48 protein-coding genes (2 of these 48 running past the window's edge) are annotated in these 55918 nt (G+C 72.8%); 26 read left to right on the top strand and 22 right to left on the bottom strand.

What is annotated here, in order from left to right:
• Window positions 1–483, top strand: partial view of a hypothetical protein gene (locus ACFUJ1_RS16550; RefSeq protein WP_378646383.1) — the 3' portion only. It extends 180 nt beyond the left edge of the window; the window shows 483 of its 663 coding nt (coding positions 181–663); the start codon falls outside the window, past its left edge; its stop codon occupies window positions 481–483.
• Here ACFUJ1_RS16550 and ACFUJ1_RS16545 read toward each other — a convergent pair.
• Window positions 447–836: a VOC family protein gene (locus ACFUJ1_RS16545; protein ID WP_378646381.1), complete on the bottom strand. Its 390-nt coding sequence runs from the start codon at window positions 834–836 to the stop codon at window positions 447–449. The two genes, ACFUJ1_RS16550 and ACFUJ1_RS16545, sit on opposite strands and share 37 nt — an antisense overlap.
• A gap of 117 nt (window positions 837–953) precedes the next feature.
• Between ACFUJ1_RS16545 and ACFUJ1_RS16540 the strand changes: the two genes are divergently transcribed.
• Both ACFUJ1_RS16540 and ACFUJ1_RS16535 read left to right on the top strand, forming a co-directional pair.
• The gene (locus ACFUJ1_RS16540; protein WP_378646379.1) at window positions 954–1766 is read left to right on the top strand and encodes a sulfurtransferase; all 813 of its coding nucleotides are present in this window, start codon (window positions 954–956) and stop codon (window positions 1764–1766) included.
• 13 nt (window positions 1767–1779) lie between these two features.
• Complete coding sequence (locus ACFUJ1_RS16535) at window positions 1780–2838, top strand: acyl-CoA dehydrogenase family protein (protein WP_378646377.1); 1059 nt, start codon at window positions 1780–1782, stop codon at window positions 2836–2838.
• A 130-nt stretch (window positions 2839–2968) separates the two neighbouring features.
• Here the strand turns inward: ACFUJ1_RS16535 and ACFUJ1_RS16530 are convergent, their stop codons facing one another.
• Window positions 2969–3208: a hypothetical protein gene (locus ACFUJ1_RS16530; protein WP_378646375.1), complete on the bottom strand. Its 240-nt coding sequence runs from the start codon at window positions 3206–3208 to the stop codon at window positions 2969–2971.
• A 96-nt stretch (window positions 3209–3304) separates the two neighbouring features.
• Between ACFUJ1_RS16530 and ACFUJ1_RS16525 the strand changes: the two genes are divergently transcribed.
• Window positions 3305–4198 (top strand): LysR family transcriptional regulator, encoded by an 894-nt coding sequence (locus ACFUJ1_RS16525; protein WP_378646373.1) that lies wholly within the window; start codon window positions 3305–3307, stop codon window positions 4196–4198.
• A gap of 9 nt (window positions 4199–4207) precedes the next feature.
• Here ACFUJ1_RS16525 and ACFUJ1_RS16520 read toward each other — a convergent pair whose 3' ends face one another.
• The 5 genes from ACFUJ1_RS16520 to ACFUJ1_RS16500 are packed head-to-tail and all read right to left on the bottom strand — an operon-like array spanning window position 4208 to window position 10650.
• Window positions 4208–5413 carry an acyl-CoA dehydrogenase family protein gene (locus tag ACFUJ1_RS16520; RefSeq protein WP_378646371.1) on the bottom strand — a complete coding sequence of 402 codons (1206 nt, stop codon included), beginning with the start codon at window positions 5411–5413 and terminating at the stop codon, window positions 4208–4210.
• A gap of 20 nt (window positions 5414–5433) precedes the next feature.
• The gene (locus ACFUJ1_RS16515) at window positions 5434–7128 is read right to left on the bottom strand and encodes an ATP-binding cassette domain-containing protein (protein ID WP_378646369.1); all 1695 of its coding nucleotides are present in this window, start codon (window positions 7126–7128) and stop codon (window positions 5434–5436) included.
• Window positions 7125–7994 carry an ABC transporter permease gene (locus tag ACFUJ1_RS16510; protein WP_378646367.1) on the bottom strand — a complete coding sequence of 290 codons (870 nt, stop codon included), beginning with the start codon at window positions 7992–7994 and terminating at the stop codon, window positions 7125–7127. The genes ACFUJ1_RS16515 and ACFUJ1_RS16510 overlap by 4 nt, the downstream gene beginning before the upstream one ends.
• Window positions 7995–7998: 4 nt before the next feature.
• Complete coding sequence (locus tag ACFUJ1_RS16505; RefSeq protein WP_378646365.1) at window positions 7999–8943, bottom strand: ABC transporter permease; 945 nt, start codon at window positions 8941–8943, stop codon at window positions 7999–8001.
• Window positions 8944–8982: 39 nt separating this feature from the next.
• Window positions 8983–10650 (bottom strand): ABC transporter substrate-binding protein, encoded by a 1668-nt coding sequence (locus ACFUJ1_RS16500; RefSeq protein WP_378646363.1) that lies wholly within the window; start codon window positions 10648–10650, stop codon window positions 8983–8985.
• A 181-nt stretch (window positions 10651–10831) separates the two neighbouring features.
• Here ACFUJ1_RS16500 and ACFUJ1_RS16495 point away from each other — a divergent pair, with 181 nt between their 5' ends.
• From ACFUJ1_RS16495 to ACFUJ1_RS16445, 11 genes are all read left to right on the top strand, one after another.
• Entirely contained in the window at window positions 10832–11896 is a 1065-nt protein-coding gene (locus tag ACFUJ1_RS16495) for an aldo/keto reductase (protein WP_378646361.1), read from the top strand.
• A gap of 13 nt (window positions 11897–11909) precedes the next feature.
• Window positions 11910–13223 (top strand): NtaA/DmoA family FMN-dependent monooxygenase, encoded by a 1314-nt coding sequence (locus tag ACFUJ1_RS16490; RefSeq protein WP_378646359.1) that lies wholly within the window; start codon window positions 11910–11912, stop codon window positions 13221–13223.
• 11 nt (window positions 13224–13234) lie between these two features.
• On the top strand, window positions 13235–13945 hold the full coding sequence (locus ACFUJ1_RS16485) for an NAD(P)H-binding protein (protein ID WP_378646357.1): 711 nt from the start codon (window positions 13235–13237) through the stop codon (window positions 13943–13945).
• Window positions 13942–15003 (top strand): hypothetical protein, encoded by a 1062-nt coding sequence (locus ACFUJ1_RS16480; RefSeq protein WP_378646355.1) that lies wholly within the window; start codon window positions 13942–13944, stop codon window positions 15001–15003. Before ACFUJ1_RS16485 ends, ACFUJ1_RS16480 begins: the two co-directional genes overlap by 4 nt.
• Window positions 15004–15008: 5 nt before the next feature.
• Entirely contained in the window at window positions 15009–15713 is a 705-nt protein-coding gene (locus ACFUJ1_RS16475) for a hypothetical protein (protein ID WP_378646353.1), read from the top strand.
• A 158-nt stretch (window positions 15714–15871) separates the two neighbouring features.
• Window positions 15872–17485: an ABC transporter substrate-binding protein gene (locus ACFUJ1_RS16470; protein ID WP_378646351.1), complete on the top strand. Its 1614-nt coding sequence runs from the start codon at window positions 15872–15874 to the stop codon at window positions 17483–17485.
• A 42-nt stretch (window positions 17486–17527) separates the two neighbouring features.
• Window positions 17528–19150, top strand: coding sequence for an ABC transporter substrate-binding protein (locus ACFUJ1_RS16465; RefSeq protein ID WP_378646349.1), 1623 nt, complete (start codon window positions 17528–17530; stop codon window positions 19148–19150).
• Window positions 19150–20127 (top strand): ABC transporter permease, encoded by a 978-nt coding sequence (locus tag ACFUJ1_RS16460; RefSeq protein WP_378646347.1) that lies wholly within the window; start codon window positions 19150–19152, stop codon window positions 20125–20127. The genes ACFUJ1_RS16465 and ACFUJ1_RS16460 overlap by 1 nt, the downstream gene beginning before the upstream one ends.
• A complete protein-coding gene (locus ACFUJ1_RS16455) occupies window positions 20124–21011 on the top strand; it encodes an ABC transporter permease (RefSeq protein ID WP_378646345.1) in 888 nt (295 codons plus the stop codon). The genes ACFUJ1_RS16460 and ACFUJ1_RS16455 overlap by 4 nt, the downstream gene beginning before the upstream one ends.
• On the top strand, window positions 21004–22653 hold the full coding sequence (locus ACFUJ1_RS16450; protein ID WP_378646343.1) for a dipeptide ABC transporter ATP-binding protein: 1650 nt from the start codon (window positions 21004–21006) through the stop codon (window positions 22651–22653). Before ACFUJ1_RS16455 ends, ACFUJ1_RS16450 begins: the two co-directional genes overlap by 8 nt.
• A 21-nt stretch (window positions 22654–22674) precedes the next feature.
• Window positions 22675–23970 carry an acyl-CoA dehydrogenase gene (locus ACFUJ1_RS16445; protein WP_378646342.1) on the top strand — a complete coding sequence of 432 codons (1296 nt, stop codon included), beginning with the start codon at window positions 22675–22677 and terminating at the stop codon, window positions 23968–23970.
• A 4-nt stretch (window positions 23971–23974) separates the two neighbouring features.
• Here ACFUJ1_RS16445 and ACFUJ1_RS16440 read toward each other — a convergent pair whose 3' ends face one another.
• From ACFUJ1_RS16440 to ACFUJ1_RS16410, 7 genes are all read right to left on the bottom strand, one after another.
• Window positions 23975–24904 (bottom strand): LysR family transcriptional regulator, encoded by a 930-nt coding sequence (locus ACFUJ1_RS16440; protein ID WP_378646340.1) that lies wholly within the window; start codon window positions 24902–24904, stop codon window positions 23975–23977.
• Between the two features lie 176 nt (window positions 24905–25080).
• On the bottom strand, window positions 25081–26100 hold the full coding sequence (locus ACFUJ1_RS16435; protein WP_378646338.1) for a zinc-binding dehydrogenase: 1020 nt from the start codon (window positions 26098–26100) through the stop codon (window positions 25081–25083).
• Window positions 26101–26128: 28 nt separating this feature from the next.
• Window positions 26129–26959, bottom strand: a complete 831-nt coding sequence (locus ACFUJ1_RS16430; RefSeq protein WP_378646336.1) for an ATP-grasp domain-containing protein — start codon at window positions 26957–26959, stop codon at window positions 26129–26131.
• On the bottom strand, window positions 26956–27651 hold the full coding sequence (locus ACFUJ1_RS16425) for a class I SAM-dependent methyltransferase (RefSeq protein WP_378646334.1): 696 nt from the start codon (window positions 27649–27651) through the stop codon (window positions 26956–26958). The genes ACFUJ1_RS16430 and ACFUJ1_RS16425 overlap by 4 nt, the downstream gene beginning before the upstream one ends.
• Window positions 27651–28934 (bottom strand): diguanylate cyclase domain-containing protein, encoded by a 1284-nt coding sequence (locus ACFUJ1_RS16420; protein ID WP_378646332.1) that lies wholly within the window; start codon window positions 28932–28934, stop codon window positions 27651–27653. Before ACFUJ1_RS16420 ends, ACFUJ1_RS16425 begins: the two co-directional genes overlap by 1 nt.
• 183 nt (window positions 28935–29117) lie before the next feature.
• Window positions 29118–29648, bottom strand: coding sequence for a lipoprotein LpqH (locus ACFUJ1_RS16415; protein ID WP_378646330.1), 531 nt, complete (start codon window positions 29646–29648; stop codon window positions 29118–29120).
• Between the two features lie 217 nt (window positions 29649–29865).
• Window positions 29866–30558 carry a MerR family transcriptional regulator gene (locus ACFUJ1_RS16410; RefSeq protein WP_378646328.1) on the bottom strand — a complete coding sequence of 231 codons (693 nt, stop codon included), beginning with the start codon at window positions 30556–30558 and terminating at the stop codon, window positions 29866–29868.
• 81 nt (window positions 30559–30639) lie between these two features.
• On the opposite strand from ACFUJ1_RS16410, the gene ACFUJ1_RS16405 reads away from it, so the two are divergent.
• Both ACFUJ1_RS16405 and ACFUJ1_RS16400 read left to right on the top strand, forming a co-directional pair.
• Window positions 30640–31776, top strand: a complete 1137-nt coding sequence (locus tag ACFUJ1_RS16405) for an erythromycin esterase family protein (RefSeq protein ID WP_378646326.1) — start codon at window positions 30640–30642, stop codon at window positions 31774–31776.
• 69 nt (window positions 31777–31845) lie between these two features.
• Window positions 31846–34002, top strand: coding sequence for a glycosyltransferase family 39 protein (locus ACFUJ1_RS16400; RefSeq protein WP_378646324.1), 2157 nt, complete (start codon window positions 31846–31848; stop codon window positions 34000–34002).
• A gap of 1 nt (window position 34003) precedes the next feature.
• Here the strand turns inward: ACFUJ1_RS16400 and ACFUJ1_RS16395 are convergent, their stop codons facing one another.
• From ACFUJ1_RS16395 to ACFUJ1_RS16385, 3 genes are all read right to left on the bottom strand, one after another.
• Window positions 34004–34939: a carbohydrate kinase family protein gene (locus ACFUJ1_RS16395; protein ID WP_378646322.1), complete on the bottom strand. Its 936-nt coding sequence runs from the start codon at window positions 34937–34939 to the stop codon at window positions 34004–34006.
• Complete coding sequence (locus ACFUJ1_RS16390; RefSeq protein WP_378646320.1) at window positions 34932–35594, bottom strand: class II aldolase/adducin family protein; 663 nt, start codon at window positions 35592–35594, stop codon at window positions 34932–34934. The genes ACFUJ1_RS16395 and ACFUJ1_RS16390 overlap by 8 nt, the downstream gene beginning before the upstream one ends.
• A 64-nt stretch (window positions 35595–35658) precedes the next feature.
• Window positions 35659–36012, bottom strand: coding sequence for a hypothetical protein (locus ACFUJ1_RS16385; RefSeq protein WP_378646318.1), 354 nt, complete (start codon window positions 36010–36012; stop codon window positions 35659–35661).
• 135 nt (window positions 36013–36147) lie between these two features.
• Between ACFUJ1_RS16385 and ACFUJ1_RS16380 the strand changes: the two genes are divergently transcribed.
• Together ACFUJ1_RS16380 and ACFUJ1_RS16375 are read left to right on the top strand one after the other, a co-directional pair.
• Window positions 36148–36936, top strand: a complete 789-nt coding sequence (locus ACFUJ1_RS16380) for a DUF4253 domain-containing protein (RefSeq protein ID WP_378646316.1) — start codon at window positions 36148–36150, stop codon at window positions 36934–36936.
• A gap of 83 nt (window positions 36937–37019) precedes the next feature.
• Window positions 37020–37277, top strand: a complete 258-nt coding sequence (locus tag ACFUJ1_RS16375) for a hypothetical protein (protein WP_378646314.1) — start codon at window positions 37020–37022, stop codon at window positions 37275–37277.
• A gap of 4 nt (window positions 37278–37281) precedes the next feature.
• On the opposite strand, the gene ACFUJ1_RS16370 is transcribed toward ACFUJ1_RS16375, so the two are convergent.
• Window positions 37282–39381, bottom strand: coding sequence for an AMP-binding protein (locus ACFUJ1_RS16370; protein WP_378646312.1), 2100 nt, complete (start codon window positions 39379–39381; stop codon window positions 37282–37284).
• Between the two features lie 322 nt (window positions 39382–39703).
• Here ACFUJ1_RS16370 and ACFUJ1_RS16365 point away from each other — a divergent pair, with 322 nt between their 5' ends.
• Together ACFUJ1_RS16365 and ACFUJ1_RS16360 are read left to right on the top strand one after the other, a co-directional pair.
• Window positions 39704–40363 (top strand): TetR/AcrR family transcriptional regulator, encoded by a 660-nt coding sequence (locus ACFUJ1_RS16365; protein WP_378646310.1) that lies wholly within the window; start codon window positions 39704–39706, stop codon window positions 40361–40363.
• Complete coding sequence (locus tag ACFUJ1_RS16360) at window positions 40360–40944, top strand: hypothetical protein (protein WP_378646308.1); 585 nt, start codon at window positions 40360–40362, stop codon at window positions 40942–40944. Before ACFUJ1_RS16365 ends, ACFUJ1_RS16360 begins: the two co-directional genes overlap by 4 nt.
• A gap of 6 nt (window positions 40945–40950) precedes the next feature.
• Here ACFUJ1_RS16360 and ACFUJ1_RS16355 read toward each other — a convergent pair whose 3' ends face one another.
• Window positions 40951–42501, bottom strand: coding sequence for an acyl-CoA carboxylase subunit beta (locus tag ACFUJ1_RS16355; RefSeq protein WP_378646306.1), 1551 nt, complete (start codon window positions 42499–42501; stop codon window positions 40951–40953).
• A gap of 545 nt (window positions 42502–43046) precedes the next feature.
• On the opposite strand from ACFUJ1_RS16355, the gene ACFUJ1_RS16350 reads away from it, so the two are divergent.
• The 3 genes from ACFUJ1_RS16350 to ACFUJ1_RS16340 are packed head-to-tail and all read left to right on the top strand — an operon-like array spanning window position 43047 to window position 46075.
• A complete protein-coding gene (locus tag ACFUJ1_RS16350) occupies window positions 43047–44006 on the top strand; it encodes a transcriptional regulator (protein ID WP_378646304.1) in 960 nt (319 codons plus the stop codon).
• Between the two features lie 60 nt (window positions 44007–44066).
• A complete protein-coding gene (locus ACFUJ1_RS16345; RefSeq protein WP_378646302.1) occupies window positions 44067–44969 on the top strand; it encodes an acyl-ACP desaturase in 903 nt (300 codons plus the stop codon).
• Window positions 44966–46075 (top strand): alpha/beta hydrolase, encoded by a 1110-nt coding sequence (locus ACFUJ1_RS16340; RefSeq protein ID WP_378646300.1) that lies wholly within the window; start codon window positions 44966–44968, stop codon window positions 46073–46075. Before ACFUJ1_RS16345 ends, ACFUJ1_RS16340 begins: the two co-directional genes overlap by 4 nt.
• Before the next feature lie 72 nt (window positions 46076–46147).
• Here ACFUJ1_RS16340 and ACFUJ1_RS16335 read toward each other — a convergent pair whose 3' ends face one another.
• The gene (locus tag ACFUJ1_RS16335) at window positions 46148–47122 is read right to left on the bottom strand and encodes a MaoC family dehydratase N-terminal domain-containing protein (RefSeq protein ID WP_378646298.1); all 975 of its coding nucleotides are present in this window, start codon (window positions 47120–47122) and stop codon (window positions 46148–46150) included.
• A 467-nt stretch (window positions 47123–47589) separates the two neighbouring features.
• On the opposite strand from ACFUJ1_RS16335, the gene ACFUJ1_RS16330 reads away from it, so the two are divergent.
• Window positions 47590–48627, top strand: coding sequence for an alpha/beta hydrolase (locus tag ACFUJ1_RS16330; RefSeq protein WP_378646296.1), 1038 nt, complete (start codon window positions 47590–47592; stop codon window positions 48625–48627).
• Window positions 48628–48630: 3 nt separating this feature from the next.
• On the opposite strand, the gene ACFUJ1_RS16325 is transcribed toward ACFUJ1_RS16330, so the two are convergent.
• Together ACFUJ1_RS16325 and ACFUJ1_RS16320 are read right to left on the bottom strand one after the other, a co-directional pair.
• Window positions 48631–49092 carry a cupin domain-containing protein gene (locus tag ACFUJ1_RS16325; protein ID WP_378646294.1) on the bottom strand — a complete coding sequence of 154 codons (462 nt, stop codon included), beginning with the start codon at window positions 49090–49092 and terminating at the stop codon, window positions 48631–48633.
• A complete protein-coding gene (locus tag ACFUJ1_RS16320) occupies window positions 49089–49967 on the bottom strand; it encodes a LysR family transcriptional regulator (protein ID WP_378646566.1) in 879 nt (292 codons plus the stop codon). Before ACFUJ1_RS16320 ends, ACFUJ1_RS16325 begins: the two co-directional genes overlap by 4 nt.
• Window positions 49968–50339: 372 nt before the next feature.
• Between ACFUJ1_RS16320 and ACFUJ1_RS16315 the strand changes: the two genes are divergently transcribed.
• Window positions 50340–55918, top strand: partial view of a type I polyketide synthase gene (locus ACFUJ1_RS16315; protein ID WP_378646292.1) — the 5' portion only. Its footprint extends 1984 nt past the window's final position; 5579 of the gene's 7563 nt are visible here — the first part of the coding sequence; the start codon lies at window positions 50340–50342; its stop codon lies off the right edge, out of view.

Genomic DNA, 55918 nt, shown 5'->3' with positions numbered 1-55918 from the left:
CCCCGCGAGCGATTCGGCGAGATCGTCGGTGCGCTTCCCGGGTACGAGTGGGACGTCGTCGGCGACGGGCAGGTTCGGGCCTTCCCCGATGCGGCGGACAACCACCATCAGACCTGGCTGCGCGACCCGGCGACCGGGCGCTATCACCTCGACGTGTTCCGCGAGCCGCACGACGGTGATCGCTGGGTGTGCCGCCGCGACGGTTCGATCACCCTGCCGTACGACGAGCTGATACTGCGTACCGTCGACGGCATTCCCTACGTGATCCCCGAGGTCGTGCTCCTGTTCAAGGCGAAATCCCGGCGAGCGAAAGACGAGGCGGACTTTCTCCGCGCTCTTCCCGCACTGAACGAAGCACGACGAACGCGGCTGTCCGATTGGCTGTCCCGGGTGCACCCCGGCCATCCCTGGGTGGACGTTTGCACCGGGTGCAGAGATTTCGAACGCTATCCCTCCGCCCGAGCCGCCGCGAACCGCTCGTAGTCGGAGCGCGACTGCAGCACACAGAATTCGTTGCCCTCCGGATCGGCGAGCACGGCCCACCCGGTGATCTCCCGACCCCATGCCACCCGGGTGGCGCCGAGCACGAGCGCGCGATCGACGGTCTCGGCGTGATTCTCCGGCCGGAGGTCGAAGTGCAGGCGGTTCGAGACGGTGAGTGCGGGGTCGGCGGGGGCCACCAGCAGAACGACACCAGCACCCTCGGGTGGACCGAGGCGGATGGAGTCGGTGAAATTCTCCTGCCGCACATAGCCGAGGAGCGCACTCCAGAACTCGGCGAGACGGGCGGGATCTCGGGCGGCAATTACTACACAGTCGATCCGAACTCCCCGCATTCAACTCCTCCGGGTTCGATTCGCGCCGACCATAACCCGTGATCAGCGGAGCGCGAAAGCCTACCGTGGCTTCCACGCGAGGCAGTGGCCCGCGTGGTCGCCCGGAAGGGGAATCCTATGGCTGTCGGTACCGGTGATGTCGTGATCAGCGCCGAGCAGGTGCGCGCGGAGCTCGAGGCCGAACGGCCGGTGGTGATCCTCGCGGTCCGGCGGGAGGGCGAGGCCGACGAGCGGCGGTTGCCCGGCGCCGTTCCGGTGTCGCTGACCCGCGATCTGGTGGGCGAGAAGACGAAGCACTCGGGGAACCATCCGCTGCCGACGGACGAGCAGGTGCAGGACGCGGTCCAGCGGTGGGGGATCGACACGGACTCGCTGGTCGTGGTCTACAGCACCGAGAATCCGGCGTTGGCCTCGCGGGTCTGGTGGACGCTGCGCTGGGCGGGCGTGCCCGATGTGCGATACCTGGACGGCGGGCTCGAAGCCTGGGAGGCCGCGGGCGGCGAGCTGAGCTCGGCGGCGCCGGTGGAGCGGTCCGGCACCTTCACCGTCACGACCGGGTCGCTGCCGGTACTGGACACCGAGCAGGCGGGCGAGCTGGCCCGATCGGGTGTGCTGTTCGACGCGAGGGGCGCCGACGCCTACGCGGGGGAACCGCAGGGCGGCCACATTCCGGGGGCGATCAGTGTGGCGGCCTCCAGGAACCTCGACCCGGACGGTCGGCTGGCGAGCTCGGAGACGCTGCGCGAGCTGTACGCGCAGGTGAACGCCGACACCCCGGTCGGCGCCTACTGCGGCGGCGGCACGGCGGCGACGCTGGACGTGCTGGCACTGGCCCGGCTCGGGATCACCGCCGCCCTGTACCCGGGCTCGTTCTCGGCCTGGACATCGGATCCGGCGCGGCCGGTGGTCACCGGCGTGCAGCCGGAATGAGAGGAAAGCAACGATGAGCGTCGAACAGCTGACAGCACCGACCGAGCACCCCGCGTACAAAGATTTCGCGGAAGTGGTCGCGACGGTGATCGCGCCGCGCGCGGTCGAGGTGGACGGAAGCGCGATCCCGCACTCGCACCTGGAGGCACTGCGGGAGGTCGGGTACTTCTCGTGGCCGGTGCCGGTCGAGCACGGCGGTACCGGGCTGCCCGCCGCGGTGAAGAACGCGGCGGACGACCTGCTGTTCGGCACCGACCCGTCGACGGCGCTGGGGTTGAGCCAGCACGCCGGCCCGATCGGGCAGATCCTCACCTCGAAGACCCCGGCGGCGCTGGCGCTGCTGCCCGCGCTGGCGAGGGGGGAGCGGATCGGCGGCGCGGGGTTCGCGCAGATCCGGCACTGGCCGAGCAAGTCGAGTACGACGGCGACCAAGGTGGCGGGCGGGTATCGGATCGACGGGATCGTGCGCTGGCTCTCCGGCTGGGGGCTGGTGGACACCGCCTGGCTCGGGGCGGTGGACGAGGCGAACCACACCTACGTGTTCGGCGTCGGCGACCTGACCCAGCCGGGGATCACCCCCGAGCCGCTGCGGCTGGCGGCGGTGCAGGGATCCCGGACGGTCTCGCTGCGCCTGCACGGCTACTTCCTGCCGGACGAATTCATCACCGAGGTCGTCGATATCGACGCCTGGGACGCCACCGACGGCACCGTGCACCCGAACGAGCGGCACAAGAAGCCGGAGGCGGCGAAGTACCCGGCCGCCGGGCCGGTCGGGTTGGCGCGGGCGGCGCTGCGGGACGCGCTGGTCGCGCATCCGGACGAGCCGTCCCTGCTGGCCCTGGCGTCGGCGGTCGAGAAGGCGGCGGTGACGCCGCTGCCGGAGCCGTACTGGCGGGCTCAGCTCGATCAGCTCGCGGTGCGCGCGACCACCGCAGCGCTCGTCGCCGGTGGCGGGCAGAGCCTGGTGATCGACAGCATCGCGCAGGTCCGGGCCCGGGCGGCCCTGTTCCTCCAGGTGCGGGGGCTCTCACCCAAGGTGCGGACCGCGCGATTCGAGCGGCTCGCGAGCTGAAGAGGTCGTAGGGCCGCCCACCTACATCCCCGTGACCCGGTCGATCGGGTCCGCGCAGCAGGGGTCCGACCGCGGCAGGTGCCGCCGTCGAGCGACCCCCGTGCGGGCCGGCCCGATCGAGGCGACCGTGTCAGCGGGCGATGGAGATCGCGAAAGGTGCGAACCCCTCCTCGACCCAGCGGGCGCCGGGACGCAGCGCCTCGAGGCGAGGGCGCAGGACGCCGAGCACCGCGCTGTCGTTGGCGGCGAGCGCGCGCATCAGCTCGTCGCGGCTCCGGTACTCGACCACCTCACCGAAGCGGTCACGCAGCGGAGCGCTCGCTGCGCGGACGGCCTCGGCGGTCCGGTCGAGCAGATCGGTATCGGTCATCGTGGTGCTCCTATCGGAAAGAGTGGTTCGCCTCGAACGGTAGGAGCGGCAACAGCTAACATCAAGTGCATGTGAAGCACGCCTAGGATGACTCCCATGCAATTGGATCTGAACCTGCTCGCCGCCCTCGACGCCCTGTTGGAGGAGGGCAGCGTGGCCGGGGCAGCCGAGCGGCTCTACGTCACCGCACCCGCCATGAGCCGCAGCCTCGGGCGCATCCGGCGCACGACCGGCGATCAGATCCTGGTCCGCACCGGCCGCACCATGACCCCGACGCCCTACGCCGTCGCGGTCCGCGAACAGGTGCACGACCTGCTGCAACAGGTCCAGGGCGTGCTCGCGCCGAGCCGCGAACTCGACCTCGCGACGCTCGACCGCGCCTTCACGCTGCGCTGGCACGACGCCCTGGTCGCACGGAGCGGCCCCACACTGCTGGCCACCGTGCGCGAGCAGGCGCCGGGGGTACGGCTGCGGTTCATCGCGGAGTCGAGCGTCGACACCCCGGAGCTGCGCCGGGGCGAAGTCGACCTCGCCGCCGCCGCGGATCGCCCGACGTCGCCGGAGCTACGGTCCGAGCGGGTGGCCGAGACGGCGCACGTGATCGTCGTGCGGCAGGAGCATCCGCTCACCCGTGCCGACCCGCTCACCGCCGCGGATTACGCTGCGGCCGAGCACATCACGGTCTCCCGGCGCGGCCGACTGAGCAACGTGCTCGACGACGCGCTGACGCGGCTCGGCCTCGCCAGGCGGGTGGTGGCGACGGTCCCCACCGAGGCGGCGGCGCTCGAATTCGTGCGCGGCTCCGACCTCGTCGTCACCGCACCCGCGTCGACGGCGGGGGCAGCCGCGGACCTGGTGCTGCTGTCCCTGCCGTTCGCGATGCCGAAGGCGCCGGTGTACCTGTCCTGGCATCAGCGCTACGACACCGATCCCGCGCACCTCTGGCTGCGCGAGCTGGCCCGGGCCGCGCTGAGCGAGATGGTCCGGTGAACCGACGGCTCAGAAGAACCCGACGTTGGGCAGCTCCGCCTCGTTGACGACCACATCCCCGACCACCCGCGCCTTGTACACGGTCGGATTGTGCGAGAACAGCGTCCGCAGGTTCCGCCAGTGCCGGTCGAGATGCACCGACTCCCGCGTCCACGAGGCCCCACCGGCGTTGTACGCGTCGCCGGCCGCGCGCAGCGCGACCTCCTCGACGGCCACCTTCACCTGCGAGGTCTGGAACGAGGCCGCGTGATCCAGCGCGGGGTCGGAGGTGCCGTGCTCCCAGACGTGGTTGTACGCGGCGTCCATGGCATCGGCGGCGGCCAGCACGGCGGCCTCGACCATGTAGGTGGTGCTGGACAGCGAGCCGACGACGGCGAGCAACTGCGGGTCGTTGCGGGCCAGGTCGGTGTTGCCCCAGGAGTACGAGCGGGTGCGGGCGCGCAGCAGTGCGGCGGTCTCCGCGGTCAGCGCGCGCAGGACGCCCGCGCCGACGGCGTGCATGAGCAGGTGCGCCTGCGGCACGCGGGGACGCCCGGGGCCGGTGCGCAGCTTGAACTCGCCGACCTCATCCGGGTGCACCAGTACATTGTCGAGAACGGTTGTACCGCTGCCGGTTTCGCGCTGTCCGATCCCGTCCCAGTCCTCGACGTGGATGATCCCCGGCCGGTCGGCGGGAACGGTCGCGGTCACCTGACCCCCGGACTCGTCGTTGGCGGAGATGCGCAGGATGTCGGCGTACGAACTGCCGGTGCTGTAGAACTTCTGCCCGTTCAGCCGGAAGTCGGCACCGTCGGCGGTCAGCGTGGTGTGGTACGTGTACACCCCGGGCTGCCCGGCGAGCTCGGACTGTGCCCCGCCGAAGATCTTGCCCTGCAGAATCCAGCCCAGCCACTTCCTACCGTTCTCGGTGTCGCGCGAACGCCACGCCTCCTCGGTGCTGCCCCAGTGCCCGCGCAGGATGTGCGGCACATCGGGATCGGCCTCCGCGAGCCGGATCACCAGGGTGAAGAAGTCGCGCAGCGAATAGCCCGCACCACCCGCCTCGCGCGGGATGCGGACGGCGCCGAGCAGGTGCTCGCGCGCCAGGGCGAGGGCGCGTTCGGGACGGCCGCCGCCCTCGGTGCGGCGGCGGCGCGCGTCCTCGGCGATCTCGGCGAGGACGTCGCGCAGTTCGGTGGAATCGAGGGCGGGCGGGACGGTGCGGGCGGTGGTCATGGTGGTACCCCCTTCTCGGATCAGGCCGGGAACAGATCGATGCCCGGCACCGAATCGACGAGGCGCCGGGTGTAGTCGGAGCGCGGGGCGTCGAGCACCGTCGCGGTGTCGGCGGTCTCCACGACCCGGCCGGCGCGCAGGACGGTGACGGTGTCGGCGAAGAGCTTCACCACGCCGAGGTCGTGGGTGATGAACAGGTAGGTGAGCGCGTAGGCGGCCTGCAGGTCGGTGAGGAGCTGCAGGATCTCGGCCTGCACCGAGACGTCGAGTGCGGAGACCGCCTCGTCGAGCACGACGACCCGCGGGTTCAGGGCGAGGGCGCGCGCGATGGCGACGCGCTGGGCCTGGCCGCCGGAGAGTTCGCCCGCGCGGCGGGCGGCGTAGTCGCGGGGGAGGCGGACGCCGTCGAGGAGTTCGGCGGCGATGGCGTGGCGTTCGCGGCGGCCGATCTGCCTGCGATGCACCCGGATCGGTTCGGTGATCAGGTCGGCCACCGAGAAGCGCGGGTTCAGCGAGGAGTACGGGTTCTGGTAGACGAACTGCAGCGCCGCCCGGTCGCGCTCGGTACTGCCGAAGAGCCGGACCTCGCCGCTGTCGGCGCCGGTCAGCCCCGCCACGATCCGGGCCACGGTGGACTTGCCCGCGCCGGACTCGCCGACCAGCGCGTGCGTGCTGCCGGGGGCGACAGTGAAGGAGACGCCGTCGACCGCCGCCACCCGGTGCTCGACCCCGCCGCGCCGGGTACGGAAGGTCTTGCGCAGCTCACGCACCCCGATCGCGAACTCGGCGCCGTCGACATCCGCGCCACCGACCTGCCCGCGCGAGCCGCCGGCGGCCTCCCCGATGTCCGCCGGCCCACCGACGGCTGCCCGTGCGTGCGCGAGCGAACCGGGATCGATCGGCCGCGCGACGATCCGCCGTGGATGCAGCCCTGGCGCGGCGGCGAGCAGCGCGCGGGTGTACTCGTCGCGTGCCCCGTGCAGAATCTCATCCGCGGTCCCGGTCTCCACCACCGACCCCGCCCGCATCACCACGACCCGATCGGCCCGCTCCAGCGCCACCCCGAGATCGTGCGTGACCAGCAGAATGCCGATCCCGAGCTCGGCTCGAAGCAGATCCAGGTGGTCCAGGATCTGCTTCTGCACGGTGACGTCGAGCGCACTGGTCGGCTCGTCCGCGATCAGCAGCTCCGGCTCGCCGGAGAGCGCGATGGCGATCAGCACCCGCTGCTTCATCCCGCCGGACAGCTCGTGCGGGTACTTGCGGTAGATCCCCACCGGATCCGGCAGCCCGGCCAACCCGAGGAACCGCAGCGCGGCCGCCCGGAACTGCCCGCGGAACCGGAACCCCCGCCCCGCGCGGTTCCGCAGTGCCTCCTCCAGATGCCGCCCGACCTGCTTGACCGGGTTCAGCGAGACCGCGGGATCCTGCGGGATATAGCCGACGAAGCGCCCCCGGTAGCGGGCGAAACGATTGTGCGACCACCCCGAGACCTCGACCCCGTCGAGCCGGACAGCCCCGCTCACCCGGCTGGTGGCGGGCAGCAACCCGATCGCGGCACGCACGAGCGTCGACTTCCCGGAGCCGGACTCACCGACGATGGTGACCAGCTCCCCCTTCCCGACCGCGAGCGAAACCCCGGCGACCGCGTGCTGTGGCTCGGCACCGCGGCGCCGGTACCAGACGTCGACATCGTCGAAGGCGAGCAGCGTCATCGAATTCCCTCCTCGGCCTGCAGCGCCCGGCTGATCCGATTGCTCGCCAGCACCGCCGCCAGGATCACCGCACCGGGGAACAGCGAGATCCACGGCGCGACGGCGAGCAGATCGCGGCCCTCGGCGACCAGCACCCCCCACTCCGGCTGCGGCGGCGGCGCCCCGAACCCGAGGAAGCCGAGCGCGGCGATGGCGAGGATGGCGGCGCCGAACTGCAGCGGCACCAGCGCCACCACCGACCCCAGCGAGTTCGGCAGCACGTGCCGCACCAGAATGGCGAGCCGCGGCGTGCCGATCCCGGCGGCGGCCTCCACGTAGTCCGAGCTGCTCACCTTCAGTACCTCGGCGCGCATCACCCTGGCGAAGTTCGCCACCGCCGAGACACCGACCGCGATGGCGATATTGGTGGTCCCGTAGCCGAGCGCGGCGACAACGACCATGGTGAGCAGCAGCCCGGGCACCGAGAGCAGCACGTCGACCACGCGCATGATCACCAGGTCCAGCGGCCCGCGCACGAAACCGGCCAGCAGCCCGAGCGCCGTGCCCGCGAAGAAGGCGATGGAGACCGCGAGCAGCGTCGCGGTGAGCGTGATGACCGCGCCGTAGACGGTGCGGGTGTAGATGTCGCGGCCGAGCCGGTCGGTGCCGAAGGGGTGCTCGGTGCTCGGGCCGACCAGGATCGAGCCGGTGTCCGGCACGTTGGGGTCCAGGTGGGTGAAGAGCCCCGGCACGACGCAGAACGCCACCGCGGTCGCCACCACCAGCACCGCGAGAATCAACCCGAATTGCGGGCGGAACCGGCGGCGCGGCAGCGGTTTCGCCGCCTCCGCCTCGGGTGCGACGGGCTTGTCCAGGTGCAACGTCACGATGTCATCCGTTCTCCGGCAGCGCGCGCAGCCGCGGATCGAGCAGCGGGTAGGAGACGTCGACCAGGAAGTTCACCGTGACGAAGCAGAGCGCCACCAGCATGACGATGCCCTGCACGACGGGCACGTTCTGCGCGCGCACCGCCTCCTCGGTGAGCCGCCCGATCCCCGCCCTGGAGAAGATGGTCTCGGTGATCACCGCACCGGCCAGCAGCTCGCCGACGATGATGCCGCCCTGGGTGAGCGCGGGCAGGCTCGCATTGCGGAGCACGTCGGTGGTGAGCACGGTGCCCTTGCGCAGCCCCTTGCTGTACGCGGTGAGCACGTAGGGCGCGGCGTACTCGGTGCGGAAGTTGCGCAGCAGCAGCTGCGCGATCGGCCCGGCCACCGGGATCGCGAGGGCCACCGCGGGCAGCACCAGCCCGCGCAGCCCCTGGCTGCTGATCGGCGGGAACCAGCCCAGCTGGAACGAGAAGATCTTGATGATGATCAGCCCGAGCAGGAAGCTCGGGAACGAGACCAGCAGCGGCGGCACGCTCGCGATCACATCGCGTAGCCAGGCCGAGCGCAGGTAGGTCGCCACCCAGGCGATGGCCAGCGCGAACAGCGTGGCCAGCACCAGTGCCGCCGCGGCGAGCACCACGGTCTTCGGCAGCACGTCGCCGATGGCGTCGAGCACCGGCTGCCCCGTCGTCACCGAGGAGCCGAAGTCGCCGCGCAGCGCGGCGCCGAGCCGGTCCAGGTACTGGGTGAGGACCGGCCGGTCGAAGCCGTAGGCGCGCTCCATCGCGGCGAACGCCTCCGGATCGATGCCCGCGCGCTCGTCCGGGGCGAAGAGCAACTCGACCGGGCTGGCGGGCATCAGGTACAGCAGCACGAAGGAGGCGGTGAACGCCCCCCACACCACCACGAGGGCCCGGCCGAGTTTCAGCACCGCGTAGCGCGCCACCTCAGGCTCCCCGGTCCGCCCCGGTCGAAGCGGGCCGCATCAGCCGTCCACCCAGGTGCCGAGGAACAGCAGCCGGCCGGAGCCGTCGAGGTGGATGTTGTGCACGCCCTTGACCGCGGCCACCTGCGAGGTCTGGAAGTGCGGGTTCACCAGCACCAGCTCCTCGTGGATCAGGTCCTGCACCGCCTTCGCGAACGGCGCCTGGGCGGCGCCGAGCGCGGTGTCCAGGTCGCTGAAGGTCTTGACGATGCGGGCCCGGTCCGGGTGGCCTGCCGGGATCTGCGCGCCGTTGCCGCGGTCCGGGTTGAGCTGCGTGTTGAGCACCGCGACGTCGTTGCGGGCGCGGTTGATATTCGCCAGGTGGTATTGCGCGGCCAGCTCCTTGGCCGGGATATTGCTCGAGTCGAAGATGATCTCGACCTCGATGCCGATGGATTTCAGCGCGGCCTGGGTGGCCTCGTAGGTGATCCTGGCATCCGGCACCAGATTGTTGCCGGTGCCCTTGAGCTTCAATCTCACGCCGTCGCGCTCGCGGATGCCGTCCGGGCCCGGTTTCCAGCCCGCGTCGTCGAGCAGTTTCCTCGCCTTGTCCAGGTCGAATTTCAGCGCGCCCGCGCTGTAGTCGACGAAGCCGGGCACCTTGTCGGTGAGCACCGAGTGCGCCTCGCCCTCGGACTGCGAGAGCAGCGCCTTCTTGTAACCGGCCCGGTCGGTGGCCGCGACGATGGCGCGGCGCACCGCGATGTCGTCGGTCGGGGCGAGGCCGAGATTGAACTGCCAGCCCAGGGTGAAGCCGGGCACGGTGCGCGAGGTGAGCTCGAAACCCAGTGCGCTGAGCACCTTCTCGTCGGTGGGCAGGATGTCGAAGGCGGCGGGGACGTCGCCGGCCTGCAGCGCGCCGACCCGGACGCTCGCCTCCGGGATGGTGATGAACTCGATGCGCTCCAGCAGCGCCGAGCCCCGGTGCCCGAAGGCCGCCGGACCCCAGGCGTAATCCTCGCGGCGCACCACGACGGTGCGCTCCTTCGGCGCGTACTCGGTGACCACGAACGGCCCGGTGCCGATCACATTGGCCGGATTCAGCCGTTCCTGCGCCGAGGATTTCAGCGTCTTCTCCGCGAGGAACGGGATATTGCCGGTGCCGCTGTGCGCGGTCAGTTGCAGGAAACTCGCGTTCGGTGCGGTGAAATTCACCCGCACCACGGTCGGGCTCACCACGACGGTTTCCTTGTACGGCCCGAGGTAGCTCTTGCCGTTGGGCTTGATGCCGAGCGCTTCGTCGCCGCGGTAGAACTGGTCGAGATTGTTCTTCACCGAGGTGGCGTCGAATTTCGTGCCGTCGCTGAAGGTCACGTCGTCGCGCAGGGTGAAGGTGAACTCGGTGATGGCGTCGTTGTGTTCCCACTTCGTCGCCAGCCACGGGCTCAGCTGCCCGCTGTCGCGATCCTGGAACAGCAGCCGGTCGACGATGTTGTTGGCGAAGTTGGCACCGGCGAAACTGCTGTTGACCTGCGGGTCGATCGTTTCCGGTGCGCCGAGCCAGGCGAATTTCAGGGAGCCGCCGCGTACGGGGGTGCCCCCGCCGGCCGCGCCGGCCGCGGAATTACCGTCGGCCGCGCAGCCGACCAGCAGCAGGCCGCCGAAAGCGCCTGCCAGAGCGAGGAAGCCACGGCGGGTCGGCGTGGCGGAGAAGAGCGAGTCGGTCATGATCGGGCCACTGTGGCACAGTGCCCGCGGCGTGCCGAGAATTCGCGTCACCGCGAGTGTTAACCGCACCCACTCCGCACTTTCGCTATTCGAATCGCGAAGAGGATGTGTGTTGTTCGCGATACCGGGCCGGTCACACACTTGGCCTCGACGGAATTGTCTCGTGGATCGGATAACGCTTGTGAGTCACCGCACGCTCGGCCGTACCGGGGTGAAGATCAGCCCGCTGACCCTCGGCGCGATGAACTTCGGTTCCCGCGTCAGCGACGACAGCGACGAGGCGGTGCGGATCATCCACCGCGCACTCGACGCGGGCATCAACATCATCGACACCGCCGACTCGTACTCGCAGGGCGAGAGCGAGGAGATCGTCGGCCGCGCCGTGCAGGGCCGCCGCGACGACGTCATCCTGGCGACCAAGTTCCACAGCCAGTGGGCCGACGGCGTCAATACCAGGGGCAGCTCGCGGCGCTGGATCCAGCGCGCGGTGGAGAACTCGCTGCGCCGGCTGAACGTCGACCACATCGACCTCTACCAGCAGCACAAGCCGGACCCCGAGGTCGATATCGCCGAGACCGTCGGCGCGCTGGACGACCTGGTCAAGCAGGGCAAGATCCGCTACTACGGCACCACGACCAACGAGCCGCACCTGCTGGTCGAGGCGCAGTGGGCCGCCGCCCGCGACGGCCGCAGCCGCCCGGCCACCGAGCAGCTGCCGTACTCCATCCTGGCCCGCGGCGCCGAGCGCGCGAGCCTGCCGATCGCGGGCCGCTACGGCCTCGGCGTGCTCACCTGGAGCCCGCTGGCAGGCGGCTGGCTCTCCGGGCGGCACGTCGAGGGCAGCGAGGCGCCGCCCTCGATCCGCGCCGCGCGGATTCCGGCCCGGCACGATCCGGAGCTGCCGATCAACCGGACCAAGCGCGAACTCGCCATCCGGCTCGGCGCGGTAGCCGCCGAGGCCGGGCTGACGCTGCCGCAGCTCGCCATCGCCTGGGTGCTCGAGCACCCGGAGGTGGACAGCGTGCTCATCGGCCCGCGCACCTACGAGCACCTGGAGGGGCTGCTCGGCATCCCGGAGATCACCCTGGACGAGGCCGTGCTCGACGCCATCGACGAGATCGTTCCCCCCGGCGTCACCATCAACCGGGCCGACGAGGGCTGGCTGCCGTCCTGGCTGAACGGCGACGCCGCCCCGCGCCGCCGCGGCCGCACGCACCGCCCCGCGCTGCTGCCCGCCGGCGTCTGAGCGGAGCACGGTGGTGACCGAGCAGCCGTCGTTGCACCTGGGCGTGAACTGCCCCGGGCACGGCTCGTACCGAAACGCCTGGCGCCGAGCCGGCATCGACCCGCTCGGCACCGCCAACCCCGACTTCTACGTCCGGATCGCGCAGACCGCCGAGCGCGGCCTCTTCGACGCGGTGTTCACCGCCGACGTGCCCGCGCTCACCCCCACCTGGGCCAGCGAGCCGCAGCGCGCGACGCTCGACCCGATCCTGGCGCTCACCGCGGCCGCGCAGCAGACCGAGCGGGTCGGCGTGGTCGCCACCGTCTCCTCCTCCTGGCACCACCCGTTCAACCTCGCCCGCTCGATCGCCACGCTGGACCGGATCTCGCACGGCCGGGCCGGCTGGAACGTCGTCACCAGCTACAACCCGCTGGTCTCGCCGAACTACGGCCTGGCCGAGCTGCCGCCCAAGGAGCAGCGCTACGCCAGGGCGGACGAGTTCCTGGACGTGGTGCTCGAGCTGTGGCGCACCTGGGCGCCGGACGCCATCGTCGCCGACAAGGCCAGCGGCCGCTACGCGGTGCCCGAGCGGGTCCGCCCGATCAGCCACCGCGGCGAGTTCTTCGAGGTGACCGGTGGCGGCCTGGTGCCGCCGTCGGAGCAGGGGCTGCCGGTGGTCTTCCAGGCGGGCGCCTCGCCGGAGGGGCTGGAGCTGGCCGCGCGGCACGCCGACGCCACCTTCGTCGCGGCCGCGACCCCGGAGGCCGCGCGCGAGTACCGCGACCGGCTGGACGCCACCGCCGCCACCGTGCGCGCGCCCGGCCGTAAACCGGTGCTCGCGCTGCCGGGGCTGGTGCTCTGGTTCGGCTCCACCGACGAGGAGGCGCGCAGGCGCCGCGACGAACTCGCCGACCCGGAGTCCGAGGCCGCGACGCTGGGCATGCTGGCCCAGCGGCTCGGCATCCCGGCCGCCGAGATCGACCTGGACGGCCCGCTCCCGCTGGACGCCGCGCACTTCGCCGCGCAGAAGCGGCACACCTCCGAGGGGTTCCTGCGCTCGCTGGCCGCGCTCGGCGAGTCCGGCCGGACGGTGCGCGAGATCGTGCGCGACGGGGTCGGGCACCTGACCGTCACCGGCGGGCCGAAAACGGTCGCCGACACCATCGAGGCGTGGTTCGCCACCGGCACGGTGGACGGCTTCAACCTCATGTTCGACGTCATCGACGAGAGCTTCGAGCCGTTCGTCGACGAGGTCGTCCCGATCCTGCAGGAGCGCGGGCTGTTCCGCCGCCACTACACCGGATCCACCCTGCGGGAGCACCTCGGGCTTCCCGTTCCCACCTGGTGAGGAGTCACATCATGTCCCATATCGTCGAGATCGCCCCGGTCCTGGCCGAAGTCACCGGCCCGGACCACCTCGTGCACGGCATCTGGAACTCGCGCGACCAGACCGAACGGGTCGCCACCGAGCGCGGGCACGGCTACGAGCGCCCGGCCGACGGCCCGGTCACCGCCGCGGCGCTCGGTGAGCTGCTGGCCCGCGCCGACGCGCTGATCCTCGCGCCGACCGTCGCCGCGGCCACCGGCATGTGGCAGCCCGCCGACGGCGAGGTGGCGGGCAGACTGCTCGGACACCGGCTGCTCGACGCCCTCAGCGCCGAACGCCCGGAGCTGCCGATCGTGCTGGTCTCGCACTTCCTGGTCGGGCACGGCGTCACGCACCGCAACGCCAAGCCCAACACCTGGGCGCTGCACGCGCTGGAGGCGCACCTGCGCGCCGGGCGCAACCCCTACACGATCGTCCGCCCGACCTGGCTCTCCACCATCAACGACCCGGACTACCGCACCCGGCTCACCGGCGACCGGAACGCCGACGGCCTGGTCAGCACCGACAGCGTCGCCCGCACCGTGCTCACCGCCATCGAGCACCCGGAGTCCGCGGCCGGGCGCACCGTCGCCGTCTACGACCTGAGCATGCCCGGCGCCACCGATGGCGAGGACCTGGCGGCCCGCTTCGCCGCGCTGGAACCCGACCACGAGGCGCGCGTGCGGGAAGCGGTGGCGGGATGAGCCTGCCTGCCGGACAGCACGAATGGGAGGCCACCTTCCCCAGGGACGAGCTGGACCGCCCGATCCCGCCGCGGCACCAGGCCCTGGTCCTCGCCGAGCTGGCGAGCACGCCGAGCGCCGAGGGCGCCCGGCACCTGGAGGCGACGCTCGCCGGGCTGGAGAGCCGGTACAGCTACGGCCCGGACGGGCTGCTCTCCACGGTCGGCTGGAGCCAGTTCTGGTTCGACCGGCACACCGAGCACCGCGGGCTGATCAACGCGCCCGCGCGGATGTCGCGCTGGGAGGACCCGGTGCTGGACAGCCCGGACGTCATCCTGCACCTCGCCACCGACCACCCGGACGTGCTCGACGCCGCGCTGGACGCGCTCTTCGGCGAAGGGGACACCGCGCAGGGGGAGCACCTGAAGGTGCAGGAGGTGCGGCGCGGCTTCGTCGGCGCCGGGCTGCCGACGGAGTCCTTCCCGGAGCTGAACATTCCGGAGAAGGCGCCGCTGTTCTTCGGGTTCCACTCGATCCACAAGGGAAACAACGCGCCCGAGCCGTCGATCACCGTGGAGCGGGGGCCGCTGGCCGGTGGCACCACCGGGCACGTCAGCCGGATCGTGCTCGATGTGCAGCGCTGGCACGCCCGTGACCGTGACGGGCAGGCGGCGCTGCTCTACGCGCCGACGGTGACCGCGGCCCAGGCGGAGAAGTTCTCCGAGGACGCGCCCAGCGACTACCAGCGCTACGAGCACACCGTGCGCGAGCACGGCATCGTCGGGCACGCGCAGGCCGCCGCCAGGGCGCGGGTGAACAACGTGCCGGTGATCAACCGCCGCGACTTCGCCACCCTGGACGACGGCAAGCCGGGCACGCACTTCGTCGCCCTGCAACGAGAGCTGCGCGACTTCAACAACACCCGCGCCATCATGAACGGCGCCGACGGCCCCGACCACCACCGCGCCGTCGGGGCGCGGCGGCGCAACGGCATCAACGCCTTCTTCGACGTCACGCACCGCGCGACCGTCGGCATCCCCGCCCGCGCGCTGCGCGCGTACCCCTATCTGAGGAGCTGAGACCCATGGTCGCTCCGGACATCCCCGCCATCCTCGACACCGACACCGTCACCGCGGTCCGCGAGATCCTGGACGAGCCGGCGCTGCCGGTGGACACCACGGTCACCGGCCCCGGTGGCGCGCGGGCCGCCGCGCTGCGCGAGGTGATCGACCACCTGGTCACCGTGCGGGCCCTCGCCGCCGCCGCCCGATCCGCCGCCGACGGGGAGCGGCTGCTCGCCGAGCTCCGCTCGCTCGGCACCGAACTGGCGGAGATCCTGGCGCCGCACGTGGCGCTGGCCGGTGTGCTCGGCGGGCTGCCCGCCGGGCGCGCGGCCGACGCCGTGGTCGGCGATGTCGGTCGCGGGGCCGTGCTCACCGGGGTGCGCGCGGTGCGCGGCTGGGAGTGGCAGGACGACCACGTCCCCGACGCTGTTCGCCCGCTCGGCGCCGTCGACGCCGAACTGGTGCTTCCCGACTTCCCCGGGCTCTTCGACCACGTCGTGGTGCCGGTCTCCGGCGCGCTGGTCGTCGTACCCACGCACCGTGACCGGATCACCTGGGAGCCGGTCGAACCCGGTGCGGGCGGCAGCCGCACCGAGTGGCTGGTCCGCCTCTACCGCGTCACCGTCCACGTGGACGAGATCGTCCCGTTCGACGGCCTGCTGCCCGTCGAGACCGCGGGCAGTGCCGCGCTCGCCGATGCTCCCGCCGGCGCGCCCCTGTCCTGACCCACTCGCCGGCGTGCCGCCGCCCCGAGTTCCTCGCCGGCGCGCCGCCGACCGATACCCCCGACGGCGCGCCGCCGACCCCATACCCCCGACGGCTCTTCGCCGTCGGTCACCCCGACGGCCCTGTGCCGTCCGAAATCTCCCGAGGAGAAACAGCAATGAGAACCCTGCGAGCCCTCGCCGCCGGAGTGGCCTGCCTGCTCCTGGCAGGCACCCTCGCGGCCTGCGGCTCCGGGTCCGGCCCCGGCGGCGCGGCGGGCGAGCCCCGCCGGGGCGGCGACATCGTCTTCCTGGAGAACGGCGAGTTCACCGGCTTCGCCCAGCAGGATCTGCGCACCTGGCAGACCTCCTCGGTGGCGGTGAACCTCTTCGACCGCCTGGTCTACCTGGACCCCGAGACCGGGAAGCTGGCCCCCTGGCTGGCCACCGCGTGGACGGTGAACGACACCGCCACCCAGGTCGAGCTGACCCTGCGCACCGACGTCACCTTCAGCGACGGCACCGCGCTGACCCCGCAGGTGGTGATCGCCAACCTGAACCACTTCGGGGCAGGCGACACCGCCCGCGGCATCACCCCGTCGCGCCCGCAGTTCGCCCGCTACGACCGCGCCGAGGCCACCGGCCCGAACACGCTGCGGATCTTCCTGAAGCAGCCGGACACCGGCTTCCTGCCGAACCTGGCCGACCTGCGGCACTCGATCGTCGCGCAGAAGACCCTCGACCTGCCCTACGAGCAGGCTTCCGACCTGGAGAACGCCATCGGCAGCGGCCCGTTCGTCTTCGCCGCGCGGAAACCGGGCCGGGAGATCCGGATCGAGCGCCGCGCCGGCTACAACTGGCCGCCCGGCAGCGCGAAGCACACCGGCGAGGCGTACCTGGACTCGATCACCTACATCATCTCCAACGAGGGCTCCTCGCGGACCGGGCTGCTGCTCGGCGGGCAGGCGCACGCCGCCCGCGACGTGCTGATCACCGACGAGAAGCAACTGCAGAGCCGCGGTTTCCACTACTTCGGCGCGCGGCCGTTCGGCGGCGTGCGCGGGCTGGAGATCAACCCGTCGGCCAACGAGCTGATCGCCGATCCCAGGGTGCGGCAGGCGATCCTGCGCGGCATCGACCGCACCGAGCTGATCCGCACGCTCTACAACGACAACTGGGTGGCCGCGCAGGGCGTGGTGCAGTCCAACACCCCCGGCTTCACCGACATCGGCTCGAACTACGGCTTCGACGCCGCCGCGGCGAACCGGCTGCTGGACGAGGCGGGCTGGAATGCCAAGGGCGCGGACGGAATCCGCACCAGGGACGGCAAGCGGCTCAGCTTCACGGTCTACCCGGAGACGCAGTGGGTGATTCCCATCCCGGACGTCGAGCTGATCGCCATCCAGCTGAAGCGGGTCGGCATCGAGTTCGAGATCGTCAAGGTGGACCGCTCCACCTACAACGCCCAGGTGGTCAAGCCGGACAACCCGTTCTCCTGGGGCCACAGCACCGCCACCGACGTCAACCAGCTGTGGAACCGCTACCGCAGCGGCGGGGTCGGCGGGCTGAACGACCCGGCCTTCGACGCCCTGCTCACCGTGATCAACACCGTCGCACCCGGCCCGGAGCGCACCGCCGCGGTGGCCGCCGTGCAGAAGTACCTGCTGGACAACGCGCTGATCGTGCCGCTGCAGGAGACCCAGCAGTCCTTCGTGACCGCACCCGGGCTGCACGGCTTCCAGCCGGAGACCCTCGGCCGGTCGTACTTCTACGACGCCTGGCTCGCGGACTAGCACCCCCTTTCTTTTCGAGAACCCCCAGAGGAGCCCCAGACCATGACCGCATCCACCCGATTCCGGCGGCTCGCCGGGGCGATCGCCGTCGTCGCCCTGTCCGTGACGGCCGCCGCCTGTTCGGGGGGCGGGCCGGGCGCGGGCGGCGGCGGCGAGCCGCAGCGCGGCGGGGACGTGATCTTCCTGGAGAGCGGCGAGTTCACCAGCTTCGCGCAGCAGGACCTGCGGCTCTGGCAGAACTCCTCGGTCTCGGTGAACCTCTTCGACCTGCTGATCTACCTGGACCCGGAGACCGGCAAGCTGGAGCCCTGGCTGGCATCGGCCTGGGAGCACAGCGCCGACTACACCGAGTTCCTGCTCACCCTGCGCGACGGCGTCACCTTCAGCGACGGCAGCGCGCTCACCCCGCAGGTCGTCGTGGCGAACCTGGACCGCTTCGGCGCGGGCGACACCGCCCGCGGCTACACCCCGTCGCGGCCGCAGTTCGCCAGCTACCAGCGGGCCGAGCCGGTGGGGGCGAACCAGGTGCGGATCCGGTTGAAGCAGACCGACACCGGCTTCCTCAACGGGCTGGCCGACCTGCGGCACTCCATCGTGGCGCAGAAGACCCTCGACCTGCCCTACGAGCAGGCCGCCGACATCCGCAACGCCGTCGGCACCGGGCCGTTCACGCTGGACTCGGTGAAGGGCAATACCGAGATCACCATCAAGCGGCGGGCGGGGTACAACTGGCCGCCCGCCACCGCGAAGCACACGGGCGAGGCCTACCTGGACTCGGTGCACTACATCGTCTCCAGCGAGGGCTCCTCGCGCACCGGGCTGCTGCTGTCCAGCCAGGCGCACCTGGCCCGCGACATCCAGATCACCGACGAGAAGCAGCTGCAGGGGCGCGGTTTCCACTACTACGGCTCGCGCCCGTTCGGCGCCATCAGGGAGCTGGCGATCAACCCGACCGCCAACGACATCGTCGCCGACGTCCGGGTGCGGCAGGCCATCCGCCACGGCATCGACGTCCGCGAGATCATGACCGCGATCTACAACGACAACTGGGTCGAGGCCGCCGGGCTGGTGCAGCGCGGCACGCCGGGCTTCACCCCGCTGCCCGGCGGCACCGGCTTCGACCAGGCGAAGGCGAACCGGCTGCTGGACGAGGCGGGCTGGACCGCGAAGGGCGCGGACGGGATCCGCACCAAGGACGGCAAGCGGCTCGCCTTCACGCTCTACCCGGAGTCGAACTGGGTGGCCGCGGTGCAGGACGCCGAGCTGATCGCGATCCAGCTCGGCCGGATCGGCATCGATATCGACGTCGTCAAGGTGGACCGCACCACCTACACCACGGTCACCACCAAGCCGGACAACGTCTTCTTCTGGAACCACCAGACCGGCGCCGACGTCGGCCAGCTGTGGGCGCGCTACCGCTCCGGCGGGGCGGGCGGCAACGCCGACAAGGGGCTCGATCCGCTGCTGGCCAGGCTGAACACGCTCCCGGTCGGGGACGAGCGCACCGCCGCCGTCGCCGACGTGCAGCGCTACCTGCTGGACCAGGGCCTGGTGGTGCCGCTGGAGGAGACCCAGCAGTCCTTCGTCACCGCGCCGAACCTGTACGGGTTCAAGGCCGAGACGCTGGGCCGCTCCGCGCTCTACGACGCGTGGCTGGACGACTGATGGCCACGCCCGTCACCTCGTACCCGCGCTACGTGCTCGCCAGGGCCGGGCAGGGGCTGCTCGTGCTGACCCTGTCCTACCTGGTGGTCTTCCTGCTGCTGTTCTTCCTGCCCGGCGACCCCATCCGGGCCAGGCTCAGCGACCCCGAGGCCAACTTCTCCCCGGAGCAGGTGGACCAGCTGCTCGCCTACTACGGCATGGACCAGCCGCTCCCGGTGCAGCTGTGGCAGGCCGTGACCCGGCTCCTGCACGGCGACCTCGGCTACTCGCTGACCACCGTGGAGCCGGTGACCGGGCGGATCGCGAGCGCGGTGCCCGCTACCGTCGAGCTCGCCACCGTGACCGCGCTCTTCGCGGTGCTGATCGCGGTGGGGCTCGCGGTGGCGGCGACCACCGCTCCGTTCGAGCCGGTGCGGCGCTTCGCCACCACCGTTCCCGCGGCGCTGCTCTCGGTGCCGACCTTCGTGATCGGGCTGGTGGTGCTGCAGATCTTCTCCTACCAGCTCGGCTTGTTCAGCACGCTGAAGGCCGACGGGTGGGCCGGTGCGGTGCCGCCCGCGGCGGTGCTGGCGCTGCCGGTGGCGGCGCCGCTGGCCCGGGTGCTGATCGAGAACGCGCACCACGTGCAGGGGGAGCCGTACGTGACCTTCGCCCGCTCCAAGGGGCTGAGCACCGCGCGGCTGCTCGCCGCGCACGTGGCGCGGCCGTCGGCGCTGCCGGGGGTGACCATGCTCGGGCTCGCGGTGGCGGAGCTGATCACCGGCTCGGTGATCGTGGAGGCCATCTTCAACCGGCACGGGATCGGGTCGGTGATCGAGGCGGCTGTCTCCGGGCAGGATTCGCCGACGCTGCTCGGCATCATCCTGCTCGCCTCCGGCGCGGTGGTCCTGGTCAACCTCGCCGTCGACCTGCTCTACCCCGTACTCGACCCCCGGCTCCGCCCGGAACCCGCCATCCGTCAGGAGGTCCCGGCATGACCGCACTCGCTCCGCCGGAGCTCGACGATCCGGTGATCGTCGCGCCGGGCAGGGCCCGCACCGCGTGGCGGGTGGCGCGGCGCAGGCTCACCCCGGCCACCGTGGCCGCGGCGGCGGTCCTGCTGCTGATCCTGGTCGCCGCGGTGGCGCCGGGGCTGCTCAGCACGCACGATCCCTACCTCCCGCACCCCGACGAGGTGCTGCTCGCGCCCTCCGGCCGGTACTGGCTCGGCACCGACTACCTGGGCCGCGACATCTACTCCCGGGTCCTGCACGGCACCGGCATGTCGGTGCTCTCCGCCTTCATCGCCGTCGTCATCGGCCTGGTGGTCGGCTCGGCCATCGGGCTGATCGGCGGGCACTACGCGAACCGCCCGATCGACGTGGTGCTCATGCGCTTCGTCGACACCCTGCTCGCCATCCCCGGGCTGCTGCTCTCCATGGCGATCGTGGTCGCGCTCGGCTTCTCCACCGTGAATGCCGCCATCGCGGTCGGTGTCTCGGCCATCGCCGTGTTCGCCAGGCTGATGCGCTCGGAGGTGCTCCGGATCACCGGCCTGCCGTACCTGGAGGCGGCCAGGCTGGTCGGGGCGCGCAGCCGCTCGCTGATCCTCTCGCACATCCTGCCCAATGCCTGGTCCAGCGTGCTGGCGCTCTCGGTGCTGCAGTTCGGCGCCGCCATCCTCTCGATCGCGGCGCTTGCCTTCCTCGGCTACGGCGATTCGCCGCCGTCGCCGGAGTGGGGCGTGCAGGTCTCCGAGGGCAAGAACTACGTCTTCTCCGCGCCGTGGATGGTCGCCGTCCCGAGCGTCGCCATCGTGCTGACGGTGCTGGCCTTCAACCGGCTCAGCGCCTTCGTGAAGGAGCTGAGCACCGATGACTGAACCACTGCTCACCGTCGAGGGGCTGACCGTCGGCTACCGGGTGCGCGGGCAGCTGCGGCGCACCGTGGACGACGTCTCGTTCACCGTGCCCGACGGCGCCGCCGTCGCGCTGGTGGGGGAGTCCGGGTCGGGCAAGTCCACCATCGCCAACGTGCTGCTGCGGCTGGCCGCGCCGAACGCCGTCGTGGAGTCGGGGGAGGTGCGGTACCGCGGTGAGCCGCTGCTCACCCTCGGCGCGCGCCGGCTGCGGGCGCTGCGCGGCAACGAGATCGCCTACGTGCCGCAGGATCCGGCGAACTCGCTGAACCCGGTGCGCACCGTCGGCGCCCAGCTCGCCGAGACCCTGTACGCCACCGGCACCACCGACGAGGCGCCCGCCGCCCGGGTGGTGGAGCTGCTGGACGCCGTCGGGATCCCGCACCCGGCCGAGGTGGCGCGCAAGTACCCGCACCAGCTCTCCGGCGGCATGCTGCAGCGCGCCATCCTGGCCTCGGCCATCGCGGCCGGGCCGAAGCTGCTGGTCGCCGACGAGCCGACCTCGGCGCTGGACGTCACCGTGCAGCGCCGGGTGCTCGACCTCATCGGCAGGCTGCGCACCGACCTCGGGCTCGGGGTCCTGCTCATCACCCACGACCTGGCCCTGGCCAGGGAGCGCTGCGATCACCTGGTCGTGCTTGAGCACGGCCGGGTGCGCGAAGCGGGGGTGGCGGGGACCGTGCTCACGAACCCGCGCAGCGACTACACCCGCAGGCTGCTCGCGGATGTGCCCGCCCTGAACGCGGACAAGTTCCGCGGGGGCGGCGTCACCGCCGCCGCACGGCAGGCGTCCGCCGATCCGGCGGTGCCCGCCATCGAACTCGACGGCGTCACCAAGGTGTTCGCCCGCCCCGGCGGCGGTTCCGGCTTCGCCGCGCTGGACAACGTCGCGCTGACCGTCGAGCGCGGCAGCACGCACGCCATCGTGGGGGAGTCCGGCTCGGGCAAGACCACCATCGCCCGGCTGGTCCTCGGCCTGGACCGCCCGACCTCGGGCCGGGTGCTGATCGACGGCACCCCGCTCGACCCCGGCGACGACCGCGCCCTGCGCGCGGCCCGCCGCACCCTCCAGCTGGTGTACCAGAACCCGTTCGTCTCCCTCGACCCCGGCTACACCGCCGCCCGCGCGGTCGCCGAACCACTGCTGCGCCACGGCATCGGCACCCGCGCCTCCCGCGCGGCCCGCGCCCGCGAACTGCTGCACCTGGTCGGGCTGGCCGACCGCACGCACGATGCCCTCCCGGCCCGGCTCTCCGGCGGCCAGCGCCAGCGCGTCGCCATCGCGCGTGCGCTCGCACTCGAGCCGGAGGTGCTGGTCCTGGACGAGCCGACCAGCGCGCTCGACGTCACCGTCCAGGCCAGAATCCTGGAGCTGATCGTGGAGCTGCAGCGCGAACTCGGCTCCACCTACGTCCTCATCTCGCACGATCTGGGCGTGGTCCGCCAGATCGCCGACCACATCACCGTGCTGCGCCGCGGCGTCGTCGTCGAATCCGGCCCGGCCGCGCGGGTCTTCACCGACCCGGCCGACGACTACACCCGCGACCTCGTCGAATCCGTCCCCGGCTGGGCGCTCGCGCACGAGCGCGAACCCGCCCGCCTCTGATCCCGTAGCCAGGAGACCACCATGACCGAGCGGGAACCGTACACCGACTCCGCCCTGATCGACCGCTTCCGCCCGGTGTTCGACCGGATCGCCGACGGCGCGCTCGACCGCGAGACCACCCGCAGGCTGCCGCTGGAGGAGGCGGGCTGGCTGCGCGACCTCGGCTTCGGCGCGCTGCGGGTACCGCGCGAGCTGGGCGGCGGCGGCATCACCCTGCGCCAGCTCTTCCTGCTGCTGATCGAGCTCGGCGCCGCCGAATCCAACCTGGTGCAGGCGCTGCGCGTGCACTTCCGCTTCACCGAGGACCGGTGGCGGGAACGCGACACCGAGCTCGGCGAGCGCTGGCTGCGCCGGATCGCCGACGGCGCCGTCGTCGGCAATGCCAGCAGCGAGCGCGAGGGCAATATCCGCGGCCGCACCGGGACCACGCTGCGCGCCGACGGCGACCGGCTGCTGCTCACCGGGGTGAAGTACTACAGCACCGGCAGCCTCTACGCCGACTGGATCTCGGTGGCCGTCGTCCGCGAGGACGGCGAACGGGTGACCGCGCTGGTGCGCACCGACGCCGACGGCGTGCGGCTGCTCGACGACTACTCCGGCTTCGGCCAGCGCACCAGCGCCAGCGGCACCTCGATCTTCACCGACACCGAGGTGGAGCCGGAGGAGGTGATCACCACCGAGCAGGTCTACGCGGGCCAGCTGGCGGTACTGCAGCTCACCCACCTGGCCACGCTGGCCGGGATCGTGCGCCGCGCGGTGGACGACACCGCCGGTTTCGTCCGGCGCCGCCGCCGCTCCTACAGCCAGGCCAGCGCCGACCTGCCGCGCGAGGACCCCCAGGTGCAGCAGGTGCTCGGCCGGGTGGACGCGGTCGCGGGCGCGGTCCGGGAGATCGTGCTCGGCACCGCCGCCACCCTGGACCGGGCCGTCGACGCCCGCTTCGCGCTGCGCACCGCCCCCGCCGAGCAGCGCACCCCGGAGGCCGAGGCGGCCGTGCACGCACTCGAGCTCGCCGCCGAGCTCGACGTCTACCGGGCGCAGACCGTGGTGATCGACCTGGTGCTGCGCGCCACCACCGAGATCTTCGAGGTCGGCGGCGCCTCCGCCCTGGACGAGAGCCTGCACCTGGACCGGCACTGGCGCAATGCCCGCACGCTCGCCTCGCACAACCCGGTGATCTACCGGGAGCGCCAGCTCGGCGACCACCTGCTCAACGACACCGAGCCGCTGCACCAGCCCGCGGTCGGGGTGGCGCCGAGCCTGGTCGCCGCCGAGGAGCCGGGCGCGGAGGGGCCGCGGCTGGCGGTGGTGCCGTAGGGGTTCAGGACGCGGCGTGCAGGAGGTCGCCGGTGCCGTCGGTCCGTTCCTCGGCGACCTCGCGCAGGGTCCGCATGACCAGCGCGATCGCCGGATTGCCCGCCGCGCCCTCGCGGTGCACCGCGCTGATCGAGCGGCCGCCGACATCGACGCCGTCCACGATCAGCCCGCGCAGCGCGGCGGGCACGGAGAGCAGCGGGACCAGCGTGAGGCCGATCCCGGTCGCGGCCAGCTGGCACATGTTCGGCGCGCCGATCACCCGGTGCGTGACCTGCGGCGTGAACCCGGCCTGCTCACCCAGCCGGACCAGCGCCTCGGCCAGCCCGGTCTCCGGGCGGCCGGTGATCCACGGCTCCTCGGTGGCCGCGCGCAGGCCGAGGGTGCGCAGGTGCCGGTGCAGCGGGCGCGGGGCGAGCAGCACCAGCGGGTCGCGCAGCAGCTCCTCGGCGTGCAGGCCGCTGAGCGGGTCGCCCGCGTGGAAGTCGAGGCGGGAGATCAGCGCGACGTCGATATCGCCGTGCCGCAGCGCGCGCAGCGAGGTCGGGGTGTCCGCCTGCACCACCCGGATCTGCAGCTCCGGCCGGTCCTGGCCGAGCCGCTGCAGCAGTGGCCCGGCGAAGCTCGCGATGCTGGTCTCGAAGCCGGAGAGCGCGATCCGGCCCGCCGTGCGCTCCTGCGTCGCCGCCACCGCGCCGAGCGCGGCGTCCACGTCGCGCATGATGGCGCGGGCGTGCTCGACCAGCACCTCACCGCTCGCGGTGAGCCGCACATTGCGCCCCTCGCGCCGGAACAGCACCGCGCCGACCTCGTCCTCCAGCACCCGCAGCTGTGCGGAGACCGCCGAACTGGTGATGCTGCGGCGCTCGGCGACCGCGGTCACCGTGCCGAGCTCGGCCAGATCTCGGAGCAGCAGCAGACGACGCAGGTTCAACATGGGTGGCCTTCTTCGAACAGGGCCGGGAATTTCCGTCCGGATTCGGATACTGGCACAGGAAAACCGGCCCCACCAGGGCTCTCGGCCCCCTGATGGCAAACCTTGTGGGCACCCGATCGAGGGTGATAAATGAATTCGGCGACAGTTCTTTTCGCTCGCGTCCGAAGGAAGGCCGGTCAGCGCACGGCGACGAGTTTCAGCGGGGTGTCGAGCAGCGCCTCGGCGGAGTCGTCCCAGGCCACGGTGGCGGTGGTGACGAGCGCGGGATCGAAGCGGCCCGCGGCGACCAGGTCGAGCACCCGAGGGATGGCCGGGCGGGCGTGCGCGCGGCCGGTGTGGAAGGTGCAGCAGCGGTTGTACATGCCGAACACCGGCAGCGCGACATCCTCCAACTGCACGCTGACGCTGATGCACCAGCCGTCGTACCCGGTCGCCTCGATCGCCGCCCGCAGCGCCTGCCCGCCGCCGCGCGCCTCCACCGTGATCGGGAACCGGCCCAGCTCCTTTCCCGGATCCCCCGCAACGGCCTCGGCGCCCAGCGCCGCCGCGATCGCCAGCCGCTCCGGCGACCTGTCGGTGTAGACGACCCGCTCCGAGCCGAGCGCGACCGCGAGCCCGGCCGCGTACAGCCCGATCGACGGCGCTCCGCCGCCGCCGACCACCAGCACATCCGCACCCGGTCGATCCGCCAGCTGCGGGCCGACCGCGCGATACGCGTCCGGGATATTGTCGCTGGCACTGGCCACGGTGGCGGGGTCGACGCCCGCAGGCAGCGGCACCAGCATGGCGTCGGCGTGCGGGATCAGCGCGAGGTCGGCCCAGAGCCCGCCCCAGGCGAGCCCGCCCAGCGTGCCGAGGCCGAAGGTGGAGAGCGGTGGGTGGCTCGCGCAGTTGCCGGTGCGGCCCCCGGTGCACGGTTCGCACGTGCCGCAGGAGATCTGGAACGGCACCACCACCCGATCGCCGGGGGATACCGCGCGCACCTCGTCGCCCACCGCGACCACCTCCGCGACCCCCTCGTGCCCGAACGGGTACGGGCCGGGCAGCGGGAATCTGCCGCGCAGGACCGCCGGATCGATATCGCAGGTGGCGACCGCGATCGGCCGGACCAGCGCCTGATCCGGTTCGGTCAGAACGGGTTCCGGGGTCTCCTCCCAGGCAAGCGCGCCGGGACCGGTCAGCAGCAGTCGCTTCATACCTCGAGTATCGTCCACCGAATCCGCGTCACGTCTCGGCGGATTCCAGAAGTTCGCGCCAGCGGCGGACGACCAGTTCGGTGTAGTCGTCCGCGGTGATGCCGAAGGCGCCGAGCGCGTACCCGTCGTTCGCCTCGACCAGGGCGGTCTCGCCGTTCGCCAGGATGCCGAAGTCGATGCCGTAGGCGGTCGGTGCCTCCCCGGATGCGCGGTAGGCGGCAACGGCCGTCCGCACGACCTCCATATCGAGCTGAATCGATCGGTCACCGGCGTACCTGTCGACTGCCACCACCCGCTGCTCGAACGCGTAGACGCGGAACTCCGCGAGCCATTTCACGGCCTCGGAGCACCACACCCGCTGTCTCCGGCTCACCGGGCCGAGCTGCGCGACGTCCCGGTCCGAATAACAGACGGCACCGGTGAAGCCCTTGCGGCGTTCGGCGGGCTTCACAAAGGTCGGTGGGAGCGAACCGTCGCCGAGCGCGCGCTCGACTTCGCCGAGCGTCGACGTCCACACCTTTCGGCGGAGGAACTCGCGCAAGCTGCCCGGGTAGTCGTCGGGAGCGGGTAGCGGGATTCCGAGCTGCCGCATGGCTCCGTGCATCGCGTCTGTGTCGCCCGCGATGAAGGTGTCCGGACCGAGCGGCAGCTGACGGCGCAGGATGCGTTTGACCGTGTAGTACCGCACCGGGATGCCGCGTCGTCGCAGCCCTTCCGCCAGCAGCTGTTCCTCGTGTCGCATGGGGCCGCTGCCTGCGTACTGGAGGAATGCGGTCGTGAGCATGCTGTATCCGTTCACAGAAAGGAGGGGCGAACTCCGTCGATGGCGGGCGGATGACGGATCGGGCCGTGCGGTCACCAGTCGTAGTGCGAGGTGACGGCGGGTTGGCCGGTGTAGCCGGGGCCCGCGGTGTCGTCGGCGCCGAGGTAGGTCGCCGGGAATCGGGGCGCGGCTGGACCGCGTGCGGTGACGAGATGCCTTCGGCTGTCGTATTCGACTCCGGCGCCGCGGAATTCGGCGAGAACGTGGCGTGCCGCCGAGGAGCCGTCGCGGTGCCGGATGCTGCCGGGGTCGAAGTGCGCGGCGAGGGTTCCGCCGGGGGTGAGCCAGCCGGCCATGGTGGTCAGGAGGGCTAGTTTGTCGCCGATGTAGTGCAGTCCGTGTACGCAGGTCACGAGGTCGGCGGGGTGTGCGGGGTGTGCGGGGTGCCAGTCGTGCGCGCTGGCGGTGCGGAGTCGCAGCCGGGAGGTTCGCGGTGAACTCTGGAAGTAGCCGACCAGGTCGATGCCGAGCAGCGTGACGTCGGCGTCCGGGAGCTCGGCGGCGAACCGGGCTTCGGCCTCGAGTAGCGCTCGCCCCGACCCGCAGCACACGTCGACCCAGCTCACCGCGGCGGGCAGTCGCGAGCTGAGCAGGGCGAACGGGTCGAATCCGAGGTCGCGGGTGTAGCTGTTCACCCCGGAGAGCCCACGTTCGCGATTCATCGCGTTGTTCGCCACCACGGACGACTGCTCAAGCGCCGCGTGCGCGAGCAGCCGGGGATCGGTCATCAGCGCAGGGGCCGGGTGACGGCCTGTGCCAGCTCGAACGCCGCGGCGGTATCGAAGGCGTTCGGGTCCGGTGCGGGCACCGGCTCGGACGAGCGATTGCGCTTGGCGTAGTAGAGCCCGGCATCGGCGGCGGCGAGCAGCGATTCGGCGCCGTTGCGGGCGATCCGGGTGGTGATCGTGCCGATGCTCGCGGTCACCGGCAGCCGGTGACCGTCGGCGAGCACCGGTTCGCGGAAGACCGCGGCGAGCCGCCGGGAGATGGCGGCGACCCGCTCGGCGGTGGTGGGCGGGGCGATGAGCGCGACGAACTCGTCGCCGCCGATCCGGGCGATCAGGTGGTCGCCGTGCTCACGGGTGTCGGCGTGCAGGCGGGCGGCGACCGCGGAGAGCACCCGGTCGCCGACGGTGTGCCCGAACCGGTCGTTGATCTGCTTGAAGCGGTTGAGGTCGAGGAAGCAGAGCCCGGCCAGCGCGCCCTCGTCGGCGGTGGCGCTGTAGCGGTTGACGGTCTCCATGAGGTGCCTGCGGTTGGGCAGGCCGGTGAGCGGGTCGTGCCTGGCCTGGTGGTGCAGCTCGGCCTGGTGCCGGTACTGGTCGGTGACGTCGGCGCCGACGGCGACCAGGTAGTCCGGGTCGCCCTCGGCGGTGCCCTTGGCGAAGGTGATGCCGATGTTCATCCAGCCGATCGAGCCGTCGGCCCGCACCAGCCGCTGCTTGAGCGAGACCGTGCCCTTCCCGGCCGGGATCAGCTGCTCGTAGAGCAGGGTGCGGATGTGCTCGTGGTCGTCGGGGTGCGCGAAGTCGTAGACCGAGATGCCGTCCAGCGCGTCGGGGGCGATGCCGATCATGTCCGCGAGGCTGCGGTTGGCCTCCAGGATGCGGCCCTCGGTGTCACCGATGGCGATGGCGGCGGCGGAGTTGTCGAAGAGGATGCGGAGCCGGCGCGCCCGCTCGTCCGGGAGTACCGATTCGGTGCGCCGCGCCTGATGCCCCTGACCCAGTGCCACCAGATACCCCGCCGCGACCTCGGCCCGGCCCACGCTGCCCGCGATGGCGAGCAGCACCGGCGCGGAGGCGATCGGCGCGGCCGGATCGGTGAGCCCGGCGTCGACGAGCGCCGCGCCGAGCCCGGCGCCCACGGCGGGCGCGAACGGCTCGGCGGTGAGATCGCGGATCGCGTGGCCGGTCAGCGCCTCGAACACGACCTCGGGGAGCGCGACCCCGGTGGCGCTCACCGCCTCGCGCCACGACCGAGCGAAGATGGAGCGTTCGCCGCGCGTCACGTCAACCAGACCCTTCGAGCATCGCACGAGCACACCATCGAAGGTGCCGCCGCGCTGCGGCCGATGGCGTTCCCCGCCGGGCGGGCAGCCGACCGGCGAGCCGCCAGGATAGCAGCGCGGCCCGCCGCGGGTTCCGGAACCGCAACGACCCCGGTACCCCAGGGGGACACCGGGATCGGCGGTTCAGCCGCCGACGACGGTGGTGCAGGCGAAGGTGATCTCGAAGGGGATGTTCTTCGGGCCGGCGAGGGGGTCGGTGAGGTCGACCCCGCCGACGCCTTCGCCGGTGACGGTGTAGGTGGTGCCGTTCTTGGTGACCTTCGCCGAGCCGCCGGGGGCGCCTGCGCCGTAGCCGACGGCGTAGGGGGTGCCGTTGCTGCCGCCCTTGGTGCCTGCGATGGCGACGGCTTGGACGCTGTCCTCGCCCTGGAGGGTGGCCGAGACGCTGAAGTTGCCGTAGGTGGTGTTGTTCAGGTCGGTCAGGGCCAGGGCCAGGGTGCCGCCCTGCTTGGCGCAGGTGGTGTCGAAGCGGGCGTCGATGGTCTTGCCGTCGACCTCGGCGGTGGAGTTGCCCGCGGCGGGGGCGGCGGGCGCGGCCTTGCTGGTGGGGGCCGGGTTGTCGGTGCTGTTGTCGCTGCAGCCGGTGACGAGCAGGGCGAGGGCGGCGGCCGCGGCGGTGGTGGCGGCGGCGAAGCGGTTGGTGTTGGTGCGCATGGGTTTTCGTTCCTTCGATCTCGGGTTGTCCGGCTTCCGGTTCGGCCGTTGAGATGAAGGTAGGAGGGTTGCGCGCCCTACCGATCCCAGGTTTCCGAGAAAAGGCGTGGTCACCGCCGCGCCGCGTGCTCTACAGTCGACTGCGAGCGGGCCGGATCCGGCCGGTTATCGGTCTCCCGGGTTCAACTCCCGGCCCGGTCGGGACACACACGCCCGCTCACCCTTCGAGGTACGCGTCCAGCCTGGCCGCCGCGCGCAGCAGGGCGCGGCCGCGTGCGGTGAGTGCCCGCTGCCAGCCGTCGAGCGCGGCGGCGAGTTCCCCGGTGCCGCCCGCCGTGCGGACCTGGTCCACCACCGTGGCGATGTGCCGCAGCGGATAGCCACCGCGGCGCAGCAGGTGCGCGAGTTCGGCATCGCGGACATCGGCCGCCCGGAAGATCCGGTGCCCGGTCGCCCGATCCCGGACCGGAACGAGAATGCCCGCACGCTCCCAGGTGCGGAGCGTGGCGGGGCTGAGCCGGAGCCGGTGGGCGAGTTCGCCGATGCTGCGGACGCCGGAGCTTCCCTGGTGTTCGGAGCGCGCCGTGAGGTGGCCGATCGCCCGGCGCACCTGGTCCAGGGTGTCGCGGTCGCGGAGGAAGCGGGTGTGCCCGTCGGCGAGCACGGCCAGTGCCAGGTCCACGTCCCCCGCGTGCAGTGCCGTCATGATCCGCCCCGCCGATTCGTGGCCGGTGGCGGCGACGAGGGCGAGGTAGGCGCGCAGCGCGGCGGCGTGGTGCTCGGTGTAGATGCGGTAGCCGCTGGGGGTGCGCTCGGCGGGCGGGAGGAAGCCGTCGCGCTCGTAGTTGCGGACGGCCTGGGTGGAGATACCGTGCTCGCGGGCGAGGTGGGAGGGGCGGAGTGTTGTCACCGATTGGAGACTTTACCTCCCGGATCGACGGTGTTGATCGACAAACCTTCACCCGCTCGTTCAAGGATACGATTCAGTGACATGAGTCAGGACATCCGAGATTTCCTCACCCCGTCGTGCACGCTGCTCGGACTGGGCGAGCCCACCCATCAGGAGCCCGCCTTCGGACATCTCCGCAACGACCTCTTCGCCACCCTCGTGCGGCTCGGGTTCCGCTCCATCGCGCTGGAGACCGACCGGGTGGCCGCGCTCGCGGTCGACGACTTCGTGCGGGACGGCACCGGGACGCCGGACGACGTACTGCGCGTCGGCTTCTCGCACGGCTTCGGAGCACTGGAACCGAACCGGGAGCTGGTCGCCCGGATGCGCGCGTACAACGAGGGCCGCCCTGCCGGGGAACGCCTCTCCTTCCACGGCTTCGACGCCCCGACCGAGAACACCACCGCGCCCAGCCCGCGCCGGTACCTCGAGTACGCCGCCGGATACCTCGACATCGATTTGCCCGGAACCGATTTCGGCCCGGACGACCGCTGGGACCGGCCGGAGGCCATCCTGGACGCCAACCGATCTATCGGCGACAGCGCCGAGGCCGCCCGCCTGCGTGCCCTGGCCGACGACCTGCTCGGCACCCTGCACGCCCGCGCCCCCGAGCTCATCGCGGCGACCTCCCGCGCCGCCTGGCACCGGGCCCGCACCCACCTCACCGCCGGGATCGGGCTGCTGCGCTACCACCGGCAAGCCGCGCGGCGGGTCGGGGAGAGCGCTCGGATCTCCGGGTTGCTCGCCACCAGGGACGAGATCATGGCCAGGAACCTCATCCACATCCGCGACCTGGAAGCCGACCGCGGTCCGACCCTGGTCTTCGCGAACAACGCGCACCTGCAACGCAATCCGAGCAGCATGCGGATGGCGGGGATGGAGCTCGGCTGGTCGTCGGCGGGCGCCATCGCCGATGCGCTGCTCGGCGCGCGGTACCGGGTGCTGCTCGGGGGTCTCGGGAGCAGCGAAGCGCTCCGGCTCGGCGCGCCCGAGCCAGGCACGTACGAGGGAACCCTGCGGCAGGAGTTCCCGACGTGGGGGCTGACCGCGACGGTCGCGCCCGCCCCGACCCGCACCGATACCAGGCCCGACCAGGGCTACGCCCCGCTCGACCGGTCCCTCGTCGACGCGGCCGACGGCGTGCTGTACCTCGACAGCGGGGCCGTGCTCGACCGCTGACCCGGCATTGCCAGGAAACTCCCAGGGAGCCGGGAGGTCATTGCCAAGCTCCGCCAGCAGAATCCACGAATGTCATCCACCGCGCTCGCGCCCGACCGCCGGAGCGAACGGCTCGCGCTCGCGGCCCTGCTCGCCGGGACCGCACTGGTCTACCTGTGGAACCTGAGCGCCAACGGCTGGGCGAACAGCTTCTACGCCGCCGCGGTGCAGTCCGGCACGAAGTCGTGGACCGCGTTCCTCTTCGGCTCCTCGGACTGGGGCAACTCGATCACCGTCGACAAGACACCGGCCGCGCTCTGGCCGATGGAGCTCTCCGCCCGGCTCTTCGGCTTCTCCGGTTGGAGCATGCTGCTGCCGCAGGTGCTGCTCGGGGTCGGGTCGGTGGCGCTGCTGTGGGTGATCGTGCGCGGGCGATTCGGTCCGGCGGCCGGGTTCGTGGCGGGGCTGGTACTGGCGGTGACGCCGGTGGCGGCGCTCATGTTCCGGTTCAACAATCCGGACGCGCTGCTGGTGTTCCTCATGCTCGCCGCCTGCTGGGCCATGCTGCGGGCGGTGCAGGACGACCGGGTGCGGTGGCTGATGCTCTGCGGAGTGCTGGTCGGGCTTGGGTTCCTGGCCAAGCAGTTGCAGGTGATGCTGGTGCTGCCCGCGCTGGTGGCGACCTACCTGATGGCGGCGCGCGGCGGGATCCCGCGGCGGGTCGCGCGGCTCTTCGCGGCCGCGGGCGGGCTGGTGCTCGGCGCCGGGTGGTGGTTGCTGATCGCGCTGCTCCGGCCCGCCGGAACTCGACCGTATTTCGGCGGCTCGCAGCACAATTCGACCATCGAGCTGGCGCTCGGGTACAACGGGCTGGATCGGCTGGGGAACTTCGGCACGGTCGAACCCGGTGGAAGGCCGCCCGGTGGCGGGCCGTTCGGGCGGGCGCCGGGGATCGGGCGGTTGTTCGACGCCGCCGTCGGCGGGCAGATCGCGTGGTTCGTTCCGGCCGCGGTGGTGCTGGTGGTCGTGGGGATCGTGCTGTGCGGGCGGGCCGAGCGGGGGGATCCGCGGCGGGCTGCGCTGGTGTTGTTCGGGGTGTGGGGGCTGGTCACCGGGGTGGTGTTCAGCTTCATGCACGGGATCTTCCACGAGTACTACACCGTCGCCCTCGCGCCCGCGCTCGCCGGGGCGATCGGTGCGGGCGGGGTGCTGGGGTGGCGTTCGCGGGACGTGGTGTGGGTGCGGGTCGCGCTGGTGGTGGCGGTGCTGTCGACCGGGGTGACCGCGTTCGTGCTGCTCGGGCGGGCCGAGGGGTTCGTGCCCTGGTTGCGATGGGTGATCGTCGCGGCGACGGTACTCGCGGTTGTCGGCTTGCTCGGCGGGTTCCGGCAGCGGGCTGCCGTGGTCGCGACGGTGGCGGCCGTCGCGGTCGGGGGGCTGGCCGGGCCGGTCGCGTATGTGCTGCAGACGGTGTCGAGTCCGCACCGGGGCGGCATCGTCCTGGCCGGGCCGGACACCGGGGGCGGGTTCCCGGGCCCGCCGCCCGGTGGCGGGCCGGATGGTGCGCCGCCCGGCATGCCGGGCAGCGCGGGCGTGCCCTTCGGCGGGCCCGGAGCGCCCTCCGGTGCACCGGAGTGGCCCGGAGCGCCCGGCGGTGGACCGGAGTGGCCCGGTGGGCCCGGCGGTGGACCGGAGTGGACCGGTGGGCCCGGCGGTGGACCGGAGTGGACCGGTGGGCCCGGCGGTGGACCGGAGTGGACCGGTGGGCCCGGCGGTGGGCCCGGCGGAGGACCGGAGTCGACCGGTGGGCCCGGAGGAGCGCCGGGCTCGGACGCGGGCGGTCCGGCGAGCGGAGCGGCTCCGAACCGGGCTGCGCAACATGATCCGGGGCGTCGCGGTCCGATGGGCGCCCCGCCCGACCCGCGCGTGATCGCGAAACTCCGCGCCGACGCGGGCAGCTTCCGCTGGCCCGCGGCGACCGTCGCCTCGATGACCGCCGCCGACTACCAGCTCGCCGCCGACGTCCCGGTCATGCCGATCGGCGGCTTCTCCGGCGGCGACCCCTCGCCCACCCTTGCCACCTTCCGGGAATACGTCGCCGACGGCGACATCCACTGGTTCCTCGGCGTCGGACCGGGCCGGAACCGGGATTCCGAAGGCACCCGGATCACCGAGTGGGTGCGGGACACCTTCACCCCGATCCAGCTCGGCGACGTCACCCTGTACGACCTCACCGCCCCGAGGTGACCTACCGCGTCGGGGCCACCGCGGCGAACTCCTCGACCCGGGCGAAGTCGTAGTCCCCGGCTCCGGTGCCGACCCCCTGCGCGACCTGCGCCGCCACCGCACACCCGAGCCGCGCCGCCCGGCCGAGATCCCGGTACCTCAGCCAGCCGGTGACGAACCCGGCGGAGAAGGCGTCCCCGCACCCGGTGGTGTCGACGACATCGACGGCGAACGCGGGCACCTCGACCGTGGTCTCCGGCGTGACGACCAGCGCGCCCTCCGCACCACGGGTCAGCGCGACACACCCGACCCCGTGCTCGAGCAGCGCCCTTGCCCCCGCCTCGAGATCGTCGGTGCCGGTGAACCCGCGCACCTGCTCGTCGTTGGGCAGCAGGAAGTCGGTGTGCGGCAGCGCGCCCGCGATCCACTGCAGCAGCCCGGGATCGCCGGGGGCGAGGATGTCGACCGAGGTGCCGATGCCCCGCTCGCGAGCCAGGGAGAGCAGTTGCCCGGCCGCCTCCCCGCCGAGGAACTCGGGGCCGCCGAGGTGCAGGTGGTCGATGCCGTCGAGCGCGTCCGGGGCGAGGTCGGCGGGGGTGAAGGCGGCATTGGCGCCGACGCAGTGCCAGGCCGGGCGGTCCCCGTTGGGACGCACCGGGATGACCGAGCCCGAGGTCTGCGCGGAGGTCGCGGTGATCAGCCCGCCGGTGTCGACGCCGTAGCCGCCGAGCAGCGCGGTGAGGGTCTGCCCGAGCGGGTCGGCGCCGACCGCGCCGTGCGTGCGCACCCGCGCGCCGAGCCGGGACAGCACCACCGCGGTGCCGCCCGCGGTGCCCGCGGGGGAGACGCCGATCGACTCGACCAGCGCGCCGTCCGACCCGCGCGGAATCGATTCGATGCCGACGACGTGCACGTCGAGCACGTGGATCCCGACGGTGGCGATGGTGAGTTCAGTCATCCGGGTTCTCCTGGATCGTGCCGTAGCGCAGGCGGACAGCCTGCTCGACGACGGCGGCCTGCTCGGCCGCGGTGAGCACGCGCGGGCTGCCCATCGCGGTGGTCCTGGCGAACAGCGCCGCCGCCCACTCCAGCAGCAGCGCGTTGTCGAGCGCCTGCTCCAGGGTGTCGCCGAGCGCGACCGCGCCGTGGTTGGCCAGCAGCGCCGCCTGCTTGCCCGCCAGCGCGGCGCGGACGTGCGCGGCCAGCTCCTGGGTGCCGAAGGGGGCGAACGGCGCGATCGGGGTCGCGCCGCCGAGCAGCAACTGCTGGTAGTGCAGCACGGGCAGCGCGGTCAGCCCGGCCAGGCAGGCGACGGCGGTGGAGTCGGGGGCGTGGGTGTGCACGACGGCGCCCGCCTGCGTGTCGCGGTAGATGCCGAGGTGCAGGTCGAGCTCGGAGGTCGGGCGCAGCCGACCGGCCAGGATCGCGCCGTCCGGGGCGACCTCGGTGACGGTGTCGGCGGTGCACTCGGCGAGCACGACCCCGGTGCCGGTGACCGCGATCCGGTCGCCCGAGCGCGCCGAGACATTGCCCGCGGTGCCGATCAGCAGCCCCTCCGCGGCCAGGCGGCGGGCGGTGGCGGCGACCCGCTCCCGCAGATCGGCATCGGTCATGCGCGGCTCCTCGTCGGTGAGTTCACCGGGAACCTACCGCGCCGCGGGCCGCCCGTGCGGCGGCTCAGCTGCCGCCGCCACCACCGCAGCCGCCACCGCCACCACCACAACTCGAGCCACCACCACCGCAACTCGAGCCGCCACCGTCGCTCGAGCCGCCACCGTCGTGGTGGTGACCGTGACCGTGACCGTGATTGCCGCCGCCATCGATGAGGAAGCCCGCGCCCCAGGCACTGTCCCGCCCGGCCCGCCGCCGGGACGCCGACCGCCACTGCGCCTGCCCCCGCTGCGACCGCACCACCGCGAGCACGACGAGCAGCGCCGCCAGCACGATCAGCGCGATCCCGGCCACCGGATGGACCGCGCTCCCCAGCCCGATCCCGAACACCAGAACGAACGCCGCCAGTACGTACAGCATGTGATCCCTCCCCGTTCCGCGCCCGCGCGCGACGATATCGAGCCTACCGGCGATATCCCGCGCCCCCGCGGACATTTCCGTGCCTGTCACCCCCGCCCGCTACGGTCGCCGCACATCGCCGACCGGAGGGGCCCCATGACCATCGACACCACCGCACCGCGCTTCGTTCCCGACCCCTCGGTCCCGGCCCACGCCGGCACACCGGGCCGCGACGCCGCACTGCGCGAACTGCTCACCGCCGACACCGAACTCGGCGCCGCCGGATTCACCCCGGTCCCCGGCACCGAACTCGACGGCGGCAGCGTGTGGGTGGCCGAGGTGGCGTCGGGTTACCCGGCCTGCGACCTGTGGCGCACCTTCCGTGACCGCTTCGAGCAGACCGGCTTCCGGCCGATCCTCATCGAGGGCTCCACGCTCGACCACCCCGGCGAGCCGGAAGCCGTGGCTGGCCCGCTGGACGGAGCCGCCCTGCTCACCACCCGCGACTACGGCGACCCGGTGCGCGCAGAGATCGACCTGAGCGACGCCGACGACCCGGACCGCTACGACGGCTTCGACTGGGCCGACACCTGGGCGATCATCGGCGACGAGTTCGACCGCATCGCCCTCGTCCCGGCGGCCGCGCCCTGGCTGGTGCCCGCCCGGCTCGGCTGGCAGGGCGCCTGCAACGCCGACCTCGACGGCGCCGACCACGCCGCGGTGCTACGCCGCTGGCAGCACCTGTACCGCGCCGAGCTGCTCGCCATCGGCTTCGACACGATCTGGTTCCGGCACGAGACCCCCCTGCCCGGCCGCGAGACCGCGCTGGCCGCGGCGCGCGAGGCGTTCGCGTACTGCCCGGACGCGGTGCACCAGGACTACGGTTCCCTGGACGGGGTGGCCGAGCGGCTGCTCCGGCCGATCTGGCGGCTCTGGTGGGACTGACCCGGCATGGTTGCGGATCAGTTGCCAACCCCGCAGAATGACACTCGATCGGGTGCAAGGCAGCGACCGGTGAAGACGGGGTGATGACCATGGGCAGGTCGGGGACTTTCCTGCAGGCACTGGGCCGGCTCGCGCCGGAACCGCTGACCGGCGACCGTTTTCCGCGCTGCCCGCACAGCTGGTGCGACCGCCCGTGGCACGGGCTCCCGGTCCTCGCGGCGGCCGAGGAGCCGCCCCGCCGGGGCGCGCTCCCGGCGGCCCCCGGCGATTCGCTGGTGCTGTGCCCCGGGTCCGCACTGCCGGTTCCCGACCTCCGGGTCGGGCGCGCTCAGCTGCCCTGATCGATCAGGGCATCGCCGTCCCCAGGGCCGGGGGAGGGAGGGGCGGGTCACCCCCGGCCCCGACCAGCATCCGCTTGAGGATCTTGCCGGTCTCGCCGCGCGGCAGCGCGCTCAGGAAGGTGACGTCGCGCGGCACCGAGAAGCGGCTCAGCCGGTGCCGCACGTAGTTGCGCACCATGTCCGAATCCAGCCCGGCGCCCTCCCGCTTCACCACGAAGGCGGCGAGCCGCTGGCCGTACTCCCGATCCGGGACGCCGACCACCGCCACCTCGCTCACCTGCGGCAGGTGTGCCAGCGCCTCCTCGACCGGGCGCGGGAAGACGTTCTCGCCGCCGGAGATGATCATCTCGTCGTCGCGGCCCGCGATGAACAACTTGCCGGTGGCGTCCAGGTAGCCGAGGTCGCCGGTGTCGAGCATGCCGTCCGCCTCGTCCGGCGGCGCGGAGTTCACGTAGCCGTCGAAGAGCATGTGGTTGCCGACGAAGACCCGCCCGATCCGGCCGACCGGCAGCGGCTTGCGGTCCGGGCCGAGCACCCCGAGCCTGGTCCCGAGCGGCGGGCGGCCCGCGGTGGTGGGGGAGGTGCGCAGGTCGTCCGGGTCGGCGATGGTCGCCCAGGAGACCTCGGTGGAGCCGTAGACGTTGTAGAGGATGTCGCCGTAGGTGTCCATGAAGTCGAGCACGGTGGCCCCGGCCAGCGGGGCGCCGCAGCTCGCGACGATGCGCAGGCTGGAGGTGTCGTAGCGGTCGCGCACGCCTGCGGGCAGGTCGAGGATGCGGTTCACCATGATCGGCACGACGATCAACGTGGTGATCCGGTGCTCGTGCACCAGCCGCAGGCACTCCTCGGCGTCGAACCGGTCCGGCAGCACGACGGTGGCCCGGATCGCGGTGCTCAGCTGCAGCGCGGCCAGCCCCCAGGTATGGAAGAGCGGCGCCGGGATCAGCATGTTCTCGTCGCTGCGCAGCGGAATCCGGGACATCAGCGCGGCGACCGTGGCGAACCCCTTCGGGTGCGGGCGGCGCGCGCCCTTGGGGGTGCCCGAGGTGCCGGAGGTGAGCACGACGAGCCTGCCCGGCTGCACCGGCTTGCGGTACTCGCGGTGCCCGTCGCCGATCAGGTCCTCGGTGGTGACGTTCCAGTCGTCGCCGGGCACGTTCTCGGTGCGGAACCGGGGCAGGTCGGTGTGCAGGTACTGCACCAGGTGGTCGTACTCGGCGTCGACGAAGAGCGCCTCCAGCCGGTCGCGCTGCACGATCTCCTCGATCCGGCGCGCGGGCAGCCCGGTGTTCAGCAGCACCGCGTCCACCCCGAGCTTGCCCGCGGCGACCATGGTCTCCACCATGGCGCCGTGGTTGCGGGCCAGGATGCCGACGGCGTCACCGGCGCCGAGCCCGGCCTCGGCCATGGCGGCGGCGAGCAGCTCGGTGCGCCGGTGCATCTCGGCGAAGGTCCGCGAGCCCCAGGCGTCGACGACGGCGGGACGGTTCGGCACCCGGACCGCGCCGGAGGCGTACCCGCCCGCCAGGTTGAAGCCGTACTCGGCGAGCCTGCGCCACTGCCGCAGCGCGGAGTCCGGGCGGTAGGTGCGCAGGACGCCGCCGGCCACCACCTGCCTGGCGATGTCGGCGCGCCTGCGCAGCGGGGCATCCTCGCCGTTGACCGCCACCGAGGTGGGAGCGCCGAGCAGCAGGTCGGCCACCCGCTTCAGGCCGCGGACGGCCCAGTCGACCACCGCGGAGTTGGGCAGGTCGGCCAGGCCGGGGTGCATGCGCGCGGGCGCGAAGAAGGTGACCGTGACCCGGGTCCGGTGCTGGTCGCCCTCCAGCCGGATGGAGGTGAAGCTGCCCTGCGCGGGGCAGTGCAGCTCGATGCTGTCGCCGTCGCGCGCGGAGGTCATCCGCACCACGTGGGTGCGGATCTCGGTCGCTGGGGTGCCGACCCGGAAGCGGACCACCGGATCGCCCTCGACCGTCTCCAGCGGGTCGCACGCGCCGATGCCGGGGAACAGCCGCGGGTAGGTATCCGGGATCCGCAGAAGATCCGATACTGCTTTGCGGTCGACCGGGAACTCCGCGACCACGTCGATAACGTCGGTAACCAAGCGCTTGCACTTCTCGTCGGCCGGTTCGAAGAGCTCGGGTCGGCGGGAATTTTATTTGTAACCGTGCACACACACTTGGTCAAGTGCCGTCCCGTCATCCCTGGTCAGGCTGGCGGAGAGAGTGAAATTCCGGGGCAGGAACGCCGTTTCACTGTCTCGGACGGAGAAAGCGGCGCATAATTTGCCCGAGGGGAAGCCGGACCAATTCCGCAAAATTCGTGAAAGATACCGCGGCGGCCCGTGTTTCGTTGTGAAATGACACTGCCGGGCCGGTTCGGCGAAGTTATGTCTCCGCGGGACAATAGCGCGCTACACTCCGGGCATGAGTGGCGACGACGATGTCGACCTCGACGGCCGCAGACAGCGCACCCGGCGCAGCCGGACCGCGCTCTCGCGTGCCGCCTTCGACCTGCTGGTCGAGCGGGGGCTGGCCGGGGTGGCGGTGGAGGACATCGCGGGCAGGGCCGGGGTCACCCGGCGCACCTTCAGCAGGCACTTCGCCTCCATCGAGGACGCGGTGCTCGGCGATATCGACCGCGACGTCGACGTGTTCAACGCGGCGCTGCGCGACCGGCCCCCGCTGGAACCCCCGCTGCTCGCCTACCGCAGCGCGGTGGAGGTCTGGCTGGCCGCCGCCGGGCATGGCGACGGCGACGTCCCGCTGTGGACCCGGCGCTGGGTGGTCTTCCGCCGCTTCGACAGCGAGCCGCGGCTCTTCACCGGCTACCAGCGCATCCGGCTGTCCGGGCAGCGCGCGGCCGTCGAGATCCTGGCCGCGCGGCTCGGCGTCGACCCCGCCGTCGACCGGCGCCCGGCCGCCGCCGTCGCGGCAGGCTCCGGAGTACTGCTCGCCGCCTTCCAGACCTGGGCGACCGGGGACGACCCGGACGCGCTGCCGCGCCTGGTCGGCGAGTTCTTCGACGCGCACCTGCTGCTCGTCGCCGATGCGGCGGGCCGTCTTCCCGAGGAGTCCCTGACATGAGCGTCCGGCAGACGGGCCCGCTGCGCCGCACCTGCAGGCGCGCCGGGCTGGACCGCAACCCCATGCGCCGCCCGGAGGACCGCATGCAGACGGTGCTCGCCGCGCTGCTGCTGCTTGCCTTCCTCGCCTCGCTGCCGCTGGCCGCGCTGCTGGTCGCCGGGCCGGTGTACCGGGCGGAGGTGCGCGCGGCCGCGGCCGAGCAGGCGAAGCTGCACCCGGTGCGGGCCACCGTGCTCACCGCCGAGCACGCGCCGCTCTACGCCCCGGTTTCCAGCGCGACCGTGCGCTTCACCGGGCTCGACGGCGCCGAGCGCACCTCGGTGCACCGCGCCACCGGGCTGCTGACGCCCGGCGGCGAGGTGACCGTCTGGCTGAACGCCGCGGGCGAGCCGGTCGAGCCGCCGCAGGCGGCCAGGCCGCTCGGCCGCGCGGTCCTGCTCACCGCAGGCGTGCTGCTCACCGCACTGACGGTGTGCGGTGGCGGCTACCTCGCCGCGCGGCTCGCCCTCGACCGCAGGCGCTCGCGCGCCTGGGACCGCGAATGGGCCTGCGCGCCCTGGGCGGGCGGCGCGGGCGCCTGACCCCGCCTACACCGGGAAGAGCGAGTGCTTGCGCGGGTTGTGCCGCTTCGTGAGCTCCTTCTCGCGCAGCAGCCGCAGCGCGCGCCGGATCTCCAGCCGGGTGGACGACGGCTCGATCACCGCGTCGATGTAGCCGCGCTCGGCGGCGATCCACGGGGTGGCGGTGGTGGTGTTGTACTGGTCGATCATGAAATCGCGGACCGCCGCCCGCTGCTCCTCCGGCACCTTCATGAGCTGCCGCTTGCCGACGATGCCGACCGCGCTCTCCGCGCCCATGACCGCGATCCGCGCGGTCGGCCAGGCCAGGCTGATGTCGGCGCCGAGCTGCTTGCACCCCATCACCGCGTAGCCGCCGCCGTAGGCCTTGCGGATGACGACGGTGACGATCGGGACCGTCGCCTCGATCACCGCGCGGAAGAACCGGCCGCCGCGCTTGATGACGCCGTTGCGCTCCTCCTCGACGCCGGGCAGCACGCCCGGGTTGTCGACCAGGAAGACCAGCGGCAGGCTGAAGGCGTCGCAGAGCCGGATGAAGTGCGTGGCCTTGTCCGAGGCCGCCGCGTCGATGGCGCCGCCGAGCTGCATCGGCTGGTTCGCGACGACGCCGATCGCGCGGCCGTCGACCCGGGCGAAGCCGACGATCAGGTTGCGCGCGCTGTCCTCGGCGATCTCGTGGAAGTCACCGTCGTCGAAGCACCGCAGGATGACCTCGTGCATGTCGTAGCCCGCGCGGTCCGAGTCCGGGATGATCGTGTCCAGCTCGCGGTCGGAGTCGGTGAGCTCCGGCTCCAGACCGGGGTTGACCAGCGGCGGGGTCTCCAGGCAGTTGGTCGGCATGTAGCTGAGGTACTTGCGGGCCCAGTCGAACGCCTGGCGCTCGGTGGTGGCGACGTGGTGGATGGTGCCGTTGTCGGCCTGCACGCGGGCGCCGCCGAGCTCCTCCATCGTCACCTCCTCGCCGGTGACCGCCTTGATGACCTCGGGGCCGGTGACGAACATGTAGGAGTTCTCGGTGGCGACCAGGATGTCGGTGTTCACCGGGCCGTACACCGAGCCCGCCGCGCACTTGCCGAGCATGATCGAGACCTGCGGCACGAAGCCGGAGAGCTCCTCCTGCCGCCTGCTCATCCGCGCGTACCAGGCCAGCGAGGTGACCGCGTCCTGGATCCGGGCGCCGCCGGAGTCGTTGATCGCCACCACCGGGCAGCCGTTCTGCAGCGCGAAGTCGAGCGCGGCCGCCACCTTGCGGCCGAACATCTCGCCGACCGACCCGCCGAACACGGTCTGGTCGTGCGCGACGACGACGACCGGGCGGCCGTCGATGTAGCCGCGGCCGGTGACGACGCCGTCGCCGTACATGGCGTTGTCGGTGTAGGGCTGACGCGCGAGCGCGCCGATCTCGACGAAGGTGCCCGGGTCGAGCAGCATCCGGACCCGCTCGCGGGCACTCGGGATCTCCTTGGCCTTGCGTTTGGCGATCCCCGCCTCGCCGGCAGGCTCCCCGGCCAGCTCGAGGACGGCCTGCAGCTGTTCCAGCTTCTCTCGGGTACCGCTCATCGTCTACTCGTCTACCTTCTTCGAACTCTCGGCGTCGCCCGTGCCCGTCGGCGGGCGAAGGCCCGATGCTAGCGGTCAGCGCCCCGCGGGGCAGGGGCCGGGGTGATTCCTTGACACTTCACAGCCGGGGCGGCGGCGCGTGTTGTGTGCGGTCCCTGTGCGCCGCGGCGCCACGTCATGAAGGTATCCACAAATGCCCGCCGCTGCCGCGGGCCGGTCTCCGGTGGGTTTATCGTAGCCGCGGCGCAGCGCCGGGAATGCGCGGCCGGCGCTGCGTCTCCATCGCGCTTCGGCAACAATGCGGCGACTGTCGAGCGGCGGATCCAATTCGCTGCCTGGCTGTTCCGAAATTTCCGTTACCCGGCTGGACCGCTGGTCGCGGACGATTCCGGCACCGGCACCGGCTATCGTCGGCCCGGAATCCGGCGGCCGCCGTGATCTGCTTGTGATTCCCCCCAAGGGCTCGGCGGCGGCCTGATGACTTGGGTGCAAGAAGGGGTCGGAGCGGGTGCATTCCGGCTCCGGATCGCTAGCCTTCGGTAGTCATGGTGGGCACACACGGAACCAGCGCGGCGAGCCTGGAATCGAAACTCGTCGAACATCTCACCCGCGGGCGGGCACTGCCCGGCGGGGACGTCGCCGACGCCGCCCGCACCCTGCTCGCCGAGACGGCGCGGTCGCTGCGCCCGCGCAGCACCGCCGCCGCGACCGATCCGAGCGGGTCGGCGGCGCGCTGGGCGCGCGAGGGCGTCTCGCTGGAGGCGGTGCTCGAGGCCTGCCACGACGGCGTGCGGGCCGGGCTCGAACTGCTGGCCGAGGAGTCGGGGCCGGAGGCGCTGCCGGTGGTCGAGGGCGCCGAGCTGCTGCTGCGCGCGCTGGAGCGGGTCACCGTGCTCGCCTCCGCGGCCTACGCCGACGAGCACAGGGCGGTCGCTCGCGAGCACCAGACCGCCGCGCAGACCCTGGTCGCCGCGCTGCTCGGCGGGCACGGGGTGCACCGGATGGCGCGGCAGAGCGGGATCCGGGTGGCCGAGTCCTACCAGGTGGTCGCGCTGGCTATTCCCCCGCATCCGGATGAGGAGCGCGGCTTCGGCGCCGCCTCGGTGGCCCGACGCAAGCTGCGCCGGGTGCAGGCGGCGCTCGCCAACCCCTTCGGCTCCAGGGCGCTCGCGCTGCTCGGTAACCACGGCGGCACCGTACTCGTCCCGCTGGACGCCGATGCCGCGCTGACCGCGGCGACCATGCGCACCGAGACGCTCGCGGTGCTCAGCGAGGCCGCCGAGGTGCCGCTCACCGCCGCCGTCACCGCGGGCGCCACCGGGCGCATTCCGGAATTGGCCGCGCGCGCGCACGATATGCTCGACGATATCCGCGAGTCCGGCCGCGGCCCCGGGCTCTATTCCATTCCGGATATCGCCGACGGCCGCGCTTGTGACGCGCCCCAGCAGGCGCGCAGGGGAGTCGTCACTCCGCCCAACGCCGCGCGGATCGGTCGTTCCGCCTGAGCGCCGTTGCCTATCGTGGCAGGTGGGCCCGGCGTTTCCGGGCCGGTGAGGAGTTCTGCAATGCCGACCGACCGGGCAATCGCGCGTGATCTCGAACCGGTGGCCGGACGCGCACTGCGCGATCATCTGCGCAAGGCGCGGACCTGGGATCCCGACGAGCATCGCCCGCGCGGCCGAAATATCGCCGACCGCCACGGAATTCACCTCGTTGCCCCGATTCCGGAATCCGACGTGGGCACCAGGCGCATGCTGACCGCGCTCGCGCTGCTCGAGCACGACCTGCCCGCCTGGCACCGCGCGCTGTGCGCGGCCTTCGGCCGGGAGGGGGCGTGGGGCGCCTGGATCGGGCGCTGGACGGCCGAGCAGGGCAGGCACGCGATCGTGCTCCGCGACTACCTGATCGGCACCGGCATCGCCGACCCGGCCGAGTTCGAGGCGGCCAGGCTGGCCCGCGCCGACGCCGGGGTGCGCCGGCCCGCGGCGGATGCCGGGCCGTTGCCCGCGCTGGTCTACGCGACGCTCGCGCACGCCGCCATCCGCACCGCGTACCGGCGGGTCGGCGCGCGCAGCACCCAGCCCGCCACCGAGCGGCTGCTGCGCCGGGTGGCCGCCGACGAGAACCTGCACCTCATCTTCTTCCGCGATCTCACCGCCGCCGCGCTCGCGCTGGCCCCGGACGCGGGCATGCGCGCGGTGGCCGAGGTGGTCGCCGGCTTCCGGCCACCGCACGCCGCACTGCCCGGATTCGGCAGGGAAGCGGCGATTTTCGCGGCCTACGGTGGGTACGACCCCACTGTGCACCTGACCGAGGTCCTGCTTCCCACGCTGCGGATGTGGCGCGTGCCGGACCGGGAACTCGGCCCCGACGGCGAGCGGGCCCGCGCCGCGCTCGACGCCTACCTCGACGAGCAGGCCGCCCGGTGCCGCGCCGGCTCCGCGTTACCGCTGGCGGCGGCCGGATGAACCGCGCGACCCGCCGCCGCGTCCCGCTCGGCGTCGCCGCCGCGGCGGCGCTCACGCTCGCCATCGCCTCCGGCACCGGGGTGGTGGCGGCGCCGTCCGGCAGCCCGCTGCCGCCGCCCGCACCCGCCCCGCCCGCGCTCGGCCCCGCCGATCCCGCGGCGACCCCGGCCACCCCGCCGCCGATCGACCCGGCGATGACCAGGTCCGGGCTGGTCGAGCGGATCATGCGGAGCGACGGCAGGGAGACGCTGCGCATCGCCTCGGCCGGGATGCGGCGGATCATCACGGTCGACGTGCTGCACGGCTCCGGCTCCGGCCCGCGCCCGGTGCTCTACCTGCTCGACGGGGTGGACGGCGACGCCACCTCGGCCTGGCTCACCAAGGGCAGGGCCGCCGAGTTCTTCGCCGACAAGCCGGTCGACGTCGTCGTCCCCGGCGGCGGCACCGGCAGCATGTACAGCGACTGGGAGCGCACCGACGCCGCGCTCGGGCTGAACCGCTGGGAAACCTTCCTCACCGAGGAGCTGCCGCCGATCGTGGAGTCGCTGCTGCGCTCGGACGGCAGGCGCGCGGTCGCCGGGGTCTCGATGGGGGCGCAGGCCGCCATCATGCTGGCCCAGCGGCACCCCGGCATGTACCGGGCGGTCGCCGGGATGAGCGGGTGCTACTCCACCGCCGACCCGCTCGGCCGCGCCGTCACCACCATCACCGTCGCCTCCCGCGGCGGTGACGTGCAGAACCTGTGGGGCCCGCCGACCTCCCCGGAGTGGGCGGCGCACGACAGCGTGCTCGGCGCCGAGACGCTGCGCGGCACCGCCGTCTACCTCTCGGCCTCGCCCGGTCTGCCGACCCCCGCCGACCTCGTCAGCATCGCCCAGGCGCCCTCGGTGCCGGAGGCGCTCGCCGAGGCGGGCGGCGGTGCCGCGCTCGAGGCGGGCTCGCGTGCCTGCACCGAGCTCTTCGCCGGCCGGCTGGCCCAGCTCGGCATCCCCGCCACGGTGGAGTACGCGCCGGACGGCATGCACACCTGGCCCGACTTCGCCGCCCAGCTCCCGCGCACCTGGGCCGCGCTCGAGCCCTCCCTGACCGAGCAGGGCCCCGCCTGACCGTCGCCCGAGCCGCGGCGGAAGTCGTTGCCGGGCAGCCGGGGTCGTTCCCCGTGCGGCGCCGAGGCGGGTTCAGGGGAAGCGGATCTCGGCGGCGGCGTAGCCGAAGAGGGGACGCCCTCCGGAGCGCAGGTCGATGGCGAGCGTGGCGCGGCGCTCGCGCGGGTCGAGCTGGTCGACCCGGGCGCGCAACGTCACCGCCACCGCGCCCGAGGCGGGGATGCGCAGAGAGTGCGTGAAACTGCCGAACTGGGCATGGATCCGGGTGACGGCACCCGGGTCACCGAGCCAGTTGCTCACGTACCCGGACGCCAGCCCGAGCTGCAGCATGCCGGGAGCGGTACCGCCCGCGTCGGCCCGAACCGGCTCACCGGTGGCGGCGGCGAACCGAGCCAGATCCTCGTGCGCGAGCAGCAGCGAGCCGGGCGGAATCTCGGTCCCGACCGCGAGCTCGTCGAAGCGCACGGTGGGCCGCGGCGCCCGCGTGGGAAGCGGCGCCTCCCCGGCGGGCCCGTCGACCGGCGCGTAACCGCGCCGCGTGATCCGCCGTGCGACCTCGCCGAGCACCGACTCCCGCTCACCGGTGCACGCGAGCAGCGCCGCCGACCCGGTCTGCACCACGGTCCCGTCGGCAGCGGTGAGCGCACTGCGAATCGCCATGACGTCGTAGTCGCCGAACTGCCGGAACGATTCGAAGTAGATGTCGCAGCCGAGCAGATCACCGGCGAAGAGCGGCCGCCCGATATCGATCACCTGGTCGGCGTGCAGAATGCGCGCGCGCTCCGAACCGGAGCCGACGATGTCGAGGATTTCCCGCTGCACCCGCCCGAGCACGATCGAACTGAAGGTGGGCGGCGCGATGAGCGCCGGATACCCGAGTTCGGCCGCGGCCGCCGCGCTGGAGTGCGCCGGATGGAAGTCGCGGACCGCACGGGCGAATTCCCGGACGGCGTGCGCGGTGACCTCGACCCGGGCCGTCGCCCGGTAGCGGTGCCCGTCGATCCGGTGCTCCGGCGCGGGAACCCGGCGGGTAGCGGTGTTGCGCATTCGAACTCCTGTCGCCGTTCCCCCGTTCGTGGACCGATTCCCACATGATCAATCGGGCACTCCCGGCGCCGGCCGCCGCCGGGCATTGTCTGGAGATGTCACCGAAAGCCGGCGCGCCGTTTGGGGCGGCACCACGCGACCTCCGCGAAAAGGCTTCCTGTGGTCCGTCACCGGACCGCCGGAGCGGTGTTCGTGAGTCGTCCAGGAACGCTCCGGAGCGGAGTGGAACCGGGTGGCCCGGGTCGTAGCGTCGACCGCACCCCCGGCGTGCATCCGCGGGCGGGCCGACCGGCTCCCCGATCCGCTCCGCGGATGCGCCTGCACCCGCGCACCGCACGGGCGGGGCGGACACGCACGACCCCGCCGACCGCCCCGCCCGCAGCGCGCGGGTGACCGAACCCACCGGGCCACCCGGCCCGGTGGGCCTCGGCCGCCACCGGGAGCCCCGAAGAGAAACGGAACCGCCCATGTTCGGCCCGAGCCGATCCCGCCGCAGCACCGGAGCCCGCGCCCTGCGCGCCCTCGCGGTCGCCGTTGTCGCCGCCGCGCTCACCGCGGGGCCGCCGGTGCCCGCCGGCGCCGCACCGGACGCCCCCGCGATCACCGGCCGCTGGGCGAAGGACGACCGCACGGTGCAGCTGCGCGTCTACTCGGCCGCCATGCGCCAGGACATCATGGTCGACGTGCTCCGCCCGGCCGACCCCGAGCAGCCCCGCCCGGTGCTGTACCTGCTCAACGGCGGTGGCGGCGGCCAGGACTCGGCCACCTGGCAGCGCCAGACCGACGTCGTCACCGGCTTCCTCGCCACCAAGGACGTCTACGTGGTGCAGCCGGTCGGCGGCCGCTGGAGCTACTACACCGACTGGCGCGCCCCCGACCCGAAACTGGGGCTCAACCGGTGGAAGACCTTCCTGACCGAGGAGCTGCCGCCGCTCGTCGACGCCGAGTTCGCCACCACCGGCGCCAACGCCATCGCCGGGCTCTCCACCTCCGGCACCTCGGTGCTGCAGCTGCCGATCGCCGCGCCCGGGCTCTACGGCGCGGTCGCCGCCTACAGCGGGTGCGCGCAGATCAGCGACCCGCTCGGGCAGGAATTCGTCAAACTCGCGGTGGAGACCTGGGGCGGCGGTAACACCGACAACATGTACGGCCCGGCCGGTGATCCCGCCTGGGCGGCCAACGACCCGTACGTGCACGCCGACCGGCTGCGCGGGCTCGAGCTCTTCGTCTCCACCGGCAGCGGCGTGCCGGGGCACTACGACGTCTTCAACGGCGCGCACATGCAGCCCGGCCCGCGCGGCTACCTGAACCAGCTGGTGCTCGGCGGCGTCATCGAGGCGGCGGTGAACGTCTGCACGCAGAACCTGCGGCAGCGCCTGGACGGGCTCGGCATCCCGGCCACCTTCGACTTCCAGCCCACCGGCACCCACTCCTGGGGCTACTGGCAGGACGCGCTGAAGGCGTCCTGGCCGGTGCTGGCGCGCGGGATGGGCGTGCCGGAGTAGCGGTCAGGGGTGGCGGTGGATGGGGTCGACCCAGTGCACCGTGTCCGGTTTCTCCACCGGCTCGATGTCCAGGTTCACCACCACCGCCGCGCCACCGCTGCGGACGAGCACGCACTCCAGCGGCTCGTCGGTGCTGGCGTTGATCTCCTGGTGCGGCACGAACGGCGGCACGAAGATGAAATCGCCTGGACCGGCCTCGGCCACGAACTCCAGCCGCTCGCCCCAGCGCATCCGGGCCCGCCCGCGCAGCACGTAGATCACGCTCTCCAGCTCGCCGTGGTGGTGCGCGCCGGTCTTGGCGTCCGGGTGGATCACCACCGTTCCCGCCCAGATCCGTTGCGCCCCCGCCCTGGCCGCGTCGATGGCCGCGGCCCGATTCATCCCCGGCGTCTGCGGGGTATCGGTGTCGAGCTGGTCCGCCCTGATCACGCGGACCCCGTCGTTCCGCCAGTCCGGTGCGCTCACGCCGCACCCCGCAGCCGCCGGCCGGTGATCGAGCGGTAGTGCGCGGTGATGGTCTCGATCGCGGTCAGCTCGATATCGGGGCCGAGGCCGCGGCGGGTCACCAGCCGGACGTCGATGGTGCCCATGGCCGGGAACCCGGTCACCTCGGCCAGTCCGTGCGGCACCGCGCCGTGGAAGGGAAGCAGCGCGACGCCTAGCCCGGCCTGCGCGGCGGCGAGCACCCCGTCCAGGGTGCCCGACTCGGCCGTCACGGTCACGCTGTGCCCCTGCTCGGCCAGCCGGTGCACCGCGCGCCTGCGCAGCCCGCACGGCTCCTCGAAGGCCACCAGCGGAATCTGCCCGCCGCTCGCCGCGGCCTGCCACCCCGGCGCCGCCACCCAGCGCAGCGCCAGCTCGCCCACCTCGGCGCCGGTCGGCTCGCTGTTGCCGCCGAGCACCACCGCAAGGTCGAGCGCGCCCTTGGTCACCGAATCGGTGAGGCTGGTCGAGCGATCGATGCGGAAGCGCAGGTAGACGTCGGGGTACGCGGCGCGCAGCACGCCGAGCAGCTCCGGCAGCAGGCCGTCGCCCGCGTGCTCGGTGGAGCCGATGGTGATCCGGTCCGGGTCCGCCGGGACGAACCGGTCGAGCAGCCGGTCGTGCGCGGCCAGCAGCGTGCGCGCCTCGCCGACGAAACGCTCACCGTCGGTGGTGAACCGGGAGCCACGCCCCTCCTTCTGCACGAGCCTGCGCTTGAGCCTGCGCTCCAGCAGCCGGACGTGCTGGCTGACCGTCGGCTGGCTCAGGTGCAGCGCGTCCGCCGCCCGCCGGAATCCTCCGGTGTCGGCGATCGCGACGAGTGTTCTCAGATGCACCAGATCCAGCGGGTCCGCCATAGCCGTCACTTCACCCCTCGTCGAGAATCCCTGGGCAACAATCGAACTACACATCTCGGGCGTAGCGCACCCTTTGAATCGCGGCGATCACAAGGGCTCCGGTTTCACTCCGGTATTGTTAAGAGAGTTGCTGCGCGCAATTTCTCCGGGGGCGATCGTAAATAGCCTCTGATCGGAGTTTCTTATCCGCTGGTATCGGGCTTGCCGATCAATGGGCACTGAAAGCCCTGTCCAGCAGTGGTTTCGGTGGGGTCCGGCCGCGCTGTGAGGCAACTCATATCGGGTTGCCGGGTTATTCCGGGAACCGCACAATTGCGAAAAGCGCCGGTCGAATCGGCGGCAATTCCCCCGGATCAGAGGGAGATAATTCAGGTGGTTGATTTTCGTCCGATAGCGGTCGTCGGTGTGGCCTGCCGGCTGCCAGGCGCGAATGATCCCGACCGGTTCTGGAGGCTCCTGCGCGATGCGGAGAATTCGATCGGGCGCCCGTCGCCGCGCCGGGCCGCCGCCGATCCCCGGATCGCCGGGCTGACCGGCGGCTTCCTGGACGAGGTCGACCGCTTCGACGCCGCCTTCTTCGGCATCGCCCCGCGCGAGGCCGCCGCCATGGACCCGCAGCAGCGGCTGCTGCTCGAACTCGCCTGGGAGGCAACCGAAGACGCGCGCATTCCGGCGACGGGGCTGCGCGGGACCGAGACCGGGGTTTTCGTCGGTGCCATCGCGAGCGACTATGCCGCGTTGACGCAGGAGGCCGGGGATTCCGCGGTCACGCGGTACACGCTGACCGGGTTGAGCCGCGGGGTGCTCGCCAATCGGCTTTCGCATGTTCTCGGGTTGCGGGGGGCCAGTTTCTCGGTGGATTCCGCGCAGTCGTCGGGATTGGCGGCGGTGCACGCGGCGTGCGCGAGTATCGGCAGCGGAGAATCCTCGGCGGCGTTCGCGGGGGCGGTGAATCTGAATCTGACCGCGGGGGCGGCGCTGGTGGCCGAGCGGTTCGGCGGGGTTTCGCCGAGTGGGCGGGCGACCGTTCTCGACGCGGACGGGGACGGGTATGTGCGCGGCGAGGGCGGGGTGGTGCTGCTGCTGAAGTCGCTGGAGCGGGCGGTGGCCGACGGGGATCGGGTGCACGCGGTGATCCGCTCCACCGCGCTCGCGCACGACGGGGACGCGGCGGCGCTGACCGTGCCGGTGGCGGAGGCGCAGGCCGCTGTCATCCGGCGGGCGCAGGCAAGGGGCGGGGTGCGGGCGGGGGAGGTGCGGTACGTCGAGTTGCACGGGACCGGGACGCCGGTGGGGGATCCGGTGGAGGCGGCTGCGCTCGCCGCGGTGTTCGGGGGTGTCGGCGGGCCGGTCGCGGTGGGGTCGGTGAAGCCGAATGTCGGGCATCTGGAGGGTGCTGCCGGTCTGGTCGGTCTGTTGAAGGTGATTCTGGCGGTGCGGAATCGGGAGATTCCGGCGACGCTCGGGCATGTCAGGGCGCATCCGGGGCTGAATTCGGCCGCGGTGCGGGTGGTGACGGTGCGCGAGCCGTGGCCGGAGGTCGATGGACTCGCGGTGGCGGGGGTGAGTTCGTTCGGGATGGGCGGGACGAATGTGCACGTGATCGTGGCGTCGGCGGCGGAGGGGACTTCGTCCGGTCCGGGGTGGCCGGTGTCGCGCGGTGGCGAGCCCGAGCCGGTCGTGCGGGTTCGTGCGGCCGACTGGCCGGGGGAGCCGGGCGCCGAGCGTGCGGCGGTGCTGCCGTTCGTCGTGACGGCGGCGTCGGCCGAGGCATTGCCCGCGCAGGCGGAGCGGCTGGCGAGGGTCGTGGGGGGTGCCGAACCGGTCGCTGTCGCGTCCGCGCTGGTGCGGGATCGGGCGGTGCTCGGTGCGCGGGCCGTCGTTCTGGCCGCTGATCGGGCAGCGCTGAACTCCGGGCTGACGGCGCTCGCGGCGGGCACGGGCGGGCCGGGGACCGTGACCGGCACGCGGGTGGACGGCTCGGTGGCGGTGCTGTTCGGCGGGCAGGGCAGCCAGCGCGCCGGGGCGGGAGCGGAGCTGTACGCGCGTTTCCCGGTGTTCCGCGCGGCCTTCGATGCCGCTGCCGCATTGCTGGATCGGGAACTCGCGGCCGAGCATTCGATCCGCGATGTCGCCTTCGGCGCGGACGGCCCGATCGACGCCACCGAGTACACCCAGCCGGTGATCTTCGCCGTCGAAACCGCCCTGTACCGGCTGCTCGAATCCTGGGGAATCGAGATCGCCGCGGTCGCCGGGCACTCGATCGGCGGCATCGTCGCCGCGCACGTGGCGGGGGCGCTGTCGCTCGACGCCGCCGCCCGGCTGGTGGCCGCGCGCGGCCGGCTCATGGGTTCGCTGCCGCGCGGCGGCGCCATGGTCGCGGTCGAGGCGACGGAGGCCGAGGTCCGGGCCGCGCTGATCGACGGTGTGTCGATCGCGGCGGTGAACGGGGAGCGGGCCGTGGTCGTCTCCGGCGCGGAGGGGGCCGTGGCCGAGGTGGCCGCGCGGCTCGCTGCCGGCGGGCGCCGGACCAAGCGGCTCGCGGTGTCGCACGCCTTCCACTCCGCGGCCATGGAGCCGATCCTCACCGAGTTCGCTGAGGTGGTCTCGAGCCTCACCTTCCTGGCGCCGACCGGCCCGGTGCTGGTCTCGGACTCGACCGGCGCGGTGCTCACCGACGTCTCCGACCCGGCGTACTGGGTGGCGCACCTGCGCGGCACCGTCCGCTTCGCCGCTGCCGCGCGCACCCTGCGCGGGCTCGGTGCGGAGGTGTTCGTCGAGGTCGGGGCCACGCCGGTGCTGACTCCGCAACTGTCCGATCTGCCGGTGGCGGTCGGGACGCTGCGCCGCGGGCGGGACGAGGCGCAGACGGTGCTCACCGCCGCCGCGACGGTGTTCGCGCACGGGCACGCGGTGGCGTGGACGGCCGTCGTTCCGCCTGCCGAGCCGGTGTCGCTGCCGACGTACGCCTTCCAGCGCGAACGGTACTGGCTGGACACCTTCGCCCCGGGCGACGGGGCAACCGAGCGCACCTCTCATTCCGGTCCGACCGCGGACGTCGGCGAGCGCGACGCCGCGGGCGCGGCAGCCGCAGGCCACTCCTCCGGGGCAGCCGAAACAAGCTCCGACGGGGTTCCACGCACTGCGGAATCGTCCCGCCCCGACCCGACAACCCTGGTCCTCGCGACCACCGCGGCGGTCCTCGGCCACACCGACCCCGCCCGCATCGACCCCCGCCGCACCTACCGCGAACTCGGCCTCGACTCCCTCGGCGCCACCGAACTCGCCACCGCGCTCACCCGCGCACTCGGCACCAGGATCGACCCGACCGCCGTCTACGACCACCCGACCCCGGCCGCGCTCGCCGCGCACCTCGCCGGCGAGCGGCGGGAGACCACGGCCACCGCGACCGCCGACCCCGCGGAACCACTCGCGATCGTCGCGGTGAGCGGCCGCTACCCGGGCGGCCTCGACAGCCCGGAGCAGCTCTGGGACCTGCTCGCCGCCGAGGGCGAGGCCATCACCGGCTTCCCCCGCGACCGCGGCTGGGACCTCGCCGACCTGTACGACCCGGCCGGTGACCGCCCCGGCTCCAGCTACGCCCACCGCGGCGGCTTCCTCGACGCGGCAGGCGATTTCGACGCCGCCTTCTTCGGGATCTCGCCCCGCGAGGCCACCGCCATGGACCCGCAGCAGCGGCTGGTGCTGGAGGCCACCTGGGAGCTGTTCGAGCGGGCGGGCATCGTCCCGGCGACGCTCGCGGGCTCGCGGACCGCCGTCTACCTGGGCGCGTCCCCGCAGGAGTACGGCCCGCGGCTGCACCGGATGCCGGGCGCGGCGGAGGGGTTCGGGCTGACCGGTGCGGCACCGAGCGTGCTCTCCGGGCGCGTCGCCTACACCTTCGGGCTGGAGGGGCCCGCGCTCACCGTGGACACCGCGTGCTCGTCGTCGCTGGTCGCGCTGCATCTCGCGGTGCGGGCGCTGCGCGCGGGCGAGGCGGATCTCGCGGTCGCGGGCGGGGTGACGGTCATGGCGAACCCCGGCATGTTCACCGAGTTCTCCCGGCAGCGCGGGCTGGCGGCGGACGGCCGGTGCAAGGCGTTCGCGGCGGGCGCCGACGGGACCGGGTGGGCGGAGGCGGTGAGTCTGCTTCTCGTGGAGCGGCTCTCGGATGCCAGGCGGCACGGCCACGAGGTGCTCGCCGTCGTGCGCGGCACCGCCGTGAACCAGGACGGCGCGTCGAACGGGCTCACCGCGCCGAGCGGCCCGGCGCAGCAGCGGGTGATCCGCGCGGCGCTCGCCGACGCCGGGCTCGACGCGGCCGAGGTGGATGCCGTGGAGGCGCACGGAACCGGGACCGCGCTCGGTGACCCGATCGAGGCGCAGGCGTTGCTCGCCACCTACGGGCGGGATCGGGCGGCGGCGCTGTGGCTGGGGTCGGTGAAGTCGAATATCGGGCACAGCCAGGCCGCGGCGGGGACGGTCGGGGTGACCAAGATGGTGCTCGCGCTGCGCAACGGGGTGCTGCCCGCCACGCTGCACGTCGACGCGCCGTCGCCGCACGTGGACTGGGAGTCCGGTGCGGTGCGGTTGCTCACCGAGCGGCAGCCGTGGGCGGCCGGGGCTCGCCCCCGGCGGGCCGGGATCTCGTCGTTCGGGATCAGCGGCACCAATGCGCACGTCGTCATCGAGGAGGCGCCCCCGGGTGCCGTCGCGGCCGCGGCGCGACCGGCCGGAGCCCACCACCCCGCGCCGTTCGTGCTGTCCGCGCGCTCCGCAGCCGGACTGCGCGGCCAGGCGGCGAGGCTCGCCACGAGCACCGCGGATCCGGGCGCGATCGCCTCGGCCCTCGTCCGGCAGCGGACCGTCTTCGACACCCGCGCGGTAGTGCTCGATCCCGGCTCCCTCGCCACCTTCGCCGCGGGTGAACCCACCTCCGGCGTCATCACCGGAACCCCGGTCACCGGCGGTCTCGCCGTCCTGTTCAGCGGCCAGGGCAGCCAGCGGGCGGGAGCGGGCCGCGACCTGTACGAGCACTTCCCTGCCTTCCGCGTGGCCTTCGACGCCGCGGCCGACGCCCTGGATCGGGCGGGCACCCTGGCCCACCCCATCCGCGAGGTGGCCTTCGGCGCGGACGGGCCGATCGACGACACCGAGTACACCCAGCCGGTCATCTTCGCCGTGCAGACCGCGCTCTTCCGGCTGCTCGAATCCTGGGGGATCGAGCCGGAGTTCGTGGCCGGGCACTCCATCGGCGGGGTCGTCGCCGCGCACGTCGCCGGGGTGCTCGCGCTGCCGGACGCCGCGCGGCTGGTCACGGCCCGCGGGCGGCTCATGGGTGCGCTGCCGCGCGGCGGCGCCATGGTGGCGGTGGAGGCGACCGAGGAGGAGGTCGCGGCTGTCGCGCGCGGCGAGTACTCGCTGGCGGCGGTGAACGGGCCGCGCGCGGTCGTGGTCTCCGGGGCCGAGGAGGCGGTTCTCGACCTCGCGGAGGCGCTCCGGGAAGCGGGCCATCGCACCAAGCGGCTGACCGTCTCGCACGCCTTCCACTCCGCGCTCATGGACCCGGTGCTCGCCGAGTTCGAGCGGGTGGTGGCCGGGCTGACCTTCCGCGCCGCCGACCGCGCCATCGTCTCCGACAGCACCGGCGCGATCATCGACCCGGCCGACCTCGCCGATCCCGGCTACTGGGTGCGGCACCTGCGCGGCACCGTCCGCTTCGCCGACGCGGTGCGCGCCGCCCACACGGCGGGGGCCGGGATCTTCCTCGAGCTGGGCGCCGAGCCGGTGCTCACCCCGCAGGTGCTGCACACTCTGGACGCCGCGGTCGCCACCGGGACGCTGCGCGCCGGCCGGGACGAGGTGCGCGCCCTGCTCACCGCCGCCGCGACGGTCTTCACCGCCGGGCACCCGGTGGACTGGGCCGCCATCGTCCCCCCGGCACCGCGGAT

This window comes from Nocardia sp. NPDC057227 (assembly GCF_042669725.1).
Classification (GTDB): domain Bacteria; phylum Actinomycetota; class Actinomycetes; order Mycobacteriales; family Mycobacteriaceae; genus Nocardia; species Nocardia asteroides_A.
This window is presented reverse-complemented; position numbering and strand designations above follow the sequence as displayed.

What these genes read in the sequence shown, in the direction of transcription:
- ACFUJ1_RS16475 (WP_378646353.1), top strand. Translation starts at nt 15,009, where the DNA reads ATGGTCGCTCCGGACATCCCCGCCATCCTCGACACCGACACCGTCACC.
- ACFUJ1_RS16360 (WP_378646308.1), top strand. Translation starts at nt 40,360, where the DNA reads ATGAGCGTCCGGCAGACGGGCCCGCTGCGCCGCACCTGCAGGCGCGCC.
- ACFUJ1_RS16415 (WP_378646330.1), bottom strand. Translation starts at nt 29,648, where the DNA reads ATGCGCACCAACACCAACCGCTTCGCCGCCGCCACCACCGCCGCGGCC.
- ACFUJ1_RS16545 (WP_378646381.1), bottom strand. Translation starts at nt 836, where the DNA reads ATGCGGGGAGTTCGGATCGACTGTGTAGTAATTGCCGCCCGAGATCCC.
- ACFUJ1_RS16400 (WP_378646324.1), top strand. Translation starts at nt 31,846, where the DNA reads ATGTCATCCACCGCGCTCGCGCCCGACCGCCGGAGCGAACGGCTCGCG.
- ACFUJ1_RS16540 (WP_378646379.1), top strand. Translation starts at nt 954, where the DNA reads ATGGCTGTCGGTACCGGTGATGTCGTGATCAGCGCCGAGCAGGTGCGC.
- ACFUJ1_RS16375 (WP_378646314.1), top strand. Translation starts at nt 37,020, where the DNA reads ATGACCATGGGCAGGTCGGGGACTTTCCTGCAGGCACTGGGCCGGCTC.
- ACFUJ1_RS16440 (WP_378646340.1), bottom strand. Translation starts at nt 24,904, where the DNA reads ATGTTGAACCTGCGTCGTCTGCTGCTGCTCCGAGATCTGGCCGAGCTC.
- ACFUJ1_RS16405 (WP_378646326.1), top strand. Translation starts at nt 30,640, where the DNA reads ATGAGTCAGGACATCCGAGATTTCCTCACCCCGTCGTGCACGCTGCTC.
- ACFUJ1_RS16390 (WP_378646320.1), bottom strand. Translation starts at nt 35,594, where the DNA reads ATGACCGATGCCGATCTGCGGGAGCGGGTCGCCGCCACCGCCCGCCGC.
- ACFUJ1_RS16520 (WP_378646371.1), bottom strand. Translation starts at nt 5,413, where the DNA reads ATGACCACCGCCCGCACCGTCCCGCCCGCCCTCGATTCCACCGAACTG.
- ACFUJ1_RS16455 (WP_378646345.1), top strand. Translation starts at nt 20,124, where the DNA reads ATGACCGCACTCGCTCCGCCGGAGCTCGACGATCCGGTGATCGTCGCG.
- ACFUJ1_RS16515 (WP_378646369.1), bottom strand. Translation starts at nt 7,128, where the DNA reads ATGACGCTGCTCGCCTTCGACGATGTCGACGTCTGGTACCGGCGCCGC.
- ACFUJ1_RS16535 (WP_378646377.1), top strand. Translation starts at nt 1,780, where the DNA reads ATGAGCGTCGAACAGCTGACAGCACCGACCGAGCACCCCGCGTACAAA.
- ACFUJ1_RS16525 (WP_378646373.1), top strand. Translation starts at nt 3,305, where the DNA reads ATGCAATTGGATCTGAACCTGCTCGCCGCCCTCGACGCCCTGTTGGAG.
- ACFUJ1_RS16500 (WP_378646363.1), bottom strand. Translation starts at nt 10,650, where the DNA reads ATGACCGACTCGCTCTTCTCCGCCACGCCGACCCGCCGTGGCTTCCTC.
- ACFUJ1_RS16480 (WP_378646355.1), top strand. Translation starts at nt 13,942, where the DNA reads ATGAGCCTGCCTGCCGGACAGCACGAATGGGAGGCCACCTTCCCCAGG.
- ACFUJ1_RS16340 (WP_378646300.1), top strand. Translation starts at nt 44,966, where the DNA reads ATGAACCGCGCGACCCGCCGCCGCGTCCCGCTCGGCGTCGCCGCCGCG.
- ACFUJ1_RS16425 (WP_378646334.1), bottom strand. Translation starts at nt 27,651, where the DNA reads ATGACCGATCCCCGGCTGCTCGCGCACGCGGCGCTTGAGCAGTCGTCC.
- ACFUJ1_RS16330 (WP_378646296.1), top strand. Translation starts at nt 47,590, where the DNA reads ATGTTCGGCCCGAGCCGATCCCGCCGCAGCACCGGAGCCCGCGCCCTG.
- ACFUJ1_RS16355 (WP_378646306.1), bottom strand. Translation starts at nt 42,501, where the DNA reads ATGAGCGGTACCCGAGAGAAGCTGGAACAGCTGCAGGCCGTCCTCGAG.
- ACFUJ1_RS16380 (WP_378646316.1), top strand. Translation starts at nt 36,148, where the DNA reads ATGACCATCGACACCACCGCACCGCGCTTCGTTCCCGACCCCTCGGTC.
- ACFUJ1_RS16435 (WP_378646338.1), bottom strand. Translation starts at nt 26,100, where the DNA reads ATGAAGCGACTGCTGCTGACCGGTCCCGGCGCGCTTGCCTGGGAGGAG.
- ACFUJ1_RS16345 (WP_378646302.1), top strand. Translation starts at nt 44,067, where the DNA reads ATGCCGACCGACCGGGCAATCGCGCGTGATCTCGAACCGGTGGCCGGA.
- ACFUJ1_RS16450 (WP_378646343.1), top strand. Translation starts at nt 21,004, where the DNA reads ATGACTGAACCACTGCTCACCGTCGAGGGGCTGACCGTCGGCTACCGG.
- ACFUJ1_RS16530 (WP_378646375.1), bottom strand. Translation starts at nt 3,208, where the DNA reads ATGACCGATACCGATCTGCTCGACCGGACCGCCGAGGCCGTCCGCGCA.
- ACFUJ1_RS16460 (WP_378646347.1), top strand. Translation starts at nt 19,150, where the DNA reads ATGGCCACGCCCGTCACCTCGTACCCGCGCTACGTGCTCGCCAGGGCC.
- ACFUJ1_RS16365 (WP_378646310.1), top strand. Translation starts at nt 39,704, where the DNA reads ATGAGTGGCGACGACGATGTCGACCTCGACGGCCGCAGACAGCGCACC.
- ACFUJ1_RS16445 (WP_378646342.1), top strand. Translation starts at nt 22,675, where the DNA reads ATGACCGAGCGGGAACCGTACACCGACTCCGCCCTGATCGACCGCTTC.
- ACFUJ1_RS16335 (WP_378646298.1), bottom strand. Translation starts at nt 47,122, where the DNA reads ATGCGCAACACCGCTACCCGCCGGGTTCCCGCGCCGGAGCACCGGATC.
- ACFUJ1_RS16485 (WP_378646357.1), top strand. Translation starts at nt 13,235, where the DNA reads ATGTCCCATATCGTCGAGATCGCCCCGGTCCTGGCCGAAGTCACCGGC.
- ACFUJ1_RS16395 (WP_378646322.1), bottom strand. Translation starts at nt 34,939, where the DNA reads ATGACTGAACTCACCATCGCCACCGTCGGGATCCACGTGCTCGACGTG.
- ACFUJ1_RS16350 (WP_378646304.1), top strand. Translation starts at nt 43,047, where the DNA reads ATGGTGGGCACACACGGAACCAGCGCGGCGAGCCTGGAATCGAAACTC.
- ACFUJ1_RS16320 (WP_378646566.1), bottom strand. Translation starts at nt 49,967, where the DNA reads ATGGCGGACCCGCTGGATCTGGTGCATCTGAGAACACTCGTCGCGATC.
- ACFUJ1_RS16385 (WP_378646318.1), bottom strand. Translation starts at nt 36,012, where the DNA reads ATGCTGTACGTACTGGCGGCGTTCGTTCTGGTGTTCGGGATCGGGCTG.
- ACFUJ1_RS16465 (WP_378646349.1), top strand. Translation starts at nt 17,528, where the DNA reads ATGACCGCATCCACCCGATTCCGGCGGCTCGCCGGGGCGATCGCCGTC.
- ACFUJ1_RS16470 (WP_378646351.1), top strand. Translation starts at nt 15,872, where the DNA reads ATGAGAACCCTGCGAGCCCTCGCCGCCGGAGTGGCCTGCCTGCTCCTG.